This window comes from Gordonibacter sp. 28C, assembly GCF_003339845.1.
Lineage (GTDB): Bacteria > Actinomycetota > Coriobacteriia > Coriobacteriales > Eggerthellaceae > Gordonibacter.
Window position 1 is genome coordinate 1 of sequence record NZ_PPTR01000020.1, and the last position, 41106, is coordinate 41106.

Sequence of the window (41106 nt, forward strand, 5' to 3'; positions counted from 1 at the left end):
GTCCTGAGAGTTGGCCGGCGCGCTCCGTCTCAATAGGCCCTATCGCAGGGCTCGCGTCAGCATGCCCTGCTTCTCTAGGAAAGCGTGAAAAGATGAGTTGACAAAACTATAGAAACACCCCCCTCCCGCATCGACCTTCGACGGCCGCGCTCGGATTTCCGCAGCGCGGCCGTCTGCGTCTGCGGGGCGGCGCGGGCCGAATCGCCCATGCTATACTGCATACGTCCCATCAGGCGTTACCGCGATCAACGGAGGTGGCCATGAAGTTCTCCAACATCCTCGTGCCGTTCGACAAATCCGAGCACGCCGTGCGCGCGCTCGAGATAGCCAAGGGGCTCGCCGAGGAGGATCCGGGCATCCGCCTGCACGTCGTCGACGTCGTCTACCTTTCCGAGATGCCGCCGTCGCTCGGCTTGGAAGCGAACCCCTACGAGAGCGTCCCGCCGCTCGCCGTCGACCCCGAACTGTACCGGAAGCTCGCCGAGGCGACGCTCGCCCGCGAGAGGGACGACATGGACCGAGCCATCGGCGGCCTGCTCGACGGCCTGCCCAACCCCGTGGAGGTGACGGCCGTGAACGCCCCTTCCGTCGTGGACGGCATCAACGACTACGCGAACGACCACGGCTGCGACCTCATCGTCATGGGCTCGCGCGGCCTGGGCGTGCTGCGCGGCATGCTGGGCAGCGTGAGCTACGGCGTGCTGCGCTCGGCCGACGTCCCCGTGCTCGTGGCGAAGGAGCCGGCGGAGAGGAAGTAGCGGTTCTCGGCCGGCCGCGCCCGCTCGCTTGGTATAATGGCCCGGTTATGGAAACGAATTCCCAGAAAAAAGATGCGGCGAACAACGTCGTCAACGAGGCGTCGGGCAATGCGCGCGAGGCGTTCTCGCGCCCCCTGCGCCCGGCGGAGCGCGACCGCAAGCCCAAGCGCATCGCCGTCGTGACGATGGGCGTGAAGCTGGGCGACGAGACGCGCGGCTACACGCGCTTCCGATTCCTGTCGGAGCTGCTCGCCCGCGAGGGCTTCTCCGTCAACCTCATCACGTCGACGTTCCAGCACTGGGAGAAGGCTCAGCGCGACTGCTCGAAGGCGTGCTACCAGGGCCTTCCCTACCGCATCGTGTTCATCGAGGAGCCGGGCTACACGCGCAACCTCGACCTCGGGCGCATCCGCAGCCACCACGTGGCCGCCAAGAACCTGCGCGAGCACTTCGCGCGCAACGCCGGCGCCTACGACCTCGTGTACGCGGAGATCCCGCCGAACGACGTTGCGCGCGTCTGCGCGGAAGCCGCCGAGGCGCAAGGCATCCCGTTCGTGGCCGATATCAACGACCTGTGGCCCGAGGCCATGCGCATGGTGGTGGACATCCCCGTGGTGAGCGACGTGGCGTTCTACCCCTTCGCCCGCGACGCGAAGCGCGTCTACCAGCTGCTCGCCGGCGCGGTTGGCACGTCCGACGAGTACGCCGCGCGACCGGCCGCCGACCGCGAGAAGCCCTACCCCCACGTCACCGTGTACGTGGGCAACGACCTGGCCGCCTTCGACGCGGGCGCGCGCGAGCATGCGGGCGAGGTCGAGAAGCCCCAGGGCGAGATATGGGTCACGTACGCGGGAACGCTCGGGGCGAGCTACGACGTGGCCACGCTCGTGAGGGCCGCCGCGCTGCTCGAGCAGGAACGGCTCGCGAAGGCCGTCGACTTGGCGGGCGATGCCGGCTGCGACCGCGCGGCCGCCGCGTCTGCCGCGCCGCCCGTGCGCGTGAAGGTGCTGGGCGACGGCCCCGACCGCGAGAAGCTGGAGGCGCTCGCCCGGGAGCTGAACGCCCCGGCGGACTTTTTGGGGTACCAGGACTACGGGCACATGGCCGCCTACCTGTGCGCCTCGGACATCGTGGTGAACTCGCTCGTGAAGTCCGCCGCGCAGAGCATCGTCACGAAGATCGGCGACTACCTGGCGAGCGGAAAGCCCATGATCAACACCGGGTCGAGCCCCGAGTTCCGCGCGAAGGTGGCTGCGGACGGCTTCGGCGCGAACGTGCAGGCCGAGGATCCGCGGGCCCTGGCCGACGAGATAGCCGCCCTTGCCGGGCATGCGTCGCGGCGCAAGATCATGGGCGCCAAGGCGCGCGCCGTGGCCGAGCGGGAGTTCGACCAGCCGCGCTCGTACCGCGAGATCGTGGATTTGCTGCGTACGCTGCTGTGATTTCCCTTGAACGCCTCGCCAAAACGGCGCAGGCGCGTCAAAATATGAGTTTCGGTGCGCCGCAGCATCATGGGCGACGCGGCCGCACGAACAGACGAACGAGGAGCCTTATCTTGACCGAGCAGAGACGCGTTTCGTTTTCGCCGCCCGACATCACTCAGGCGGAAATCGACGAGGTGGTCGACGCGCTGAAGAGCGGGTGGATAACCACCGGTCCGAAGACGAAGGAGTTCGAACGCGAGCTGGCCGCCTTCACCGGAGTCGAGCGCGTGGCCACCTTCGCGTCGGCCACGGCCGCGCTCGAGTGCGCCCTGCGGGCGCTGGGCGTGGGGCCGGGCAACGAGGTCGTCACGAGCGCCTACACCTACACCGCCTCCTGCTCGGTCATCTGCCACGTGGGCGCGACGCCGGTTCTGTGCGACGTGGCGCCGGGCACCTACGAGATGGACTACGACGCGCTGCCGTCCCTGGTAACGGAGCGGACGCGCGCCGTCATACCCGTGGACATTGCCGGGCGCATGGTCGACTACGACCGCCTGTTCGCCGCGCTGGAAGGCGTGCGCGACCGCTGGAGGCCCGCAACCGAGCTGCAGCGCGCGTTCGACCGCGTCGTCGTGCTGGCGGACGCCGCGCACTCCCTCGGGGCCGTGCAAGACGGCCGGCCGTCGGGCACTGTGGCCGATTTCACCGCCTTCTCGTTCCATGCCGTGAAGAACCTCACCACCGCCGAGGGCGGTGCCCTGGCGTGGCGCGCGGGGGCCTTCGATTCCGACGAGCTTTACCGCCAATTCATGCTCATGGCGCTGCACGGCCAGACGAAGGACGCGCTATCCAAGACGCGCGCCGGCGCTTGGGAGTACGACATCGCTTTCCCCGGCTGGAAATGCAACATGACCGACCTGCAGGCCGCGCTGGGCCTGGCGCAGCTGCGCCGCTACCCCGCCCTGCTCGCCCGCCGCCGCGAGCTGGTGGAGCGCTACGAGGCGGGCTTGGCCGACTTGGGCGTGGACGTGCTGCGGCACTACGGCGACGGCAACGAGTCGAGCGGGCACCTCATGCTCGTGCGGCTGCCGGGCAAGACCTCGGCGTTCCGCAACGCGCTCATCGAGCGTTTGGCCGACGACGGCGTGTCCGCGAACGTGCACTACAAGCCGCTGCCCATGCTCACCGCGTACCGCGACCTCGGCTTCGACATCGCTGACTTCCCGAACGCGCACGCCCAGTTCGAGAACGAGGTCACGCTGCCGTTGCACACGCTGCTCTCCGACGACGACGTCGACTACGTCGTCGAAGCGGTCCATCGCGCCTGGGCCGCGCTCGAGGCGGAGGGCGTCCGCTGATGTACGCGCGATTCGGAAAGCGCGTTTGCGACCTGGTGATCGGCATGGTGGCGCTGCCGTTCGTGCTGCTGATCATAGCGGTGCTGGCGCCGTTCATCCACTTCGAGGACAAGGGACCCGTGTTCTACAACGCGCCGCGTGTCGGCAAGGACGGCCGCGACTTCAAGATGTACAAGCTGCGCTCCATGCGCGTGAACGCCCCCGATCTGGTGATGGAGGACGGCTCCACCTACAACGGCGCCGACGACCCGCGCATGACCCGCGTGGGCGCCTTCATGCGCAAGACGAGCCTGGACGAGATGCCCCAGTTCCTGAACGTGCTGAAAGGCGACATGAGCGTCGTGGGCCCCCGCCCCGACCTGCGCCGCGAGACCGAGCTCTACGAGGGCGACGAGCCCCTCAAGCTCACCGTGAAGCCCGGCGTGACCGGCTACGCCGCCGTCTACGGCCGCAACTCCCTCCCCTGGCACGACCGCCTGAAGATGGACGTGGAGTACGTGCGCACCATGAGCTTCCCCTTGGACGTGAAGATTTTCTTCAAGACGTTCTCAACGGTGTTCAAGCAAGAGGGCGTGTTCGTGGAGGATGGGGAACGATAAGCTTCTCGCCTTCCACCCCAAACTAGCTGCGGAGCGAGGTTCAGCGCCCGAACGAGTACACACAAATGCCAGCGAGAATAAGTCCGAGCGCCACGAGCTTTTTTTTAGTCATCTTCTCCTTGAAGATGGTGACTCCGAAAACGGTAACGTAGATGTAGCTTGTTGCCTCGAGTATGGGTCCCATAGACAAGGGAATACCTCGGTACGCCAGTATCGAGAGGAACGTCGTGCCCACGAAGAGCACGTAGGCGAATACGACCAAAGGATTCAGGTACTCTTTAATTGGGCTGTCGTATTCTTTTAGAGCAGCCTTTTTCAGCATAACTTGCGATATCGAGCTGATGAAAACACCTAGAAGCAGAACGCAGGAATACAGCAAGACCGTGCTATCCATCGACAAGCTCGCCTTTCCCTCTAGCGTCCTCGCCGTCGGCTTTAGCGAACAAGGCCACTCCGCAAATGACAAGAGCGGCTCCCGCTATCTTGCCAACCGTAACGGTCTCCCCAAAAAATACCACTCCCCAGATGATACCCCAGACAACCGCAACCGCTCGATTGGCGAACGCCGTGGTCAAAGGGAGCCTCTTGATGATTTGTTGCCATCCAATAGCGTACAAACCGAGTAAACCCAAGATGGCTGCATAGCATGCCACGAACTGCCAGCTGAAAAAATCTTGCTGCGAAGCGAGCTTGCTGAAGATGCCGCTCACTGAGTACACCATGAGCAGAACGTGCAGCACGAGGAGCGTCTTGAGTTTCGAATGATTCACAAGCATCACATCGCGCAAGGCAGGTACGGCCGTAATCGCTCGATCGTCGCGGCTCTCATAATGAAGTAGCCGAACCGGGTCGAACTGTCGCGCACTTCGCAAGACGGCTCCTCGATCGGGCTGACGTACTCGATCAGCTCAGGGGCTCCAACCTGAAGACGGTGGAGCACATCGATATCCTCCTGACCGACAACGAAACGAACCAAGGCGCATCCGGAAGGACCTTTTGGCTCCAGGTCGGGCTTGTTGCCTAAAGCGATATCAACGACAGCACCGGTATAGTCAATGCCCGTCGACAAGCGGACAAGATCGCTTCCGATGCAGTCGCCACCCATGCGACTGCCGATCTCGATGAGCCATACGCTGCCTTCGGCATCCACCATGACCTCGGCGTGCGAGGCCCCACAACGCACGCCGAGATGATCAAGCGCACGCTTCACAACTTGCACGACACGAACGAAAAGCGCCTCGTCGATGGAAGCGGGCTCCAAATGGCCGGTCTCGATAAAATGAGGGGTGCCCGTCGTAAATTTCTTGGTCAACGCCAAAAAGCTATGTTCACCCTCCCATGACACGAATTCGACACTGAACTCCTCCCCTGTAACGAACTCCTCGACAACGGCGCGTTTCGAGAATCCCTCGGAAAACGCCGCCTCTAAAGCGGCTTCGAGGCCTTCTGCAGACTCAAGCTTGGTGATGCCCCGGCTTCCCGAGCGATCAACAGGCTTGACAATAAGGGGAAACGCAAGCTCGGACAGTCCGTCGCGCGAGTCGCCCTCAACCAACACGCTCTTCGGCGAAGGGTCTCCGCAGGAAGCGAACGTTTTCCGCATAAGATGCTTGTCGGTCGATCGCGCGACGACAGCGGTTGGGTTGCCCGTAAGACCCAGAGCCTCGGCGACATAACCCACCGTGATATTCGCCAAATCTGAGCCGATACTGCAAATGCCGTCGATGCCAATCTGTCGACATTGCTCCAATATGGCATCTTTTTCCGTAATGCTCACCGGATAGAAGTGGTCCGCTGTGCGTTCGCCGACATCGCCTGCCTGCCATGCGAATACATGAGTCTCGCAGCTCATTTCCTTCGCCTTCTCGATCAAAGGATTCTGAAAATGGGACGCTCCTATAATGGCAAGCTGCTTGCCCATGGTATCCGCACCTAGCCCTTCGCTTTGCCGGATTCCTCGAGCAGCTCCCAGCGTCCGCTCTCCAATTCGGCTTTGTAATCCCTCATCATCTCGACATAGTCCGTGAAGCGGGGCTCGAAACCGAAATCGCGCTTCGCCTTCGACATGTCGTAAAGAAACGAGGGCGTGTTGTTGGGTTTGTCGGGCCTGTAAACTATCTGCGACCCCTTATCTTTGCCGAACACCTCTATCACGGCTTTAGCTTGATCCTCAAGATCGAGACTGGTTCCGCTCGTCATGTTGTACAACCCTCGGGTAGCGTCGCTTTCGAGTGCCAACCGAAAAGCACGGGCTACATCTTTCACGTAAACGATATCGCGCGTTATGTGAGGATCGCCCCAGAGCTCGATGTCGCGGCCCGCCTCCGCATTGTCGATGAACGTAGCGATGCCCGATTTGTACGGCTTGCCGTTTACAAGGATAGTGCCATGGGGTCCGACGCCGTATACGGGCGGCAAACGGAACACCGACCCCTGCAGACCATGCTGCTGGTTGTAGTATTCAATCACGTCGTTGGCAGCATTCTTGCTGATGACGTACACAGCATGGTCGCCAGTGAACTTGAAATCACGCGGCTCGTCTTCGGTGATAGCATAGCCCTTGCCCCAAGCGCCGGATACGTCCGAATAACTGCACGTCGATATGATCTTCTTGATGCCATTCTTACGGCAGTATTCAAGAGCATTGATCGTGCCGACAACATTGACCTCAAAATAATCGGCAGCGTTCTCCTCGTCCTCCAAATCAGCCGTCGCATTGGCCGGCAGCAATCCCGCCGGCAGCAGAACACCCTCGACACCTTCGGTCGGAAGCAAGTCGAAATCTTCGGGCTTGGTCATATCCAAGCGAACGAAACGGGCACCCATATCTTCCAGCTTTGCGCCCAGTCGCTCGTTCCGCCCTGTCGCAACAACATCTTTTCCCGCCTTGATCAGCTCATCGACGGTGTACATGCCGATAAAGCCCGTTGCTCCGATTACCACGATCATGGCCGCTCCTTTCCATTCAATATTTCCGCCACGACGTACAGAGGCCGATCCTTCACTTCGGTGAAGATATTGCCTATGTAAATGCCGACCACGCCAATAGCGGAGAGCGTGAGACCGCCCATAAGGTAGATGGAGGCGATAGTGCTCGTCCAGCCGACAGGAGCCGATCCGTCGATAAAATATCTGATTACATTGTAAAGTAGATAAGCGAATGAAAGCAGAGCTATGGCGAAACCGACGTTAACCGCAAATCGAAGGGGCTTGTTCGATTGAGCGGTAATCAGCTCGAAAGCCATACGCATCTTCTTCGAGAAATTATAGGAAGACTTGCCTTCGAAACGTTCATCCCCTTCAATCTCAATAGCGGCCTGCCTGAAACCAAGCCATTTGATGAACATAGTATATCCGCGGTTATGCTCCCGCATGCGAAGATAGTTGTCGATGACGATGCGGCGCGATGCGCTGAAATTGCATAGCGAACTATCGTATGCGCCGTCAGTGAAATATTCGTACACTTTGTAGAACGCCCTAGATAGCAACTTCGTCAATCCTGTGTCTTTGCGTTCCACGCGGCGCGCAAAGACCACATCGTATCCTTCTTGAGCTTTTTCAAAAAGCTGAGGTATCGCCTCCGGCCTGTCCTGCAAATCGCAGTCCATCACAACGATCCAATCGCCCTTGCACAGATCGAGGCCGGCCGTGATGGCTCTGATTTGACCAAAGTTGCGAGAAAGCCTTACGCCTACCACATGCTCGTCTTCGGCGCACAGTCTCTCGATCTCATCCCATGAGTTCTGCGGGCAATGATCGTCGACCAAGATGATCTCGTAGCGAGCGCCCATGTCTTCGAATGTGACGGCAAGACGCCGGCAGAGCTCAGGCAAAGCGGCTCGGCATCCGTACACCGGCACCACGACCGAAATGAACACGATTTCCTATTCCTTTCAGAAGCGCGTCGAAGAAGAAGCGAAAAACGATTGCACCGCTTCAATGACGCGAGCTTGATCCTCTACCGTAAGCCCATAATACATCGGCAACCTTACAATTCGCTCGCTTTCGACCGTCGTATGCACGTCCTTGCCGGCAAAACGACCGAACTTACGCCCAGCCGGGGCCGAATGCAGCGGAATGTAGTGGAATGTCGACTGGACGCCTCTCTCCTTAAGATAGGCGATAAACGCCGTACGTTCTTCCAGTCCTCGGCACTTCAAATAGAACATGTGGGCATTATGAACGCATCCTTCGGGCACAACGGGAAGCGACAGCTTTTCCCGAGCAGCTAAATCGGAAAAAGCGCGATAATACCGATTCCACGATGCGAGTCTATCCTCGTTAATGTCATCTGCACGCTCCAATTGCGCCCAAAGAAAAGCAGCGTTCAAGTCGCTCGGCAAATAGCTGCTGCCGTAATCAACCCAAGTATACTTGTCCACCTGTCCCCGGAAAAAACGGGAACGGTTGGTGCCCTTCTCACGCAGCACTTCTGCAGGCTCGTTGTGTTTCTCGTCGGCAATCAGCAGTGCGCCGCCTTCGCCCATTGAATAGTTCTTCGTCTCATGGAAAGAGTAGCAGCCGAAGTCGCCGATAGTTCCAAGCGGCCTGCCTTTGTACGCGCTCATGACACCTTGAGCCGCATCCTCCACCACCAGCAGGTCATATTTCGATGCCATGGCCGTGATGGCATCCATTTCACATGCGACGCCCGCATAGTGAACTACGACGATGACCTTCGTCTTGCCAGTGATCGCAGCTTCTATCGCGCACTCGTCAACGTTCATCGTGTCGGGCCTGATGTCCACGAAGACCAAACGCGCTCCCGCCAAAACAAACGCCGTCGCCGTTGACGAGAATGTGTAGCTGGGAAGTATCACCTCATCGCCGGGCTTGATTTCGCACATCAATGCCGCCATCTCGAGCGCGGCGGTGCCGCTCGTCGTCAAAAGTGCTTTTTGGGAATCGAAGCGATCCTCAAGCCAAGCATTGCACCGCTTGGTGAACTCACCATCTCCACATATCTTCTTGTTATTGATAGCATGCTGAATGTAGCCAAGCTCCATGCCTAAGAAAGGAGGCTCGTTAAAGTTGATCATGACCTCATTCTCCCATCGATCGCGGCGTGATCGCCGCGATCCTTTCTATCATTCGCACGATGTGTTTTCCGGCGCGCCAGTAAGAGCGCTGCGAGCAGAACAAACCCGCCCAACGAAAGAGCTGCGCCCAGTTTCAAGCCGGGGGTTACGTAATGCAATTTAATTTCATGAACGCCCTCGTCCAATTCCAAGCCCATGAAGGCCACATTGGCTTTCAGCAAATCAACGGATACGCCGTCAACCTCTGCGCTCCATCCTTGCGAGAAAGGAATCATAAAATAAACGAGTTTTGAGCCCCCTTCGACCGAAGCCTCGCATGAAAGGGTTGAACCCGTGTAGCGAACATCGTTGATTTTGTCACTCGTCATCTTCAATTTTTGCAACTGAGATACGAACCCACCGACCGGCTGGGCAATAACTTCCAGCTTATCGAATGAGTAAACCCCAGGATCCTGGAACACCAACTCGATCCGCTGACGCTCCGCATCCGAATAGCCCATATTCACCAGCCATTCGTCCTTTCCTCCGAACAAATGGCTTCCGCTTGTTGGATTCCAGAGCGTCTTTTCCACCTCGCCCAACCTGAGCCTGATCTTCGAATCCACCGTTCCCACGCCATACACTGCATCCTGGAACGCCAGTTGCTGTTTTTGAAACAGCTGGACATTGTCGCGATCGCTTTCGCTCAAACGTTCAGAAGGCAGAATGTCGTAGTACGTGAAACCGGAAATGCCAACATAGGCATCGACGTTAGCCGGAATCAAAACATCGAGAACTACTCTCGCGTCGCCTCTATACACTGTGAAGCTTGAGCCATCAAACGAGAATCCGGAGTCCTCCTTTGCGTCTCCAACCTCAACCGTAGTTCCGTCCAAGTATTCAACAACGAAGTCAAGCCGTTCGTCGTTAAATGAAACAGGGGATTCTTCAAGGGAAAGCGAATCCTCCAGCACCACCCCTTGAAGCAGAGCTTGCTGCTTCTGAGCTGGATCCATCGCATCATACTTTTCCCTCGGCACAGTTTCGTCGTACATAAAAACAAGGGGTAGATTGGAGTCGGTCTCGGAAACCTGATAAGATTCCCCCTCGGCTTCCCCCTCCAAAGCAACAGAATTGAACAAAGGAGGCACCAGACTTGTAGAATCGGAAGGAGTCACAAAGTACTTCACACCAGCAAGCGCCTCAAGAGGAGTGCGAGAATCGAGTCCGGAGTACATGAAGTTGATGGACGACGAAGCCAAGCCGAGACCCGTATGGTATTCATCGACGAGATCATTGTAGTAGCTATCGTAGAACAGGGGCGATTTCAAACCCTGTACTATGTTGCCATTAAGGTATTGTCCGGTACCGGCCGAATCATAACGCCAGAATGAGCTGTCGTTAACCTGGGAGACAAGCGTAGTTGGATTGTTCTCGACAAGCACATCATATGATCGGCCCATCCCAACCTGATTTGCTACTCTGCCGCCAGAAGCACCAAACTGAGATCCAAAGTTGTTGAACAAGAACCCGACGCAGACAAGAAGCGACACTAGCACCGCCACCTTCTTGCTCGCCATGGACAATTCGAGTCCACCCGCGAGAACAGTCAAAAGCACAAACAACACGGCCACCCCGAACAACGCCTCGTTCGTTTTGAACGGGAAGAGGACGAACACGACGACAAAAGCGTAAACGATCGAGCCCTTGACCGCCGTTTTGCCACATCCTCTTTTCATGCTCAAGCAATCAGGAAGCATGGCCGCCACTATATAGGCAATGCAAAGGACATAGGCCCACACCCATCTGTTGTTCGGATAGGCGAAACCGTTGAACACCTTGCCCACGATCGGCAGACAGAGGAAAATCGTCATAACAACAAAGAGTATTCTCAAAACCTTGCACTCAGTCCGATTGGGTGACGACGCAATTCCCTTGCCCGCGTTCTTACCGAACAAGAGAAACACCGCCAAGAGAGCGATGGCAGCAAACCCGTAAGAGCAGTCCGCCCCAACGTCCGCCACACTTCCGAACCCAAGAACCAACTTGACATAATAGGTAATCGAATACAACAAGGATTCCGGGCGATCGAGCCCAATTCGCCCCTCTCCCAAAAGGGTCACAACACCCGGAATGAAGAGAATGGCACCGATCAAACCTGCAATCAAAACATATCCGGTAATGGTGAAGAGCCATTTTAAAAATCCCCCAAAGGATTTCTTTTCAGGCAGAAACGCATAACGAATGGCACAGTAAACCACAAGTAAGATGCAGACTGCATAAACCATGGTGACGGATTTCAAGAAGCATAAAGCCAATGCCACTATGAACAAAAGAGGGCTCTCATGGGAGAGTATCTTTTCAATACCCCACACGACAAGAGGACCAAGCAAAAGAGGATAGAGCATGAATATTTGCGAGAAGGCTAACAAGGTGTAACCGCTGAATACATACACCATGGAAGCGACCAACACCGAAAAACGATCCTTGCCTCGATACAGGCAAAACCCCGAAAAGGCGAGTCCTGCCAAGAACAGATGGAGCGGAACCGAAACGTTCAAAGCAAGATCAGCATATCGCAGGGGGACCAGCACCGAAAGCAAATTCAGAGGATCACCCAAACTGGGAAGCAGAGTCAAAGCAACATCCGCCCCGTAACCTATTTCCATTGACCAAGAAGGAATATCCCCCGTCCTGGCGATGAACAGATTGTACAGCAGCTCGCGAAGCCACTCACCTTCGTAAGCGAAGAAAACGTATTGCTGCTCAAGACCATCGACATTCCAAATGAACCCTTTGCCTGCAATGAGGAAACTGAACGACATTGCCGCGAACAAGATTAGAAACACAACCGTATATACAACGAAAAAAGAACGTCTGCTCACCGACGTCTCGAATGCCTCAAGTTTATTCTTGAATAATCTAATCACTCAACACCCCGCACCCCAAAGCGAAAAACCACGCATCCCGGCAAAGCGCACAAAACGCTTTCCACCCCTAGCCCTCCTTATTAGAAGTTCCTCTAGCATATACTATACTATTGCACAATCCGCTATTGTCCCATTGGCAAAAATTGGATTGCGCGAACGGCGTGATGCCTCCGATACCGATCATAAGGCCCTATCGAATGCCAAGATACTTTTCCCAAAACCCTCGTGAGGTCAAATACGGCTTCGCCTCTTTATATGATTGGGCGACATCCTTTCCCTTTTCTCTCATTTCCTCCCTGATGCTTCGATAACGCCTCATCAATTCGCGATACCGGCCCTTGTCGATCTGCCTTACATGCCCTTTCTCGCCAGACAAGTCCACCGCAACAAGCGTCTTGCGCGCCATGGTTTTCCATCCAGGATACGCACCGCGACAATAGTACATGCTTGCTGGCTTATTTCTTAAAAACAAGTCAGGCAGCATATGCCTATCATGGGGAAGAGCTTCCAGCAGCTTTACGAACATCCCTCGCGTGTCTTCCGCGCCCAATAGTGCGCGATCGATTTCTAAATCTTGAACTATTTCGGGGCCCAATTCTTCCAAAGGTACAAGCTTCTCGTTTTTTAAAGCGTTACGCTTCAAGATTTTCTCGCCTTGCGGGTCCTCGATGAATGAAGGGCCCCTCAGATAGTCCTCCAACCCATCCAGCATGAGTTCGACGCTTCCGTAATCCATCGCACGCAGCAAGATATGGAACGTTCTATTGAACCTCATCATGAACAAGCGTTCGGAGCAAGCATCGTCAACCGCAATCATGATAAGAAAGTTGCGCACGTACTGATAGCAATCGATCGAAGCTCGAAAGCGACCTTCAAAGCTTGCGTGCCAGACGCAAATGCCACTCATCGACATCATTCTCGGTTTGCAGCGCATGCCGAACTCGACGTCATCGCAGCGAACGAAAACAGGCAATGGAAGCCCATGCTTACGTATGACGTCAGTCGGCATGCAGCAAAACCACCAAGCACCGTAAGCATTCGCAACCTCAACGTCAATGATTTCGTTTTTGACGACATCTGACGCTTGGTCTACGATCAGGTCAGGCTTGACCCGATCGTAGATACCGTCCTCCCGGACGTATGCCACATCCTCATATTGCAAATTTGGACGCTCCAAAGCAAGCATGGCTCCATTCAAGAAGGCATCGACGTACTCGTCGTTCACCAAAGAAAGCAGGTTAAAAGTGCGCTTAAAACTTTCAGGGGAAACCCTTACGTCGTCATCCATCAGCAATACGTGAGTCGCCCCGATATCCAGCGACTCTATCATGCCGCGTGCGAAACCTCCAGCGCCTCCTACGTTGTCATTTGGCACAATCGTGATACCATCCCCACTCAGAGACTCAGCATCAAGCGTCCGGCCGTTGTCAACCACGAACATATGAAAGTTTTTAGAAATAGGCTCGTCACAGCCGAGTATCTCGCGCTTAACCGCCTCAATATTCGGAACGATGAACTCTTCCTTCTTGAAAGTCGTCGTGCATAATGCAAGCCGAACGGATCGTACGTCGGAATTGCTCAAACAAGCAGCGTAACGCGCCGCCTTGATATGCACCTCCCCTTCTGAGCGAATCGCAAAGGAAACCAAAGGGGCGTTGCTTTTCGGTAACGCTATCTCAATCGAAACAGGACTCGCTGACTCGACAATAAAAGCTAAGGGCGTCTCAGATGGACGATGCTCGCACGCGGCCTCGTCCATCTCAACAAACAGAACCTCGCATGCTGCCCCCTCTATCTCCAGCTGCAGAAAAAACGAATCAGCCTTTGTGTAACGGCACCATTTGCTCACGGGAAGCGCATTGAAATAGGTGGCAAAACTAACGAGTCCACGTATTGCGAGATGCCCAGCCGACTCATCGTATATCGCAAGACCGTCATCCGTTCGATAATACAATCCGCCGTAATCGCGCGTGAAATCGGTAGTCGCAAGCAACACGTTTGCCAAAGGGTGCTTCACCATTACCCCGCCCTCTCGCCCTGAACGCAAATCATTCAGTCATTTTTGATTTCGGATATCATGCCCCAATTATAGTGGACAAACCTTCATCGTCGCGTTTTCACATAAATCTACGATTGCTTAACGCTCCCTGTCCGGGAAAACTTGGCAATTTGCATATAACAGGAAGACTGATCCAGATTTCGATTTACATATGGATCGCCTTTGGCACGTTCGCCGGGCCAAAGGCGATCAAAAAGAGCCGTATCGGCCTCGGTGAAATCAGGGGCATTGGAATCGTTTTCGTACCGCGATTCCTCAGAGCGCTCACTTGACTGGATTTTTACTGTCGGCGTTTGGACGACACGGCATCCCGTCCTCGCTAGCCTCTTACAGTAATCAGCGGTTCCTATTTCGCCCTCGAACAACTCATTAAATCCTCCGACTTGGGAAAACTGCTTCTTCGGAGTTAGCATGCCCCGATACGCAACTGCGCTGAAATTCTGAAACGCTCTCAAATTGCATTGATATCCGGGGAAATCGTCAGGGTATCCTCGATAAAGGGGCATTATCCTTTTGGAGGTAACCGCAATTCCGTAGCACATCGTGCTACCATCACAAAACAAGCTTTTGGGCGCCACGGCACCAACACCTTCGCCTTCGCACAGTGATAAAAGCTGCTCCAATGGCTCGGGGGTCAGGAAAAAGCACCCTCCATCGACAAACAAAAGATATTCTCCCGAAGCATGTTCAGCCCCTTTATTAAAACGGCTGAAGACAGAGCTATTTGCATCCGAAAGAACTGAAAAGAAAGATTGGCTCGCCAGTAACTTAGTAGCGTGGAGATGGGCGGTTGAGACGGCAATGATTTCGAAGTTACGATAGCTGTTCGTCTGATTGAACATTTCAACGAAATGATCAAGGGCCGCCTGCGATACGCAATCAACAATGATCGAAATTTTGACGCTGTGCTCGGCTGCGAACCAAAGGTTATGGATATTCACGATGCCCGATGATACGATCCGAGCACGAGGCCATTTACGGTCCAATTGATTTTGGGCAGACAGGCGATACGCACGCCTGCTGTAAGGCTTTGCATCAGGATTGGCAGCGGTGGAATTCTTGCTTATACGCCAATGATAAAGAATCTTTTGCACACAGTGGACTTTCTTGGCGTGAGAAGTTGCATACAGCACCATATTGTAGTCCTGAGCTCCATCATATTGAGCATTTGGAGTCGGCATTTTATCGACGATATGGCGCCTTATGGTCATCAAGTGAATAATATAATTCTTGCAAAGCAAAAGCTCAGGGGAATACGAAGGCTTGAAGAGAGGATGCAGATGAACAAATCTTCCTTTTTCGAAAGAGACAAGATCCTCGTCACAATACAAAACATCTATATCAGGGTCATTGTTAAGAGCTTTGGCGTACTCGTAAAGAAGATCCGGCTCGAGATAATCGTCGTGATCGAGAAAACAAAGAAAATCGCCAGACGCTTCAGCAATTCCATAGTTGGTATTTTCGGTAATACCCAAATTATCTGGCAGCAAAACCGTTTTAACCCGATCATCATGCATACGGTATTTTTCAACTTCGGCAGCAAGCTCTTCATTTTCTGGAGAGGCGTTGACCAAAACAAGTTCGAAGTTGCCGTACGTCTGCGCAAGAACCGAGCCCACCATAACATGAAGGTAGTCGAGCGGAGTTTTGTACAACGGGACAATCAAGCTAAAAAAAGGCTCATAAGCAAGACGAGCGCCTCTCTGTCCATCTAACTCAGCAGCGCTAGCCCGATTATTCTCAAACCACGTTTGATAAGCAGGGTCACTCCAAGCATCGATAGGGAAAGACTCGGGATGGACATCCACGTGAACGAATGCATAGCATCGCTCCTTGAATTCTGAAAAAAGACCCATAGCAACCGCCTAACGCTCTTAACATATAAGTTTTTATAGCCCCTCAGAACGTACTCTTCAAATCGTCTAAAATATTACGCGTGAAACTCGTCCAATATCGTTAAAATCTTCACTATGATATACCATTACTCAGACGGCACCGAGCAAGGAGCTTTTTTTGGATATATCGGTCATTATACCGGTTTATAATGCCGCGGCTTATCTTCACCAATGCCTTTCAAGCATCGTGCGTTCTTTCGTCGACGTTGAGATACTTTGCATCAACGACGGATCCACGGATAAGTCTCTTGCGATCATGAGAGCCGCCGCCACCCACGATGAACGAATAACGGTGATCGACAAACCCAACGAGGGTTATGGAGCAACTCTTAACAAGGGGATCGCAGAAGCACATGGAAAGTACATCGCCATTTTGGAACCCGATGATTACCTTGAAGGTGATATGTTCTCCTCACTTTTTGGGTTGGCAGAAAGGGAGGGCTTCCCAGATGTGGTCAAATCAGCTTATCAGAGCATTGGCAACGCCAACGATGACCAGGGAGCCCACTGCGGTTATTGGAAACGCATCAAACCTCCAAACCAGCCATTTTGCATTGAAGATGCCCCCTTACTATTGCGGTACCATCCGTCAATATGGTCGGCGATCTATCGCAGGGATTTTCTCGTTGAAAACGGCATCCGCTTCAAAGAAGTTCCCGGAGCAGGATGGGTGGACAATCCTTTCTTGATGGAAACCTTGCTCAAAGCCAAAAGCATCTCTTACACTGATAATTCTTTTTACCGCTACAGGGACGAGCGAGAGGGATCTTCCTCGTCTTCGCTTGGGGACTTTCGCATACCGTTAGATCGCTGGAATGAAATGACCGACACAGTCGAACAGCTCAACATTCAAAACGCGACCATCCTTGGCATACAAGCATATCGAGCCTTTTACTATCTGAAAGAGGCCCATCGAGCCACCAATTTTGATGAAAAGGGGTGGCTCGATGAGGCAAAGCGCATCATGCGGCGCCTCAAGCCGGAAATCATAGCTCAGTCTCCTTTTGTGTCCCCCCGAGACAGAGCCCTCTACAAGCAATTGACTGGTGCTCATTTAAAAAACCCAAGCAATATCCCTTACTACAACATGGTTGTCCGAGAAGCATTTTGGAAAGTTCGCCAAAATGGTATTGGGTTTCTGATAAAGAGCATGAGTCGAAGAAATGAGGCAAACCGCAAACAAAGATCCTAATCGCATACACCAGCCAAAAGATCCTCCCAAAATCATCGCCATAGAGAAGGGTGAGCCCTGTCTTTCTCGCTCAACACAAGCTCCATGCCCTCGGGAATAGGCCAATCAATCCCGATCTCGGGGTCGTCCCACGCAAGGCCGCCCTCGTCGCCGGGGTGGTACACGTCGTCGCACTTGTAGCAGAACTCGGCCGTGTCGGACAGCACGAGGAAGCCGTGGGCGAACCCGCGCGGCACGAAGAACTGGCGTCGGTTCTCCGCCGTGAGCACCACGCCCTCCCACTTGCCGTAGGTGGGGCTGCCCGGGCGCAGGTCGACGGCCACGTCGAACACCTCGCCGGACACCGCGCGCACGAGTTTGGACTGCGGATGCTCGATCTGGAAGTGCAGGCCGCGCAACACTCCCTTGGCCGACGACGACTGGTTGTCCTGCACGAACTCAGCGTCGATGCCGCCCGCGACGAAGTCGGGGCGCTTGTAGGTCTCCATGAAGTAGCCGCGCTCGTCGTCGTAGGCGGCGGCGTCCACGACGAGGACCCCTTCGATGGAGGTCTCGGTGAACGTGAAGTTGCCGTGTTTGACGCTGTCTCCCGCTGCCATGCTGCCTCCTACTGTCCCTGCTTCGCGTACTTGGCCTCGACGGCCTCCTTGGCGCCCTGCCACCACTGGGGGTTGTCGCGGTACCAGTCGATGGTCGCCTTGAGACCTTCCGCAAAGTCGGTGTGCTTGGGCGACCAGCCCAGCTCGGAGCGCAGCTTCGAGGAGTCGATGGCGTAGCGGCGGTCGTGGCCGGGGCGGTCGCGCACCCAGTCGAAGTCGTCGGCTCCCTTGTCCATGCTCTCCAGGATGGCGTGCAGCACGTCGATGTTGTTCTTCTCGCCGTCGGCGCCGATCAGGTACGTCTCGCCCAGACGCCCCTTCGTCAAGATCGCCCACACGGCCGAGGAGTGGTCCTCGGTGTGAATCCAGTCGCGCACGTTCAGGCCGTCGCCGTAGAGCTTCGGCCGACTGCCAATGAGCACGTTGGTGATCTGACGAGGAATGAACTTCTCGACGTGCTGGCGAGGACCGTAGTTGTTCGAGCAGTTAGAGATCGTCGCCTTCACGCCGTAAGTACGGAACCATGCCCTCACGAGCATGTCCGAGGCCGCCTTGGTGGAGCTGTACGGGCTGGAGGGGCAGTACGGCGTCTCCTCGGTGAAGCGCGCCGGATCGTCGAGCGCGAGGTCGCCGTACACCTCGTCGGTGGAGACATGGTGGAAGCGCACGCCGTGCCTGCGGCACGCCTCCAGCAGGCGGAACGTGCCGTGCACGTTGGTGCGCACGAACGGCTCCGGGTCGGCGATGGAGTTGTCGTTGTGGGACTCCGCGGCGAAGTGCACGATGGCGTCGACGCCGGGGACGACCTCATCCAGCAGCCCCTCGTCGCAGATGTCGCCGTGGATGAAGGTCATGCGGTCCTCGGGGATCCCGGCGAGGTTCTCCAGGTTGCCGGCGTAGGTGAGCTTGTCCAGCACGACGACGTGCACCTCTGGCCGGTTGTCAACCACCCAGTGGACGAAGTTGCTTCCGATGAACCCGGCTCCGCCGGTGACGACGATGCGCTTCGGTTCGGAGGTCTCTGACATTCCTCTAGCCTTCCATCTCGGGTAGGTTCTTCAAGTACGTGGACAGCGCGTCGCGCCAGGGGCGCATCTCGTTGCCCACGGTGCCCTCGAGGCGCTTGTTGCGCAGCGACGAGTACGCCGGACGCCTCGCCGACGCGGGGTTCGCGGCCGCGTACTCCTCGGACGTGCAGCGGACCACGGCGCAGTCGAGCCCCGCGCCCTCCATGACGGCCTCGGCGAAGTCGGCCCACGAGCAGGTGCCCTCGTTCGTGCAGTGGTACACGCCGTAGTCCTCGGTGGCGGCGATCTTCAGTATCTCGTGCGCCAGATCGTTCGCCGACGTGGGGTTGCCCAACTGATCGTCCACCACGGTGACCTCGTCGCGGTCCGTGCCCAGGCGCATCATGGTCTTGACGAAGTTCTTGCCCACGTAGCCGTACAGCCATGCCGTGCGCACCACGAAGCAGCGGCTGCACTCCGCAAGCGAGCGCTCCTCGCCGGCCAGCTTCGTGCGACCGTAGGCGGACACGGGGCCGGTCGGGTCGTCCTCGACGCGCGGCTCGGGCTCGGTGCCCGGGAACACGTAGTCGGTCGACACCTGCACGAACTTGGCACCGGCCACCTCGGCGGCGCGCGCGAGGTTGCCCGGAGCCTCGGCGTTCACGCGGTACGCCGCGTCCTCGGCCGTCTCGCAGCCGTCGACGTTCGTCATGGCGGCGCCGTTGATGATCAAATCGAAGCCCCCCTGGGCCACGTAGGCCATGACGGCGTCGGCATCGGTGATATCGAGCGTCTCTATGTCAGTAGCCACGACCTCCGCGTTCGCGTACACGGCGGGGATCGACCCGATCTCGGAGCACCCCTCGCGCAGGATGCGCTGCAGCTCGTTGCCCAGCTGGCCGTTGCCGCCGGTGACAAGTATCCTCATGCTCACATCGCCTCCTTGTGCGACACGATCCTGCCCTCGGCCACCTTGCGCAGGTGCTGGCCGTACACCGATTTGCCGTACTTGTCGGCGGCGGTTAGCAGGCGCTCGCGGTCGATCCAGCCGTTCTGGTAGGCGATCTCCTCCACCACCGACACGCTCAGGCCCTGGCTGCGCTCCACGGCGCGCACGAACTCGGAGGCCTCGAACAGGCTCTCCATGGTGCCCGTGTCCAGCCACGCGTAGCCGCGGCCGAGTGTCACCACGTTGAGCGAGCCGTCCTCCAGGTACATCCGGTTGAGGTCGGTGATCTCCAGCTCCCCGCGCGCGCTCGGCCGCACCTGCTTGGCGAGCTCGCACACGCGGGCGTCGTAGAAGTACAGGCCGGTCACCGCGTAGCTGCTCTTGGGGTTCTCGGGCTTCTCCTCAATTGAGATCGCATTGAACTCCTCGTCGAACTCGACCACGCCGAAGCGCTCGGGGTCGTCCACATGGTAGCCGAACACGGTGGCGCCGCCCTCGCGCTCGGCGCGCTCGACGGCGGCGCGCAGGTGGCGCCCCAGACCGTTTCCGTAGAAGATGTTGTCGCCCAGCACGAGCGCGCACGAGTCGCCGCCCACGAACCTCTCGCCGATGACGAACGCCTGCGCGAGGCCGTCGGGCGAGGGCTGCTCGGCGTAGGACAGGCTCACGCCGTAGTCCGAGCCGTCCTTGAGCAGGCGCTCGAAGTTCGGCAGGTCGGTGGGCGTCGAGATAATAAGGATCTCGCGGATGCCCGCCATCATGAGCACCGACAGCGGGTAGTAGATCATCGGCTTGTCGTACACCGGGAGCAGCTGCTTCGACGTCACCGTTGTGAGCGGGTAGAGCCTGGTGCCGGAACCCCCGGCGAGGATTATGCCCTTCATCATCAGCCCTTTCAAGAAGGTCGCTCAAAAACAATGTACATGCACCTTTGTTCGTGCATGACGGATAATCTGATGTCCGCAATAACCACGATTACGATGTGCAAATATGAAAACACTAGTTTACTTGCAATGATAGATTCGCAGCTACCTCGCTCTCGATTATTTCGAAAAAACAACAAGGAGTTGTCAGACGCCAATCGACACGCTTATGGGAAAGTCGTAAAAAGCATGATCGACCAAACCGATCATGCTACTATGTGCTTTTGCATGTAACCTCACAAGTGGTGAATAACCGAAGAAAAGGGGCGCAATCCTCAGCATGAGCACCTCAAGCACCCAATTCAAACGCGATTGGTCCATACTTTCCTCTCTTGTGTCAAAAGACTTCAAACTCAAGTACCGGCGAAGCGTACTCGGCATTCTGTGGTCCGTACTCAACCCCCTTCTTATGATGGTCGTGTTAAGCGCCGTGTTTTCGTTTGTATTTCGCGGCTCTATCGAACCCTTTCCGGTTTATCTCATTCTAGGCCAAACACTTTTTACGTTCATGTCAGATGCTACTTCAGGGGCCATGAGTTCCATCATTGGATCCGCCCCTCTCATTAAGAAGATACGCATCAAAAAAATGATCTTCCCTTTGGAGAAGGTAACATTCGCGCTTGTCAACTTTGTCATTTCGCTTATTGCTGTAGCCATCGTTCTGCTATATTTCCGCGTGACTCCTACTGCAAACCTCCTTCTCGTCCCCCTTCTTCTCCTCTATTTGTTCATGTTCAGCTTGGGGTTGGGCTTGCTGCTTGCAACCCTTGCCGTTTTCTTCCGTGATATCATGCATCTTTGGGGCGTTATCTTGACAGCATGGACTTACGCCACTCCCCTGTTTTACTCCATTGAGATATTGCCTGAGTGGATGATGGGGCTTATGCAGTTCAATCCTATGTACTACTACGTAACCTATTTTCGCGAAATAGCCATGTACGGAACCACGCCAGGCTTGATGGAAAACCTCATCTGCTTCGGTCTTGGCCTCGCTGCCCTCGTCGTAGGATATGCAGTGTTTCGTGGACAGCAGAAAAAGTTCATCCTTTACGTGTAGGGACGGAGATCCTTCATGCCTGAAAACGTCAACACATCAGCATTGACTAATGCCCCAGAAAGCACCTCGGCAGACAATCGCGAGACCATGATCAAAGTCGACCATGTGTCAATGGTTTTCAACATGGCTTCGGAGCAGCTTAATAGCCTCAAAGAATATGCCATCAAAATAGCCCGCCGTGAGCTGTTTTTCGAGGGATTCACCGCCCTTGACGACATATCGTTTGAGGTGAAAAAGGGGGACGTATTTGGAATAATGGGCACGAACGGCTCGGGGAAATCCACCATGCTAAAAATCATTGCCGGCGTGCTCGAACCGTCAAAGGGTTCTTGTCAGGTCAATGGAAATATCGCTCCCCTCATCGAACTTGGAGCGGGTTTTGACACCGAGCTTTCTGCTCGTGAGAACATCTACCTGAACGGCTCGCTTCTCGGGTACTCAAAAGCTTTCGTCACTGAACATTTTGACGAAATTGTCAAGTTCGCCGAAATTGAGAAGTTCTTGGATATGCCCTTGAAAAATTACTCATCTGGCATGGTTGCACGTATTGCGTTCGCCATCGCTACGGTTATCGTTCCCGAAATACTCGTTGTTGATGAAGTACTGTCGGTTGGCGATTTCATGTTCCAGAAGAAATGCGAGGACCGCATCAGCGAGCTAATCGAAAAGCACGGCGTGACCGTGCTCATCGTTTCGCACAGCAATACGCAAGTCGAGCGACTTTGCAACAAGGCCATCTGGATAGAAAAAGGTCATACAAGAATGATGGGGCAAGCCTCGAAAGTATGCCGTATTTACGGAGGTCTTGGCGGAAGAACTGGCAGTTCAGAATCGGAAAAGCGAGTTTTCGAGGCATTACGGGAAACGGGCGAAATAGAAGATGACGACAAGTTGCACTGGTATGAAACTATTGCGGGAGAAAATGCTGACGGTGTAAATTCTCGGCTTGCTTTGCGTGCGTGGGAAGATGAATCCATCGGCGCCGTTGCTGTAGCATGCGGCGCTTCCCACATTAATGCCATCATGGCAAACGCCATCGCGTCAGCGCACAACGCCCCCGTGCTCACGACAAAATCGGACGCGCTGCCAGATTCCGTCGAACGCATACTGCACGAAGCCAAACCCAACATTATATTTGCGATAGACTGCGGCAACCAGGCAGGACAAGCGCTTGCCGAACTAGATGAGCTTCCTTGGCATCCGCACGTCGTTCGTTTTTGCAGAGAAGATGGTGACGTCCACAAGCTTTCTTGGCAGATGATCGACTATGGCCTCGAAAACAAGCTTTTTGAAAAGCATGCTGCGCTCATTGACTTTGCCGACAATCCCATTTCACTGACAGCTGGCCCCTACTTGTACGCAAAACGCTGCCCGCTTATCGTCACCTTGGACGAAAAACCAGTGTCGGCAAACGAGATCGCCGATGAAATATGCCGTCGAGGTATCAAAACCCTCTGCGTTTTCGGAACAAATGCTGCGCCCGGAATCGAAGACGCCCTCGCACAAAGCGATTGTGTAGTAACAAGAATAACTGGGGAAGGAACCTCTGACATTTGTCTCAAGATCAGCCAGCTTTCCCTTGATGCAACCTCGAAGCTCCAAGACGACGAGCCAAGGGAACTATGCATCGCCTCGCTCTCGATTGCGCAGTGGCCCGAGCTGGTAGCCTGCGGAGGGTATGCAGCGAAACGGGGAGGGGCTTTGCTTTTGGAAGACCAAACCGATTTGGACAGCATCAAAGCATGCCTCGACTTTATTGAGGTCAATTTCGATAGCATTGACTGCATCACAGCCATCGGCAATCAAATTGGATTGAGCGATTTCGACAAAGAATTGCTGGGTCGGTACCTCACGCTCGTAAAAAAGCAGTCGGGCATTTCTACGGTAATCGGTAATGGCAGGAAAACTGATCAAGATTGTCGTTCACGTAGGGATCTCCATACTGATAATACTCTGACCAACGATCGCGAAAACGAGCCTCCTCGCGCATGAGGCGCCTGCTTTTCTCGGGATCATCCAAATCGAAGCCACGCGAAACTGATTCATAGTGCACCAGTTTCGCCTGAGCTGCGTAAACGACAAGATACCCTTTTTCTCGAGCACGAAGGCAGTAGTCCACATCATTGTACGCCACGGCAAAAGAGGAGTCGAATCCGCCAAGCTCCTTGAACACACTCCGCTTCGTCATCATGCACGCACCGGTAACCGCACTGAAATCTTGGGTTGTCTCGACACTTCGAAAACAACCGACCGAGCCTCGCGGCAAGTTTCGATTGATATGCTGAGCACCAATCCCATAAACGCCCATTCCAGCATGCTGAATGGATCCATCAGGGAAGTACAGACAGGCACCCACTGCTCCCACATCTGACCTCATGCACAATCCAAGCATGTTCTCCAAGAAATCATCTGTCAGTACCTCTGTGTCATTATTGAGTAGCAGATAATAATCCCCTCTGGCTTGACTCACTCCGAAGTTAACAATATTTGAAAAATTGAACTCCCCGTCCCACGTCTCAACACGCACCTTGTCATGCTCTCCCTGCAGCGAATCATAATAGGCAAAAGTATTTTGGTCAGCGCTGTTGTTTTCAATGATCAGAATTTCATAATGATCATAAGCGGAGCGCTCTTCAATTGAACGTATGCATGCGTTAAGAAGGTCAATCTGATCTTTATTGGGAATAACAATGGTGACTAAAGGTCTTTCGCGCAGGTCATAGGCAATAGAGTATATCCCTGCGTTTTCAGTGGTCTTCACCAATGCTGATATGGATTGTCTTTCAAGATGATCTTCCAATGCGCGAAGACCAGCCGCATCGGCATATGGCTTCTCTTGCACTCCCCCCGCTGTCGAGTGTGCCGAAATGCGCCAATGGTAAAGAACCTTCGACACATGGTTAACATAGCGCGCCCGTTCACATACCTTTAAAACAATATCGTAGTCTTGGGCTCCATCGTACAGGGCACTGGTTTTTTCGCACTGGTCTAAAATACTACGTCGGACCATCAAAAAATGGCAAATATAATTATACGAACGGAGCATATCTAAATTGTAATCAGGCTTGAAGCAAGGATTGACGAATTTGCCATCTTCGTACTTGTCCTCATCGCAGTAAAGAAGATCCGTATCAGGACGAGCATTGACTGCGGAAACGTACTCGAACAGTGCATTCGGCTCAAGAAAATCATCGTGGTCCAAAAATGCAATGAAATCCCCGGAAGAAGCATCAATGCCCGCCAACGTGTTTTCGGCTATTCCCCTGTTAGACTCAAGAGCGACCACCAAAATACGCGTATCCGACTGACGTACACGATCAATCTCAGAAAACAGCTCTTTTTCCTCTGGACTGGCATTCACCAATACAAGTTCATAGTTCGAGTAAGTCTGAGAAAGGACGCTTTCTACCATTTGCCTAAAAAAGTCCAGCGGTGTTTTATACAGGGGCACAATGATGCTTATTTTGGGCTCGCTATCAAACGACACCCCCCGTTGAATGTCCAGCGCAGAAAGTGAAGCCCTGTGCTTAAAAAGCCATTCTTCGTAACGAGGGTCATCATAGGCACTGCAGATAAGGGCTTGATAGCACGAAACTGCATGACTCAGATACTCCTCATCAAAAACAAAGAAACCGCCAATGTCTTCCCGTGAGGTGTCTTGCGCGCAAAGAATGCTGTCGCAACTTGAAAGAGGAACGCGAACGGAAAAGCCAGCACGCCACCTGCTTATGGAAGGATAGCCGTCTACGCTGCTTTTTCGGGGATGCTCGATCACCACCTCGCAAAGAAGGTCATTCCCACGGTGGTCGAGCAGCCTTGCAGCCATCTGAGGCTCCGACTCTGAAACCGTGACCAGCGATCCGCGAACAAGCAGGTTGTCACCTTCGACGAGAGATTCGTTGACGACAACGACAACGCTCCCGAAATCAGCCCCCTCCTGGCCGTCCATTTGGCGTAGCCTCTCGCAGAAGTCCCCGTTAGTCCGGTAATTCCATCGAGAAAACCATTTGAGGGACAAGGGAGCGATATCCTTTCGTACTAGATCGCTCTCGCACTCTAGAGAGATTGCGTGCGGCGCAGACAGCAAAGGAGCAGAAACTCCCCAGCGGCAATCATCGAAATCCCCCAATTCGGAAACCGTCAATGAAAGTTCACGGCCATTCTCAAAAGATAAAAAAGCACGGGTTGGCCGCGATTCTCCAACGGTCAACCCATAGTAAGCCACTCCATTTCCTCGGCACATGTTGGAATTTTTAATTTCCAATGCAAATCTCTCCTCTTTCGCCACTGGTGTCACTTTCTCACGTGGGCGTACCCTCTGTACAACGCTTTAACTATCTTATAACGAACAGGATGGTTTTCCAAAAATCGCTCAACCAGCAAGTCACGCAAAGAAGGGGCTGGCGCAGCTACAACCTCCATCGTGCGCTCGGTGCAAGCCCCCAACAAGCTCGTCAGAAAGCGCCGATGATTCAACATAGCGAACGTGCTCTGCCGAGACAGAATCTCCTGTAGGTATTCCTCCACTTGAACAACGGCATCCTTCCATGTGGATGCGAGCTCGCCACGAGGGATGTCTTTCGCCTCGACGGCAACGCGATTCAAAGCAGAATCGATCTCGTCAAAGGTCTCGAAGAAGAAGAATTGATGAGCAACCTCTTCGTAACTATTGCACAACTCCCTGTTCAAGGGGTTGTCGTGCACCACAACAATCTTGCCCTTTCTCAAGGCAATTGCTATTGGAAGCCCATAGCCCTCGTAAACCGACGGAAACAAAAGAGCAGAACAGCGACCGTATAGATAGCTGATAAAAGAATCGTCAAGCTTGCCGCTGTCGAATCCGACAATGTTGTCACCAACGCATTCATCGGCCGAAAGCCCTATCACTACGAAGTTTCGATCGGTCCCCCCTACAGCCCTAAGCGTTTCGCGAAGGGCTTTGTGGCGAAACCGATTGCCGACGACGAGTACGTATTCTTCAAACGGGACCGCAGAGGAGAAGTCCTCATCGGGCATCTCCGAATCGGCATCTGTGGAAATGAGTATGCGTCTTACTTCTGCCTCAGATACCTCTGGGGAGGCATGAAAATACGATCGTAAGTCTTCACGGGTGTAATCGCTGATAGCCACCATGCCATCGCTAATCGAGGCACCCAAGCGGACCAGATTGTCGCGAGGAGGATCCATAACCCTCAGATAGTCGCTTCTGCACATAATGATATCGAGGACACTGAACACAATTTTCAAACAATGATTGCTCATGTAGCTGATCTGCTCGGCATAAAAGGGCTGTGTTGCCGACAGGCCTATATGAAACACGTCCGAGAAAGTCTCGCTGAAATGCATTTCCGGAAACCTCTGCTGTAGTCGATGATACTTCGAAGCGTCATCTCCCACACGAACGAAAATATCGTACTTGTCCGAATAAAGTTGAGAAAAGTATTCCAAAAGGTGCAGCTGGAACTCCGAGGTGCCATTGTAGAAAGGTGGCATGACCGTAAACTCAAAAAGTAATTTCTTTTTTTTCTGAGGTTCTTTTACGAAAAGCTCGAAGAACCGATCCGATTCGTCTATGTTCTCATTGAAATATCTTGAGAGCAATTCGGGCAAATATGAATACCTCTCTCTGAGCCGCTCGAACACTTCCTCAAACTCTATTGGCCCTTCGGAGTAATCACCTTCTAGATACACATGGTTTGCCATAAGGGATGAGTATCCGAACTCGTTCACACGAGCGGAAAAATCCACCATGGCCGTTTCAAGATCAGCAAGATCAGTGTCAAGCAAGCCAAAGTTATCAACGATGTTTTTTCGAGCGACAAAGCAGACAGAAGATGCAAAGGGAACGAGGGAATAGTCGGGCAAACAACGCTTTACAGCGTCTAAGGCCCTTTCCCGATAATCGCGATCGTCCATGGCCGCTATATTGTTATAGGGCAGCGAGAAGTAGGGATACCGCTTTGCGCGTGGCGAGGAAATGCCATGTCGATCGGCCGAGTTCAATGATGCGATCACGCCCTCTAAAACACCTGCATCAAATTTCGCATGTTCATCCATCATGCCAAGAAAGCGCGCTTTTATTCGCTTTACTTCTCGGTAAACGCGATCGATTTGCTCTACCTCAGAACCTTCTGCACATCGGCAAATAACCGCGCCTTCCGGAAATCGTGTTATCCCCTTTCTGGTCGCATCAGCAAGGGCGATTACGTTGCCCGCCCGAATATACTGCTCCATCTCCGACATTGACTCCATGATGGGAGGATCGTCCATGGATATTCGAACAATAACGATCACTGAATAAGTTTCTTCATCACCCGCACGCAGAACATCTTTATTCATGCGACCGCCTCCAATAGTCGAGCATTTCTCGAATCGTCGCTTCAATTGGTACAGACGGTCGCCAACCAAGGCATTCCCTGATTTTAGAAATATCGGCAACGATAAGAGGGCAATCCATCACTCTCGTTCGCTCGACATCTGCCTCAATGCGCACCTCATTAGGACAGTCTGCTATCATAAGATTAAGTAAATCCGAGAGAGCGAGAGCGCGTCCAGAGCCCACATTGAAAACCTCGCCCGAGCATTCACTTTCGACGATCATTCGATACGCGCGCGCAATGTCACGAACATCTGAGAAATCCCTACGAACCGACAGATTGCCCACATGAACGATTCCGGATTTGCCTGAATTGGAAATGGCAGCAATCTGCTTGCAAAAACTGGGAATGACGAACGTCTCGCTCTGCCCGATGCCGGTATGGTTGAACGAGCGGGTGCGATACACCCTCAGCCCATAGCGTTCGGCGTATAGTTCGGCAAAACGTTCTTGAGCGGACTTCGAGATTCCGTAAGGACTGTTTGCGCTCAAAGGAGAGTCTTCGGTTAAAGGAGCGCCTGATGGAGCGTACTCCTCACTTGATCCCACCATGAGGATCTTTGGGGCGTTGTCAAGGTCCTTCGCTGATTCAAGAACATTGATTGAGCCTATTACGTTGACTGCCATCGTCTGCCCCGGCATCGCCCAAGACACTCCCACACTGCTCACTGCAGCCAAATTTACTATGATATCCGGAGCGAAACTAGCTACTGTCTTCTTGGTTTTCTCGGGGTCACAAACGTCTAGGGTTCGAAACGACTCGACAGCTTCCAGCATGCACGAACTCGAACGATCAGCACCCAATACCCGATAGCCACTGGCGGCAAACTCTTGGGCTACATAGGAACCGACAAACCCATTGACCCCTATGACAAGAACCGTATTGTCAGCCATTGTGCTAATTGCTCGCAGCCGCTTCTTGATCTGCAAGCGCCAAATCGTGCTCGACCATGAGACGACACAATTCCTCACAGCTTGTCTTGCACGGATCCCACCCGAGCTTCGTCTTGGCTTTGGTGGGGTTGCCCCAAAGATCAACGACATCGGTCGGACGGTAGAATGCCGGATTCACGCTCACTACCATCTTCCCAGTTGCCACATCGTATCCCTTCTCCTCAACCCCAAAACCACGCCATTCAATATCGATGCCGGCGTAGTTGAAAGCCCACTCTGTAAACTCGCGAACCGAATGCTGAACACCTGTAGCGATCACAAAATCATCGGGTTCTTCCTGCTGCAGAATGAGCCACATGCATTCTACGTAATCTTTTGCATATCCCCAGTCACGCAAAGAGTCAAGGTTTCCTAATTCTACATGGGTTTGCAATCCTCGAGCGATGCGCCCTACGGCACGCGTTATCTTACGCGTGACAAAGTTTTCCCCACGCCTTTCAGACTCGTGGTTGAAAAGAATGCCGTTTGCCGCGAACATGCCGTAGGCCTCACGATATTGTCGAACCATCCAAAAGCCATACTGTTTTGCGACTGCATAAGGCGAGTAGGGATGGAATGGAGTTAGCTCACTCTGGGGAGTCTCTACCACCTTTCCATACAATTCGGATGTTGAAGCTTGGTAAACGCGGCAGGTTTTATCTAGTTTTGCGATATGCACTGCCTCAAGAATGCGAAGTACTCCCAACGCATCCACATCACCCGTATACTCCGGCGCATCGAACGAAACACCAACATGGGATTGCGCAGCCAAGTTATAGATTTCATCTGGACAGACTTCGTATACAATTTTTGTGATTGAGCATGCGTCTGCCAAGTCGCCGTCATGTAGCACCAAGCGGTCCAAGCCCAAAAGATGATCTATTCTTTCCGTAGTATGAACTGACGAGCGCCTTACCATTCCATGAACTTCATATCCCTTTTCTAAGAGCAGTTCAGCCAAATAAGAGCCATCCTGCCCAGTTATGCCAGTAATCAATGCCTTTTTCATATCAACCTCCGATAACAAGCGACGGCTACTCTTCAAGATTCCAAAAAAACCCAAATCGTTCAATATCTTCTTCCACCAGATCACTACCGATCTGAACCTCGACAATGCTTAACCGCGTAATAGCGCGAATGGCATGTTTTTTCCCTGAAGGTATCTTGATCACCGATCCCCTGGACACGAATTCGGTTTCTCCGTCGAGAACAACCTCCCCTTCCCCATCGACAACCGTCCATACCTCGGATCGACAAGCATGGCTTTGGTACGAGAGCTGTTTGCCCGCATTAATTACAAGCATCTTCTCCAAAGAGCCCGAATCCTCTGCATGCACTCCCTGTCCCAGAACAGAGTATTCTCCCCACTGTCGTGATTCATACATGGGACGAGTCGCGGCAACCTGTTCGATGAGCGGCTTCACGTGGGCGCTGCGCACTTTGTCCGAAACGATTATCCCATCGGGGGTGGCCACGACCACGGCATCTTTCAAACCCGCAACCACCATTGGCAATCCCGTCTCATTGATCACGTGGGTATTGCTGCAAAACTCATCCGAAATAACCCGTCCCGCTTCAAAGTCAGCCATTTCCTCAGTGAGGGTATTCCATGTTCCCAAATCCTTCCAAGTGCCCTCGTACGGAATAACCGCAACCGATTGAGCCTTTTCCACAACTTCGTAATCAAAGCTGTTTTTGGGTAGAAGCGAATAGTCTTTGACCAAGTCATCAAACGAGTCAAGCGGATGATATCGCTTCAGCACTTCCATCAGATAAGAAAGTCTAAAGCCAAACACACCGCAGTTCCACAGAGCCCCTTCGTCAATCAGCTCCTTGGCCACAGCCTCCTTCGGTTTTTCAATGAATCGAGAAACCATGCGTGTTGGCGTATCGGACCGTTTCGGAAGAATGTATCCAAACTTTTCAGAAGGGTATGTTGGACAGGCACCGAGAAGAACAAGATCGGCAGCATCTGCCTGCACTGCAGCATCGACGTTAACCACGCAATCATAGTAGGACTGATCTGCAAAGGTGTCGATAGGCATAACCACAACCGTATCATCCGCATTAGAGCCTGCGCAAAGCGATAAATACGCGGCCGAAAGCATAATGGCAGGCGCAGTGTCTCTCCTCTCGGGCTCAACGACCACTTTATAATCGCCCTTGACTTGTGATTGTATTGACGCGAGCTGCGAAGCGCACGTTGCAACCACGATATTCAACTCCGAGCCTACGTTACGAATCATATCGAAAGTTCGCTGAACCATCGACTGCCGACATCCTCCAGCATCCCTCAGAACTTTAAGAAACTGCTTAGAGCGTGCTTCGTTAGAAAGCGGCCAAAGTCTTGTGCCTGAGCCACCTGAAAGCAGCACGATATTGATCACTTTCAACGTCCTCCTACTTTATTCTTCCATCGATAGCCAAACGATGCATCCAACCACAACGATGCCTAATCGCAGAAAGCATCACGTTTTGTATGAAAGTCTTAATTGTGAAGCAAGTGGCATAGCAAGCTGGGGGTTCCAATAAAATAGCATAAATTATTGCGCATTTTGACTTTTCTCAAGATAGCCTTCTTTTTGCATTCTTGTATCACGCAGCTGAACTAAAATCATAAACAGTTCGTCAAACCAATCTCCTTCACGTGTATAATTAAAATCGTTCTAAGTCAGCGAAGTATTTGGCATGCTAGATCGTTTTGCCATGGAGGGTCTAGCAATCTAAAAACTGGAGAATATCCATGGAAATAACCTGCCTCATCACCGCAACAAGTAGTGAAATCATTGCTTTTCGCGACCAAATAGCTTCCCTGTCCAGCGTGCATCCAACCGTTGTGTGCTGCATTGACCAACGACGTGGTATTGTCGAAAGCAATCCCTCTATTCAAAATTGCACATCGTTTGACATAGGTGCCATTCTCGGAAATATTGTTAGTGATTTTTCATTCATGTTGAGCAGATCCGAGTTCTCTCTACTCTGCTCTCTATGCGCACTCGAAAACTTGCTTGAACACTATCCCGTTTTCCTTCTGTCCCCGTATCGAATATCAGATTTCCTTTCCACGCACTACCTCCCTCCCCACATAGAAGAAAACAGCATATTACTGCCCGGGGGCATCACGACATCGACAGATTTTTCCTTGATGGACGATGTTCAATCCACGCGAGAACACGTCCTATTCGATAATGGAGAGCTTGTCCGCAATTACGTTGCATGGGGTCGAAAAAAAATTGAGTATTGCTGTAGGATCATAAGCGGCTCCGCCACCCCGCTTCGAAAAAACGCTTTCGTTCAAAAACACTGGCATTTTTTTAATAATTGGATAGAATACGCATGGGCTTTTGGCTGCAAAAGGGAGGTATTCCCTTTTGCAGCCAAAAGCCCCTTCGACATGAACCCCCTTGGCGAAGAAAAAGATCGATTCGATAATGGAACCGAAATCCTAGAGTTTGTCAAAACGTACTATCTTCGAGATTATCGCCTGCGCGAAAAATGTGAGAACAACCCCTTTGCTCACCCTGATTTGTTTCTCGAAAAGAACTGCAGATGCGGCGACGATCACCCGGTTCCCATTACCGCGCCCATGATGGAAATTTATTCATTGCGAAATGACTTGAGAACATCTTTTCCCAGTCTCGAAGGAGATAATCGACTATCTTTTGTTCAATGGTTTTTATCACATGGGAAACAAGAGCACTTGCTTCCCGATCAGTACACTCGACCTATTGAAAAAGCATTGGCCGAATACGAATGTCAGAGAAAAAATGACATTGGTGGTGACGGTCTGATGAAGGCCTTGAGGAGAGGCTCCATCAGATCAATGTTGCATAGTCGGGAAATTTGCGAGCCCAAAGAAGAAAAACCCTCGCACAGGCCGAATGGAGTCAATCTCTGTGGATTCATTCGGGGGGATTTCGGATTGGGCGAAGCAGCTCGCATCGTGGCAACGGCATTGTCGGCAGCCTGTATACCATTTACCATCGTAAACTGTGAGAGCATACCATCGCACACTTACTCGAACAAAGACTGGAATGATAAGATTACGAACACGTTCCCTTACAACACAAACATCATGCTCACCAACATTAATGGCATCGATTCGCTTCGCAGTGAAATTGCACCTGAAGCGTTTTCAAATCGCTACAATATTGCTTTCTGGTATTGGGAGCTGCCCGAATTCCCCGAAGAATGGGCTTCCGCATTCGACGGTGTCGACGAAGTCTGGACGTCAAGCGACTTCACAAAGCAGTCATTCGAAAATGTAACCGAGAAGCCAGTTTACGTAATTCCCTGCTGTCTCGAAGAACAGCGAGAAGAGTGTCTAACCCGAAAAGATTTCAACCTCCCTTCTGACGCCTTTCTTTTCTTGATGATGTACGATATACGCTCGACGCAGGCGAGAAAAAATCCTGAAGGTGTCATACAGGCATTCGACCGAGCATTCGGCAATCGAGAAGATGTCGGCCTCGTCATAAAAATCAACGCACCAGAAGATTGGGTGGACGAAACAGGACTCGTGGATGAGTTACGCAAACGTGCCAATGCACACGTGATTATCGGAACGCTGTCAAAGCCGCATCTCAATTCACTTATTTCTCTGTGCGACGTCTTTGTCAGCCTTCACCGGTCCGAAGGTTTCGGACTTGGCCCAGCCGAGGCTATGTACTGGGGAGTTCCCGCAATTCTTACGGACTGGAGCGGCAACCAGGTATACATGACGGACGATAATTGCTGTCCTGTTCAGTGCAAGATTGTAGAAATTGCCGAAAGCTCTGATTTCTATCGAAAAGGATGGCACTGGGCCGATCCTGACCTCGACCAAGCATCTGACTTTATGAAACGGCTTGTCGAAGATCCGGAGTTTTACAAAAAAACAGCTGAACGAGGACAAAAAACCATCAGAGAGGATTTTTCCCCTCGTAGCGTTGGGAAAACCATATCTAAAAGACTTCACGTAATATGGAAACGACTGAATAGCTAACAGAAGGAGTAGCCTCAAGTCAAAAACAAGATTTCATTACCGAAATACCACTTTACGATATAAGAAAAAATTCCAGACAACCACACAACTCATAGTCAATAACTTTGCAAACAAAGCTGATATCCCGATATCAATAAAAAATTGAGTAGCTATCGATGAGAATATTGAGTTGAAGCACAGGAGCAAAACATACAGCAACAGACTTTTCAATATGCTTGAATCGCCTTTAAAAGACCAGTTTTTACTTAATGCGTAATTAAGCACCGTAGAGCAAAGCAAGGAAACAGGACTCGCCCAAGCAGCTGATACCTGTGCAACATAATAAAGCACCGAAAATATAATCAATTCTAGCAAGGCAGAGGCCACGCCAACGATTACATATCTGGCGCCTTGGCATAGCATGCTTGACCGCATACTCTTTTGCATACTAGTTATCTGCCAAGCCTATTTGAGATAAGGGACAAAAACAACTCATAATTTTTTTGTTCCTTTCGCCGCATTATGTGAAGAATCAGCCCAGATATGAAAAACAACATCGCAAGCACAACGAAGCCAACAGCCAATAAAGCTGATCCATATAGAGACACTTCGTTCACTAAAAGAGATTGTCTTATGACTGGTATGCCAACAGCGATCCCAGCAATAAGAAGCAAGAAGGAAATAGCGGAGAAGAACCTTAGTGGCTTCAAATCCATAAACAAAAGAGCAACCGAGCTCAAGACTAAAAGACCATCGCTGAAAGTCGACACCTTCGATTGTCCAGCAATTTCCGGACGGTCTCTAACATTGAATGGAACCTGTTGAAGTCGGAACCCATTCGCGACAGCATGAATGCTCATTTCCGTCTCAATCTCGTAACCCTTACTCAAGATAGGATATCCCTTTGCGAATAAACGATTACATGCTCGATAACCGCTTAAAATGTCGGTAAGACGGACGCCATAAAGCCCATTGATAAGGCTTAATACCAATCTGTTCCCGAATGAGTGAAACGCTCGCTTATTCTCTCGGTCATATCCTCCTCCCGTCAGGCGATCGCCTACCACCAAATCTGCGTTATCAAACAAAATTGGCTTTATTAAATCATGCACCGCTTCCGCAGGGCATTGATTATCTCCATCGGCCAAGACGTAGATATCCGCCTCGATTTGCCTGAATGCAGCTTTGATAGCATTTCCCTTGCCCTGACGATTTTCTAAAATCACCCGCGCGCCAGCTTTTTCAGCGACAGCCCCAGTACCATCTGTCGAGTTGTTATCAATTACCCAGATTTCAGCTTCTGGCAATTCTGAGCGAAACGACTCTACCACTGAGGTGATAGTCGGTGCTTCATTATAGCAAGGTATGCAAATTGCTATTTTTTCGGTCAACAAATCGAAGCCTCCTTATAGGCCCTACTTAACCAACTCGCATAGAGAAATCACTTTCCGACAAACTGATCATTATATTAATGTTATTCGTATCACTTAGATTGTAAAGCCGATAATCACCATATGTAAAATCTTCAACGAGCTTCCCACTACTGGGAGGGATAGAAACTCCTTGATTAACATTTACTAGAATATAGCTAATAGCATCGAGATTCTCGTAGGGCACGATCCTAGCTAAGTTAAATGATCGCGTTGAGACATTTTCATCATTTAGATTAATTGTTCCATCGTCCTTGATAATATCAAATAGCGTATCTAAGTAAATCTGATATTCATTGTCGACATTCAAAAATGTATCCAGTTTCTTATTACATAATGAATAAGTTGGATTGCTGTCTAGCACAATTAATAGGTTTCCATCCTTTTTCGACAAATAGTCACCAAGTTCCAGCACCTCATTTTTCCCTTGGTCGGACACCGAATATGTTGCGTCAAAAAGCTTTATACAGACCGCATTCCCGATTAAACAAACAGTAAGTACGCAAAAAAGAAATAGCCCGATGCCAATACGCTTAAATCGCGTAAACGCAATACACGAAAAGATAAGCACCACAGCGGCAATAACGATTATTCGCATTATGATAACAGCGTCAAAAAAAGTGCTCTGCTCAATTGCCTCGATCATCCAATTGAAGTACCGCAAATTGAAATTATCAACAAGGGACCCGTAATAAACTTGAGAAAGAAGCATGGTTCCCAAGATAAAGATGACAGTAACTGCCATGGCGACCAATTGAGGCTTTTTATGATTGCCAAATATTGATTTTTCTTTATTAAAATATTTGATTAAAAGGATAATTAAGGGAACCACAAGAGCGGAGTAGTACCGAGTATGCTGCCTTATCGCATCCAAACCGACGTCTTCACGAATAGAGATCGTGTAGGTAATGACAAATACCGTGACTAAGCCCCACAAGGCACAAATCCAAAATAGAGCTCTATCTTTTTTGGACATACTGCCATACGCCCAAATGCAAATAAGCAACGGAATGACGAACACACTAATTAACATGTATTCTAAGTTGACCGCCAACGAATAGATAAAAAAGCCAATCGACTCGCCGAGACTCTGTACCGGAAGAACCGCATAGTGACCATCTTGATGGAATATAAACATTTTGAAGCAAAAAAAGAACACGCTGAATACAACGACAAAAGCAACGAGTGCTTTGATATCATCCTTCCGTCTTTTTCGGTTTCTTGCAATTCGGTAACCAAGAAGAAGACCATATACAACTACAAAGCATAGACCAACCTCTTTGCAGAGATATATTAAAAAACAAGCTATTGATAAAAGGACGGATCGCTTGAGTATGTCTCTGCGTTCATCCGAAAAAACAATCCATATCCAATAAACCAGCCATAACGAAAAGGGGAAATAGATATTTTCACTCATAAATGTCATGGAAAGACACATGTCTGGAAGCAGTATAACGAATACTGCGCAGATTAAACTCGACCAAATACCGAGTCCTGCTCTTTTAGCCAGCAAAACGGTTGGAAAAACAGCCGAACTGATATAAATTGAATTCAATAAACTGACGACTCTCAGTTGGACATCCGTCTCCTGAAAGGCCATCGACGGCAGCAAAAAAAATGAATACAACACTTTATCAAACCCTGAGTCCACTCCACGGAAAGTGAAACCATTGCCATCAAGTAAGCTTCTACAAGCTTCTATATAAAGTAATTCATCGGGATAGACAGAGATTAGTTTATCGTAATTAGATATAAGGGCTCTTAAACTCACGGAAACAAGGAATAGAAACATTGTCCCAAGAAGCAGGCGAGATGAATCACTTTTTAGCTTTTCAAGCACGATATGCCCTTCTCAAAATCAAGCAAGTTCAAAATAGACAGCAATGATTACAGTTAGTCGAATACCATGCCATATGTGCGAAACCGGTTATGAATATATGATCGTGCCAGCAAGTTCACAAGATTAATCTGCAAGTCAGTTTTGGTTGCGACAGCAGCTAAAAGGTTAGCATCTGTTGGATCATGCTGTAGATGCTTTCACCATAACCATCCCCAGGCACGGCCCACTTTCCATTAAGGTCCTCTAGATTAGGGGCACAACCACGACCATAAGCACTTATAACATTGTCCCAACGAGGATCGATACAATCATTTACTAGCGGATCAGTCGATGCATACAACTTGAGATGCTGTACTTGTGCTCTAAGTCCTTTGCGGACATTTTCGAACGATGCACCACCGACAGTTGGAGAAGTTGCCCCTAATCCTCCGAAGTTACACTGCTCAGCCTTAACACTTCCGCCAAACTGCAGCCAACCGGTCTCCTTCATAGCCTGACAAAACAATACTTCCGCACGCACCCCTTCAGCCGTTGCCTCTTCTAAGACCAGCTGGGAAAAGACTTCTATGCTCGGCGCGCCTTTTGAACTGTAATGCCGAGCAGGATAAGTCTTCCCTTTTGAATTATAGAAAGCAGTCATCTGAGCAACGCTTGTTTTGCTTGACCCCATAATAGCCGAAGGTGCATTGTCATCTGGAATTAGTTCATCGCATCCAACTCCCGCGCGGCCTTCCGCCTTCCCGCATTCAAGGTAGTGTCGGTAATACGATTCCCATGATGTACCAAAAGCACGTCTCAAGTCGGGATACTGATTGTAGTAAGAAGCCACGGAAAAAGAAGAAGAGGCCTGCCTTCCCTCGCGCATACCGTCGGAAATGAAATGACCAAGTAACTTGCTATCAACTAAAACAAAATCAGAGCCGGCTTTTACTGAAGCATAAGCCGCGACATCAACGTTATGCTCAGCATAATACACCCCATCATATATCGCAGAGTAATCCACTCCGTCAGAGGATGCTATGACCCCTTCAATTTTACCGCATCCGCTCCCCGCGCGGCCTTCCGCCTTCCCGCATTCAAGGTAGTGTCGGTAATACGATTCCCATGATGTACCAAAAGCACGTCTCAAGTCGGGATACTGATTGTAGTAAGAAGCCACGGAAAAAGAAGAAGAGGCCTGCCTTCCCTCGCGCATACCGTCGGAAACGAAATGGGACAAAAGGCGTATATCATCTACAACGGAAACTAAACCGATGGTCACTGTAGCAAATCGTTCCAAATCTGGATTATTGACAAGATAATACTCCCCATCATAGATCGACGCATAATCCGCACCACTCCGAGAACTAACGTAATCAATTAGCTTATCGCAGCCTATCGCAACTCTTCCCTCTAATTTTCCACATTCCACATAATGAAAATAAAATGGCTTCCAAGACGACGTGCCGAAAGCGCTTCGAAGATCAGCATACCTATTGTAGTAAGAAAGCACAGAGAACGTCGAGGAACCTTGACGCCCTTCCGTCATGCCGTCAGAAATGAAATGAAATGAGTGTAATATTTACTCATCTCCGAACCAAATGCATATGCAACATCGCTATAGGTCGACTTATAGTAAATTGGATCGAAGATATCGGAACCTTGCCTGCCTTCCATCATACCGAACTCTATAAAATGCTTAAATACCGCAGTCTTGTCAGCACCAAAAGCTTGATTTACGTCAGGATTGTGCGAAATATAATACTCGTAATCATAAACACCCTTATACTGTTCCTCGGATACTTTGAGTAAGCCGTACTGTTCAGCAATTGCTTTAGCATCAGCTATTCCAAGGCTTCGAAGATTCCCTTCACTTGCAAGAAACGCCGCATCGGTAGCATTAGTAACAAAAGCGTGTTCAACGATAATTCCTGCAATGCCGTTCTGCCTGCTCCGCTCTATTGCAGAATAATAATCAGCCAGATGACCATCATCGTAGTAAAATGGGCCAGAACCATTCACATTTTCCGAATCCCTGTACTTTATTCCCCTATCATACAATCCAAGTTCCGCCAATCGCCTTGCGATCTTCTGAGCCAGCTGCGTTCCAACCACATGAGTCGCATGATTGAAATTACTTTCATTCGGAACATATATCTCAAACCCATAAGCTCCAGCAGTGGCAGAATTATTATGGAGGCTTACATACACGTTCGCACCATTAGCAACCGCCCAGTCAACGCGATCATTGACACTCCTATACCTTGGCACTAGAAGCACGGTAACCCCGAAATATTGCCCTAATTCTTCTTTGCAATAACGGGCAATTAGTTCATTGACATCAGCCTCTACGATACCATTAGCAGAAGCACCGGGATCATAGACTCCAGTATTGGGGTCAATTCCATGGCCCGGATCTAGAGCTACCACTATATTTCCCGTCTGCATTCGAGCGGAAAAAACCGACACGCTAGATGACTGGGCGGCAGCAAGAGCTCCACCGACAGTGTCTTTTTCTGTTAATGAACCGTTATCGTCAATTGTAAAAACAGTGACGCTTTCCTCGGACTCCACAATTTCCGCATCGTCCAATTCCCCCAACGCTCCTTCAGGAAGAACAGTAAAGCCGTATGCACCCTTCTCGGAGCTAGGAACTAGAATGCTATATTCAGTCGCATCGTCCTTTACAAGATAATTTATCTCGGTTATCCGATATGCACCTTGAAGCATTCCTTCTTCAATATGCATCTCAAAAGACGCAGCCCCACCTGCATAGGAAAGGGCGTCTAAAAAATAAACATTACTTTCTTCATCAACAATTTTAATGGACATATGGGATATTTCCACAGCAGAATCCAGTAAAGATACAGCAAACAGCTGAGTGTCACCATAAGATGCAACCTGCAGATCGACATATATAAACTCAATTACTGAGGCGATATCCTTATCGAAGCTATCACTTTTAACTGCATTCTCAGCCAAAGCATTCTGAGAATCGCTAATAATTTCGCGTTGGTCTATCAACTCATGAGACTCAAGATTGTTGTCTATAGGCGGAAACACTTCGGCGGATTCATCTGTGAGGGCCTGCTGCTGTTCAAGACTATCTTCTTCTGCCGCATCCGCAACCGCAACAGGGTTTAGCCCAAATGCCAAGACAACGCCCATTAAAACCGACATCATCTTCTTTGGTAAATTCATATTCATCCTCCAGCGTAATTCGCAATAGTACTTCATATACAAAATATGAAATATCGCATCCATAATGCTGCGCATCGATAAGCAATTAATTGTAACACGCAAAAAATGAATGACCCAATTATATCGACACAACAACGCAGCAAAGTTCTCAAACCACCTCCATTAACTGATATTCTGAATAAAAGCATCTTTATCACGACTCTTTCACGGGCTGGATCCGTTAGACAGACAATTGATAGCCATCTCTGATTTCTTGCCTCCCACAGTAAAACAGCCCTCTGGCATTCCAAGAACGCGAACATCTAAACGCCTTGAGTGCACAGTTCTCAAGCCTCCACCCCAACAGCACAGTCCTCCCAACTTCCTGACTCCCCATTACTGCAAGAATCAGCCCGAACGACCAGAGCAAGGAGTTTAGCGGCTTCTACCGATCAACTACCTAACCAGCTTGATCTAGTACAGCTATGGCCGCGTCGAGTCGCTGGCCGACCAGTCCGCCTTTATCAGACTGCAGGAAAACAGGCACATCGCCATCTATGCGACAGCCGCATGAAGAAAAAACATACCAATCGTATAGCCCCCCCCCCCCCGAAACGCCGACAGGCCCCCGGACCAG

Annotated in this window: 31 protein-coding genes; 8 read left to right on the top strand and 23 right to left on the bottom strand. The window is 51.7% G+C overall.

The annotated features are described in order from the left end of the window. The first annotated feature begins 260 nt into the window (after positions 1-260). The 4 genes from C1878_RS15810 to C1878_RS15825 all read left to right on the top strand — a co-directional run bounded on the left by C1878_RS15810 (position 261) and on the right by C1878_RS15825 (position 4139). Positions 261-758, top strand: coding sequence for a universal stress protein (locus C1878_RS15810; protein ID WP_114602529.1), 498 nt, complete (start codon positions 261-263; stop codon positions 756-758). Positions 759-805: 47 nt separating this feature from the next. Next, a complete protein-coding gene (locus C1878_RS15815; RefSeq protein ID WP_241963792.1) occupies positions 806-2200 on the top strand; it encodes a glycosyltransferase in 1395 nt (464 codons plus the stop codon). 113 nt (positions 2201-2313) lie between these two features. Further along, positions 2314-3540, top strand: a complete 1227-nt coding sequence (locus C1878_RS15820) for a DegT/DnrJ/EryC1/StrS aminotransferase family protein (protein ID WP_114602530.1) — start codon at positions 2314-2316, stop codon at positions 3538-3540. Beyond that, positions 3540-4139: a sugar transferase gene (locus tag C1878_RS15825; RefSeq protein ID WP_114602531.1), complete on the top strand. Its 600-nt coding sequence runs from the start codon at positions 3540-3542 to the stop codon at positions 4137-4139. Before C1878_RS15820 ends, C1878_RS15825 begins: the two co-directional genes overlap by 1 nt. A 40-nt stretch (positions 4140-4179) precedes the next feature. On the opposite strand, the gene C1878_RS15830 is transcribed toward C1878_RS15825, so the two are convergent. From C1878_RS15830 to C1878_RS15870, 9 genes are all read right to left on the bottom strand, one after another. Next, on the bottom strand, positions 4180-4533 hold the full coding sequence (locus C1878_RS15830; RefSeq protein ID WP_114602532.1) for an EamA family transporter: 354 nt from the start codon (positions 4531-4533) through the stop codon (positions 4180-4182). Further along, complete coding sequence (locus tag C1878_RS15835) at positions 4526-4909, bottom strand: EamA family transporter (protein ID WP_241963793.1); 384 nt, start codon at positions 4907-4909, stop codon at positions 4526-4528. The genes C1878_RS15830 and C1878_RS15835 overlap by 8 nt, the downstream gene beginning before the upstream one ends. Positions 4910-4914: 5 nt before the next feature. After that, on the bottom strand, positions 4915-6060 hold the full coding sequence (locus C1878_RS15840; protein ID WP_114602534.1) for an acetyl-CoA carboxylase biotin carboxylase subunit family protein: 1146 nt from the start codon (positions 6058-6060) through the stop codon (positions 4915-4917). 11 nt (positions 6061-6071) lie between these two features. Beyond that, the gene (locus C1878_RS15845; RefSeq protein ID WP_114602535.1) at positions 6072-7088 is read right to left on the bottom strand and encodes an NAD(P)-dependent oxidoreductase; all 1017 of its coding nucleotides are present in this window, start codon (positions 7086-7088) and stop codon (positions 6072-6074) included. Continuing rightward, complete coding sequence (locus tag C1878_RS15850; RefSeq protein WP_114602536.1) at positions 7085-8017, bottom strand: glycosyltransferase family 2 protein; 933 nt, start codon at positions 8015-8017, stop codon at positions 7085-7087. The genes C1878_RS15845 and C1878_RS15850 overlap by 4 nt, the downstream gene beginning before the upstream one ends. A 15-nt stretch (positions 8018-8032) precedes the next feature. Then, positions 8033-9178: a dTDP-4-amino-4,6-dideoxygalactose transaminase gene (gene rffA / locus C1878_RS15855; protein ID WP_114602537.1), complete on the bottom strand. Its 1146-nt coding sequence runs from the start codon at positions 9176-9178 to the stop codon at positions 8033-8035. Continuing rightward, on the bottom strand, positions 9175-12087 hold the full coding sequence (locus C1878_RS15860) for a YfhO family protein (protein WP_147272974.1): 2913 nt from the start codon (positions 12085-12087) through the stop codon (positions 9175-9177). Before C1878_RS15860 ends, rffA begins: the two co-directional genes overlap by 4 nt. Before the next feature lie 190 nt (positions 12088-12277). Continuing rightward, positions 12278-14107 carry a glycosyltransferase gene (locus tag C1878_RS15865; protein ID WP_114602539.1) on the bottom strand — a complete coding sequence of 610 codons (1830 nt, stop codon included), beginning with the start codon at positions 14105-14107 and terminating at the stop codon, positions 12278-12280. A 107-nt stretch (positions 14108-14214) separates the two neighbouring features. After that, positions 14215-16002, bottom strand: a complete 1788-nt coding sequence (locus C1878_RS15870; RefSeq protein WP_114602540.1) for a glycosyltransferase — start codon at positions 16000-16002, stop codon at positions 14215-14217. A gap of 157 nt (positions 16003-16159) precedes the next feature. On the opposite strand from C1878_RS15870, the gene C1878_RS15875 reads away from it, so the two are divergent. Continuing rightward, positions 16160-17233 (top strand): glycosyltransferase, encoded by a 1074-nt coding sequence (locus C1878_RS15875; protein WP_158539847.1) that lies wholly within the window; start codon positions 16160-16162, stop codon positions 17231-17233. Positions 17234-17265: 32 nt separating this feature from the next. Here the strand turns inward: C1878_RS15875 and rfbC are convergent, their stop codons facing one another. Genes rfbC through rfbA form a run of 4 tightly spaced genes read right to left on the bottom strand, consistent with a single transcriptional unit; the run spans position 17266 to position 20672 of the window. Further along, entirely contained in the window at positions 17266-17832 is a 567-nt protein-coding gene (gene rfbC, locus C1878_RS15880; protein ID WP_114602542.1) for a dTDP-4-dehydrorhamnose 3,5-epimerase, read from the bottom strand. 8 nt (positions 17833-17840) lie between these two features. After that, entirely contained in the window at positions 17841-18860 is a 1020-nt protein-coding gene (gene rfbB, locus C1878_RS15885) for a dTDP-glucose 4,6-dehydratase (RefSeq protein WP_114602543.1), read from the bottom strand. A 4-nt stretch (positions 18861-18864) separates the two neighbouring features. Beyond that, positions 18865-19767 carry a dTDP-4-dehydrorhamnose reductase gene (gene rfbD / locus C1878_RS15890; RefSeq protein ID WP_114602544.1) on the bottom strand — a complete coding sequence of 301 codons (903 nt, stop codon included), beginning with the start codon at positions 19765-19767 and terminating at the stop codon, positions 18865-18867. A 2-nt stretch (positions 19768-19769) separates the two neighbouring features. Then, complete coding sequence (gene rfbA, locus C1878_RS15895) at positions 19770-20672, bottom strand: glucose-1-phosphate thymidylyltransferase RfbA (RefSeq protein ID WP_114602545.1); 903 nt, start codon at positions 20670-20672, stop codon at positions 19770-19772. A 319-nt stretch (positions 20673-20991) separates the two neighbouring features. Between rfbA and C1878_RS15900 the strand changes: the two genes are divergently transcribed. Next, entirely contained in the window at positions 20992-21768 is a 777-nt protein-coding gene (locus C1878_RS15900; protein ID WP_114602546.1) for an ABC transporter permease, read from the top strand. A 15-nt stretch (positions 21769-21783) separates the two neighbouring features. Next, positions 21784-23760, top strand: a complete 1977-nt coding sequence (locus tag C1878_RS15905; RefSeq protein WP_114602547.1) for an ABC transporter ATP-binding protein — start codon at positions 21784-21786, stop codon at positions 23758-23760. Here the strand turns inward: C1878_RS15905 and C1878_RS15910 are convergent. Genes C1878_RS15910 through C1878_RS15930 form a run of 5 tightly spaced genes read right to left on the bottom strand, consistent with a single transcriptional unit; the run spans position 23648 to position 31464 of the window. Continuing rightward, positions 23648-26056 carry a glycosyltransferase gene (locus C1878_RS15910; RefSeq protein WP_147272975.1) on the bottom strand — a complete coding sequence of 803 codons (2409 nt, stop codon included), beginning with the start codon at positions 26054-26056 and terminating at the stop codon, positions 23648-23650. The genes C1878_RS15905 and C1878_RS15910 overlap by 113 nt on opposite strands. A gap of 5 nt (positions 26057-26061) precedes the next feature. Next, positions 26062-28107 (bottom strand): glycosyltransferase family 4 protein, encoded by a 2046-nt coding sequence (locus C1878_RS15915; RefSeq protein ID WP_147272976.1) that lies wholly within the window; start codon positions 28105-28107, stop codon positions 26062-26064. Beyond that, the gene (locus tag C1878_RS15920; RefSeq protein ID WP_114602550.1) at positions 28100-29038 is read right to left on the bottom strand and encodes a GDP-mannose 4,6-dehydratase; all 939 of its coding nucleotides are present in this window, start codon (positions 29036-29038) and stop codon (positions 28100-28102) included. Before C1878_RS15920 ends, C1878_RS15915 begins: the two co-directional genes overlap by 8 nt. Positions 29039-29042: 4 nt before the next feature. After that, positions 29043-30086 carry a GDP-mannose 4,6-dehydratase gene (gene gmd, locus C1878_RS15925; RefSeq protein ID WP_114602551.1) on the bottom strand — a complete coding sequence of 348 codons (1044 nt, stop codon included), beginning with the start codon at positions 30084-30086 and terminating at the stop codon, positions 29043-29045. Between the two features lie 25 nt (positions 30087-30111). Then, positions 30112-31464 (bottom strand): sugar phosphate nucleotidyltransferase, encoded by a 1353-nt coding sequence (locus C1878_RS15930; RefSeq protein ID WP_114602552.1) that lies wholly within the window; start codon positions 31462-31464, stop codon positions 30112-30114. A gap of 356 nt (positions 31465-31820) precedes the next feature. On the opposite strand from C1878_RS15930, the gene C1878_RS15935 reads away from it, so the two are divergent. Then, the gene (locus C1878_RS15935) at positions 31821-34061 is read left to right on the top strand and encodes a glycosyltransferase family 4 protein (protein ID WP_114602553.1); all 2241 of its coding nucleotides are present in this window, start codon (positions 31821-31823) and stop codon (positions 34059-34061) included. A gap of 36 nt (positions 34062-34097) precedes the next feature. Here the strand turns inward: C1878_RS15935 and C1878_RS17115 are convergent, their stop codons facing one another. The 5 genes from C1878_RS17115 to C1878_RS15960 all read right to left on the bottom strand — a co-directional run bounded on the left by C1878_RS17115 (position 34098) and on the right by C1878_RS15960 (position 40553). Further along, a complete protein-coding gene (locus C1878_RS17115) occupies positions 34098-34487 on the bottom strand; it encodes a GtrA family protein (RefSeq protein WP_114602554.1) in 390 nt (129 codons plus the stop codon). A gap of 5 nt (positions 34488-34492) precedes the next feature. Further along, on the bottom strand, positions 34493-35431 hold the full coding sequence (locus tag C1878_RS15945; RefSeq protein ID WP_114602559.1) for a glycosyltransferase family 2 protein: 939 nt from the start codon (positions 35429-35431) through the stop codon (positions 34493-34495). Positions 35432-35459: 28 nt separating this feature from the next. Then, complete coding sequence (locus tag C1878_RS16495; RefSeq protein ID WP_147272977.1) at positions 35460-37310, bottom strand: hypothetical protein; 1851 nt, start codon at positions 37308-37310, stop codon at positions 35460-35462. Positions 37311-37467: 157 nt separating this feature from the next. Further along, positions 37468-38802, bottom strand: a complete 1335-nt coding sequence (locus C1878_RS15955; protein ID WP_158539849.1) for a glucosaminidase domain-containing protein — start codon at positions 38800-38802, stop codon at positions 37468-37470. A 32-nt stretch (positions 38803-38834) separates the two neighbouring features. Further along, positions 38835-40553, bottom strand: a complete 1719-nt coding sequence (locus C1878_RS15960; protein ID WP_158539850.1) for an N-acetylmuramoyl-L-alanine amidase — start codon at positions 40551-40553, stop codon at positions 38835-38837. Positions 40554-41106: the final 553 nt, after the last annotated feature.

Coding starts and splice junctions, on each gene's coding strand:
- C1878_RS15810 (WP_114602529.1), top strand. CDS start 261: ATGAAGTTCTCCAACATCCTCGTGCCGTTCGACAAATCCGAGCACGCC.
- C1878_RS15815 (WP_241963792.1), top strand. CDS start 806: ATGGAAACGAATTCCCAGAAAAAAGATGCGGCGAACAACGTCGTCAAC.
- C1878_RS15825 (WP_114602531.1), top strand. CDS start 3,540: ATGTACGCGCGATTCGGAAAGCGCGTTTGCGACCTGGTGATCGGCATG.
- C1878_RS15830 (WP_114602532.1), bottom strand. CDS start 4,533: ATGGATAGCACGGTCTTGCTGTATTCCTGCGTTCTGCTTCTAGGTGTT.
- C1878_RS15840 (WP_114602534.1), bottom strand. CDS start 6,060: ATGGGCAAGCAGCTTGCCATTATAGGAGCGTCCCATTTTCAGAATCCT.
- C1878_RS15845 (WP_114602535.1), bottom strand. CDS start 7,088: ATGATCGTGGTAATCGGAGCAACGGGCTTTATCGGCATGTACACCGTC.
- rffA (WP_114602537.1), bottom strand. CDS start 9,178: ATGATCAACTTTAACGAGCCTCCTTTCTTAGGCATGGAGCTTGGCTAC.
- C1878_RS15865 (WP_114602539.1), bottom strand. CDS start 14,107: ATGGTGAAGCACCCTTTGGCAAACGTGTTGCTTGCGACTACCGATTTC.
- C1878_RS15870 (WP_114602540.1), bottom strand. CDS start 16,002: ATGGGTCTTTTTTCAGAATTCAAGGAGCGATGCTATGCATTCGTTCAC.
- rfbC (WP_114602542.1), bottom strand. CDS start 17,832: ATGGCAGCGGGAGACAGCGTCAAACACGGCAACTTCACGTTCACCGAG.
- rfbB (WP_114602543.1), bottom strand. CDS start 18,860: ATGTCAGAGACCTCCGAACCGAAGCGCATCGTCGTCACCGGCGGAGCC.
- rfbD (WP_114602544.1), bottom strand. CDS start 19,767: ATGAGGATACTTGTCACCGGCGGCAACGGCCAGCTGGGCAACGAGCTG.
- rfbA (WP_114602545.1), bottom strand. CDS start 20,672: ATGAAGGGCATAATCCTCGCCGGGGGTTCCGGCACCAGGCTCTACCCG.
- C1878_RS15900 (WP_114602546.1), top strand. CDS start 20,992: ATGAGCACCTCAAGCACCCAATTCAAACGCGATTGGTCCATACTTTCC.
- C1878_RS15905 (WP_114602547.1), top strand. CDS start 21,784: ATGCCTGAAAACGTCAACACATCAGCATTGACTAATGCCCCAGAAAGC.
- C1878_RS15915 (WP_147272976.1), bottom strand. CDS start 28,107: ATGAATAAAGATGTTCTGCGTGCGGGTGATGAAGAAACTTATTCAGTG.
- C1878_RS15920 (WP_114602550.1), bottom strand. CDS start 29,038: ATGGCTGACAATACGGTTCTTGTCATAGGGGTCAATGGGTTTGTCGGT.
- gmd (WP_114602551.1), bottom strand. CDS start 30,086: ATGAAAAAGGCATTGATTACTGGCATAACTGGGCAGGATGGCTCTTAT.
- C1878_RS15935 (WP_114602553.1), top strand. CDS start 31,821: ATGGAAATAACCTGCCTCATCACCGCAACAAGTAGTGAAATCATTGCT.
- C1878_RS17115 (WP_114602554.1), bottom strand. CDS start 34,487: ATGCAAAAGAGTATGCGGTCAAGCATGCTATGCCAAGGCGCCAGATAT.
- C1878_RS15960 (WP_158539850.1), bottom strand. CDS start 40,553: ATGGATGCGATATTTCATATTTTGTATATGAAGTACTATTGCGAATTA.